This is a genomic window from Colwellia sp. MB3u-55, from assembly GCF_014076785.1.
Taxonomy (GTDB): Bacteria; Pseudomonadota; Gammaproteobacteria; order Enterobacterales; family Alteromonadaceae; genus Colwellia_A.
Window position 1 is genome coordinate 576,714 of the sequence record NZ_JACGUS010000122.1, and the last position, 57,671, is coordinate 634,384.

55 protein-coding genes and 1 pseudogene (2 of these 56 cut by a window edge) are annotated in these 57,671 nt (G+C 38.3%); 17 read left to right on the forward strand and 39 right to left on the reverse strand.

The features are described 5' to 3' along the window. Nucleotides 1-229, forward strand: partial view of a GNAT family N-acetyltransferase gene (locus tag H4J66_RS18800; RefSeq protein WP_182176429.1) — the end only. It extends 311 nt beyond the left edge of the window; only the last 229 of its 540 coding nucleotides appear in the window; the start codon falls outside the window, past its left edge; it ends in the stop codon at nucleotides 227-229. Between the two features lie 433 nt (nucleotides 230-662). Here the strand turns inward: H4J66_RS18800 and fadA are convergent, their stop codons facing one another. Both fadA and fadB read right to left on the reverse strand, forming a co-directional pair. Then, nucleotides 663-1,826, reverse strand: a complete 1,164-nt coding sequence (fadA, locus tag H4J66_RS18805) for an acetyl-CoA C-acyltransferase FadA (RefSeq protein WP_182176430.1) — start codon at nucleotides 1,824-1,826, stop codon at nucleotides 663-665. Nucleotides 1,827-1,841: 15 nt separating this feature from the next. Then, nucleotides 1,842-4,010, reverse strand: a complete 2,169-nt coding sequence (gene fadB, locus H4J66_RS18810) for a fatty acid oxidation complex subunit alpha FadB (RefSeq protein ID WP_182176431.1) — start codon at nucleotides 4,008-4,010, stop codon at nucleotides 1,842-1,844. Between the two features lie 394 nt (nucleotides 4,011-4,404). Here fadB and H4J66_RS18815 point away from each other — a divergent pair, with 394 nt between their 5' ends. Next, the gene (locus H4J66_RS18815; RefSeq protein ID WP_182176432.1) at nucleotides 4,405-5,583 is read left to right on the forward strand and encodes an MFS transporter; all 1,179 of its coding nucleotides are present in this window, start codon (nucleotides 4,405-4,407) and stop codon (nucleotides 5,581-5,583) included. Between the two features lie 76 nt (nucleotides 5,584-5,659). On the opposite strand, the gene H4J66_RS18820 is transcribed toward H4J66_RS18815, so the two are convergent. Next, nucleotides 5,660-7,882: an EAL domain-containing protein gene (locus tag H4J66_RS18820; protein WP_182176433.1), complete on the reverse strand. Its 2,223-nt coding sequence runs from the start codon at nucleotides 7,880-7,882 to the stop codon at nucleotides 5,660-5,662. Nucleotides 7,883-8,148: 266 nt separating this feature from the next. Between H4J66_RS18820 and H4J66_RS18825 the strand changes: the two genes are divergently transcribed. Next, the gene (locus tag H4J66_RS18825; protein ID WP_182176434.1) at nucleotides 8,149-9,063 is read left to right on the forward strand and encodes a TIGR03899 family protein; all 915 of its coding nucleotides are present in this window, start codon (nucleotides 8,149-8,151) and stop codon (nucleotides 9,061-9,063) included. Nucleotides 9,064-9,747: 684 nt separating this feature from the next. On the opposite strand, the gene H4J66_RS18830 is transcribed toward H4J66_RS18825, so the two are convergent. From H4J66_RS18830 to fkpA, 4 genes are all read right to left on the reverse strand, one after another. Then, entirely contained in the window at nucleotides 9,748-10,524 is a 777-nt protein-coding gene (locus H4J66_RS18830; protein WP_182176435.1) for a phosphoadenylyl-sulfate reductase, read from the reverse strand. Then, the gene (gene cysI, locus H4J66_RS18835) at nucleotides 10,517-12,265 is read right to left on the reverse strand and encodes an assimilatory sulfite reductase (NADPH) hemoprotein subunit (protein WP_182176436.1); all 1,749 of its coding nucleotides are present in this window, start codon (nucleotides 12,263-12,265) and stop codon (nucleotides 10,517-10,519) included. The genes H4J66_RS18830 and cysI overlap by 8 nt, the downstream gene beginning before the upstream one ends. Continuing rightward, nucleotides 12,265-14,058 carry an assimilatory sulfite reductase (NADPH) flavoprotein subunit gene (locus H4J66_RS18840; protein WP_182176437.1) on the reverse strand — a complete coding sequence of 598 codons (1,794 nt, stop codon included), beginning with the start codon at nucleotides 14,056-14,058 and terminating at the stop codon, nucleotides 12,265-12,267. The genes cysI and H4J66_RS18840 overlap by 1 nt, the downstream gene beginning before the upstream one ends. 638 nt (nucleotides 14,059-14,696) lie before the next feature. Further along, the gene (gene fkpA / locus H4J66_RS18845) at nucleotides 14,697-15,452 is read right to left on the reverse strand and encodes an FKBP-type peptidyl-prolyl cis-trans isomerase (RefSeq protein ID WP_070374931.1); all 756 of its coding nucleotides are present in this window, start codon (nucleotides 15,450-15,452) and stop codon (nucleotides 14,697-14,699) included. 131 nt (nucleotides 15,453-15,583) lie between these two features. Between fkpA and H4J66_RS18850 the strand changes: the two genes are divergently transcribed. Further along, the gene (locus H4J66_RS18850) at nucleotides 15,584-16,582 is read left to right on the forward strand and encodes a hypothetical protein (protein ID WP_310650677.1); all 999 of its coding nucleotides are present in this window, start codon (nucleotides 15,584-15,586) and stop codon (nucleotides 16,580-16,582) included. A 12-nt stretch (nucleotides 16,583-16,594) separates the two neighbouring features. After that, complete coding sequence (locus H4J66_RS18855) at nucleotides 16,595-16,831, forward strand: SlyX family protein (protein WP_182176438.1); 237 nt, start codon at nucleotides 16,595-16,597, stop codon at nucleotides 16,829-16,831. Between the two features lie 67 nt (nucleotides 16,832-16,898). Here H4J66_RS18855 and H4J66_RS18860 read toward each other — a convergent pair whose 3' ends face one another. Next, the gene (locus tag H4J66_RS18860; RefSeq protein ID WP_070374933.1) at nucleotides 16,899-17,093 is read right to left on the reverse strand and encodes a YheV family putative zinc ribbon protein; all 195 of its coding nucleotides are present in this window, start codon (nucleotides 17,091-17,093) and stop codon (nucleotides 16,899-16,901) included. Between the two features lie 102 nt (nucleotides 17,094-17,195). On the opposite strand from H4J66_RS18860, the gene H4J66_RS18865 reads away from it, so the two are divergent. The 8 genes from H4J66_RS18865 to H4J66_RS18895 all read left to right on the forward strand — a co-directional run bounded on the left by H4J66_RS18865 (nucleotide 17,196) and on the right by H4J66_RS18895 (nucleotide 24,966). Then, the gene (locus H4J66_RS18865; protein WP_182176439.1) at nucleotides 17,196-19,103 is read left to right on the forward strand and encodes an ATP-binding cassette domain-containing protein; all 1,908 of its coding nucleotides are present in this window, start codon (nucleotides 17,196-17,198) and stop codon (nucleotides 19,101-19,103) included. Between the two features lie 67 nt (nucleotides 19,104-19,170). Next, on the forward strand, nucleotides 19,171-19,893 hold the full coding sequence (locus tag H4J66_RS18870; RefSeq protein WP_182176440.1) for a tetratricopeptide repeat protein: 723 nt from the start codon (nucleotides 19,171-19,173) through the stop codon (nucleotides 19,891-19,893). Between the two features lie 170 nt (nucleotides 19,894-20,063). Next, nucleotides 20,064-20,177 (forward strand): DUF3149 domain-containing protein, encoded by a 114-nt coding sequence (locus tag H4J66_RS18875; RefSeq protein ID WP_310650682.1) that lies wholly within the window; start codon nucleotides 20,064-20,066, stop codon nucleotides 20,175-20,177. A 441-nt stretch (nucleotides 20,178-20,618) separates the two neighbouring features. Next, nucleotides 20,619-22,994: a heavy metal translocating P-type ATPase gene (locus H4J66_RS18880; RefSeq protein ID WP_182176442.1), complete on the forward strand. Its 2,376-nt coding sequence runs from the start codon at nucleotides 20,619-20,621 to the stop codon at nucleotides 22,992-22,994. A 1-nt stretch (nucleotide 22,995) separates the two neighbouring features. After that, on the forward strand, nucleotides 22,996-23,130 hold the full coding sequence (locus H4J66_RS20525) for a MerR family DNA-binding transcriptional regulator (RefSeq protein WP_259368519.1): 135 nt from the start codon (nucleotides 22,996-22,998) through the stop codon (nucleotides 23,128-23,130). Nucleotides 23,131-23,184: 54 nt separating this feature from the next. Next, complete coding sequence (locus H4J66_RS20530) at nucleotides 23,185-23,406, forward strand: MerR family DNA-binding protein (protein WP_259369177.1); 222 nt, start codon at nucleotides 23,185-23,187, stop codon at nucleotides 23,404-23,406. Nucleotides 23,407-23,734: 328 nt separating this feature from the next. After that, nucleotides 23,735-24,718 carry a hydrolase gene (locus tag H4J66_RS18890; protein WP_182176443.1) on the forward strand — a complete coding sequence of 328 codons (984 nt, stop codon included), beginning with the start codon at nucleotides 23,735-23,737 and terminating at the stop codon, nucleotides 24,716-24,718. Beyond that, a complete protein-coding gene (locus tag H4J66_RS18895; protein ID WP_182176444.1) occupies nucleotides 24,715-24,966 on the forward strand; it encodes a YheU family protein in 252 nt (83 codons plus the stop codon). The genes H4J66_RS18890 and H4J66_RS18895 overlap by 4 nt, the downstream gene beginning before the upstream one ends. A gap of 46 nt (nucleotides 24,967-25,012) precedes the next feature. Here the strand turns inward: H4J66_RS18895 and H4J66_RS18900 are convergent, their stop codons facing one another. The 3 genes from H4J66_RS18900 to nudE are packed head-to-tail and all read right to left on the reverse strand — an operon-like array spanning nucleotide 25,013 to nucleotide 27,034. Then, complete coding sequence (locus H4J66_RS18900; protein ID WP_182176445.1) at nucleotides 25,013-25,591, reverse strand: YceI family protein; 579 nt, start codon at nucleotides 25,589-25,591, stop codon at nucleotides 25,013-25,015. A gap of 28 nt (nucleotides 25,592-25,619) precedes the next feature. After that, nucleotides 25,620-26,444, reverse strand: a complete 825-nt coding sequence (gene cysQ, locus H4J66_RS18905; RefSeq protein WP_182176446.1) for a 3'(2'),5'-bisphosphate nucleotidase CysQ — start codon at nucleotides 26,442-26,444, stop codon at nucleotides 25,620-25,622. Between the two features lie 29 nt (nucleotides 26,445-26,473). Further along, entirely contained in the window at nucleotides 26,474-27,034 is a 561-nt protein-coding gene (gene nudE / locus H4J66_RS18910; RefSeq protein ID WP_182176447.1) for an ADP compounds hydrolase NudE, read from the reverse strand. A gap of 99 nt (nucleotides 27,035-27,133) precedes the next feature. Between nudE and yrfG the strand changes: the two genes are divergently transcribed. Beyond that, a complete protein-coding gene (gene yrfG, locus H4J66_RS18915) occupies nucleotides 27,134-27,808 on the forward strand; it encodes a GMP/IMP nucleotidase (protein ID WP_182176448.1) in 675 nt (224 codons plus the stop codon). A 78-nt stretch (nucleotides 27,809-27,886) separates the two neighbouring features. On the opposite strand, the gene H4J66_RS18920 is transcribed toward yrfG, so the two are convergent. The 12 genes from H4J66_RS18920 to gspC all read right to left on the reverse strand — a co-directional run bounded on the left by H4J66_RS18920 (nucleotide 27,887) and on the right by gspC (nucleotide 39,558). Next, nucleotides 27,887-28,630 carry a type II secretion system protein N gene (locus H4J66_RS18920; RefSeq protein ID WP_182176449.1) on the reverse strand — a complete coding sequence of 248 codons (744 nt, stop codon included), beginning with the start codon at nucleotides 28,628-28,630 and terminating at the stop codon, nucleotides 27,887-27,889. Continuing rightward, complete coding sequence (gene gspM / locus H4J66_RS18925; RefSeq protein WP_070374943.1) at nucleotides 28,630-29,100, reverse strand: type II secretion system protein GspM; 471 nt, start codon at nucleotides 29,098-29,100, stop codon at nucleotides 28,630-28,632. The genes H4J66_RS18920 and gspM overlap by 1 nt, the downstream gene beginning before the upstream one ends. Beyond that, nucleotides 29,100-30,431: a type II secretion system protein GspL gene (gspL, locus tag H4J66_RS18930; protein ID WP_182176450.1), complete on the reverse strand. Its 1,332-nt coding sequence runs from the start codon at nucleotides 30,429-30,431 to the stop codon at nucleotides 29,100-29,102. The genes gspM and gspL overlap by 1 nt, the downstream gene beginning before the upstream one ends. Then, nucleotides 30,431-31,459 (reverse strand): type II secretion system minor pseudopilin GspK, encoded by a 1,029-nt coding sequence (gspK, locus tag H4J66_RS18935; protein ID WP_259368517.1) that lies wholly within the window; start codon nucleotides 31,457-31,459, stop codon nucleotides 30,431-30,433. The genes gspL and gspK overlap by 1 nt, the downstream gene beginning before the upstream one ends. A gap of 36 nt (nucleotides 31,460-31,495) precedes the next feature. Then, a complete protein-coding gene (gene gspJ, locus H4J66_RS18940) occupies nucleotides 31,496-32,122 on the reverse strand; it encodes a type II secretion system minor pseudopilin GspJ (protein WP_182176451.1) in 627 nt (208 codons plus the stop codon). Then, entirely contained in the window at nucleotides 32,122-32,520 is a 399-nt protein-coding gene (gspI, locus tag H4J66_RS18945) for a type II secretion system minor pseudopilin GspI (protein ID WP_182176452.1), read from the reverse strand. Before gspI ends, gspJ begins: the two co-directional genes overlap by 1 nt. Continuing rightward, nucleotides 32,510-33,151, reverse strand: a complete 642-nt coding sequence (gspH, locus tag H4J66_RS18950; protein WP_182176453.1) for a type II secretion system minor pseudopilin GspH — start codon at nucleotides 33,149-33,151, stop codon at nucleotides 32,510-32,512. Before gspH ends, gspI begins: the two co-directional genes overlap by 11 nt. 18 nt (nucleotides 33,152-33,169) lie before the next feature. Beyond that, complete coding sequence (gene gspG, locus H4J66_RS18955) at nucleotides 33,170-33,604, reverse strand: type II secretion system major pseudopilin GspG (protein WP_070377070.1); 435 nt, start codon at nucleotides 33,602-33,604, stop codon at nucleotides 33,170-33,172. A 22-nt stretch (nucleotides 33,605-33,626) separates the two neighbouring features. Continuing rightward, complete coding sequence (gene gspF, locus H4J66_RS18960) at nucleotides 33,627-34,850, reverse strand: type II secretion system inner membrane protein GspF (RefSeq protein ID WP_070374947.1); 1,224 nt, start codon at nucleotides 34,848-34,850, stop codon at nucleotides 33,627-33,629. A 13-nt stretch (nucleotides 34,851-34,863) separates the two neighbouring features. Then, a complete protein-coding gene (gene gspE / locus H4J66_RS18965) occupies nucleotides 34,864-36,420 on the reverse strand; it encodes a type II secretion system ATPase GspE (RefSeq protein WP_182176454.1) in 1,557 nt (518 codons plus the stop codon). A gap of 1 nt (nucleotide 36,421) precedes the next feature. After that, nucleotides 36,422-38,494: a type II secretion system secretin GspD gene (gspD, locus tag H4J66_RS18970; RefSeq protein ID WP_259368521.1), complete on the reverse strand. Its 2,073-nt coding sequence runs from the start codon at nucleotides 38,492-38,494 to the stop codon at nucleotides 36,422-36,424. Nucleotides 38,495-38,604: 110 nt separating this feature from the next. Continuing rightward, entirely contained in the window at nucleotides 38,605-39,558 is a 954-nt protein-coding gene (gspC, locus tag H4J66_RS18975; protein ID WP_182176456.1) for a type II secretion system protein GspC, read from the reverse strand. Nucleotides 39,559-39,790: 232 nt separating this feature from the next. Between gspC and hslR the strand changes: the two genes are divergently transcribed. Together hslR and hslO are read left to right on the forward strand one after the other, a co-directional pair. Beyond that, complete coding sequence (hslR, locus tag H4J66_RS18980) at nucleotides 39,791-40,198, forward strand: ribosome-associated heat shock protein Hsp15 (RefSeq protein WP_070374949.1); 408 nt, start codon at nucleotides 39,791-39,793, stop codon at nucleotides 40,196-40,198. Nucleotides 40,199-40,200: 2 nt separating this feature from the next. Beyond that, nucleotides 40,201-41,064: an Hsp33 family molecular chaperone HslO gene (gene hslO, locus H4J66_RS18985; RefSeq protein ID WP_182176457.1), complete on the forward strand. Its 864-nt coding sequence runs from the start codon at nucleotides 40,201-40,203 to the stop codon at nucleotides 41,062-41,064. Nucleotides 41,065-41,106: 42 nt separating this feature from the next. Here hslO and H4J66_RS18990 read toward each other — a convergent pair whose 3' ends face one another. The 5 genes from H4J66_RS18990 to H4J66_RS19010 all read right to left on the reverse strand — a co-directional run bounded on the left by H4J66_RS18990 (nucleotide 41,107) and on the right by H4J66_RS19010 (nucleotide 48,415). After that, on the reverse strand, nucleotides 41,107-41,679 hold the full coding sequence (locus tag H4J66_RS18990) for a hypothetical protein (protein WP_182176458.1): 573 nt from the start codon (nucleotides 41,677-41,679) through the stop codon (nucleotides 41,107-41,109). A 118-nt stretch (nucleotides 41,680-41,797) separates the two neighbouring features. Continuing rightward, on the reverse strand, nucleotides 41,798-45,712 hold the full coding sequence (locus H4J66_RS18995) for a rhombosortase-dependent M36 family metallopeptidase (protein ID WP_182176459.1): 3,915 nt from the start codon (nucleotides 45,710-45,712) through the stop codon (nucleotides 41,798-41,800). Between the two features lie 449 nt (nucleotides 45,713-46,161). Next, nucleotides 46,162-46,920, reverse strand: a complete 759-nt coding sequence (locus tag H4J66_RS19000) for a TIGR04219 family outer membrane beta-barrel protein (protein ID WP_182176460.1) — start codon at nucleotides 46,918-46,920, stop codon at nucleotides 46,162-46,164. A gap of 13 nt (nucleotides 46,921-46,933) precedes the next feature. Then, the gene (locus tag H4J66_RS19005; RefSeq protein WP_182176461.1) at nucleotides 46,934-47,926 is read right to left on the reverse strand and encodes a DUF2333 family protein; all 993 of its coding nucleotides are present in this window, start codon (nucleotides 47,924-47,926) and stop codon (nucleotides 46,934-46,936) included. 9 nt (nucleotides 47,927-47,935) lie between these two features. Continuing rightward, a complete protein-coding gene (locus H4J66_RS19010; protein WP_182176462.1) occupies nucleotides 47,936-48,415 on the reverse strand; it encodes a copper chaperone PCu(A)C in 480 nt (159 codons plus the stop codon). A gap of 70 nt (nucleotides 48,416-48,485) precedes the next feature. On the opposite strand from H4J66_RS19010, the pseudogene H4J66_RS19015 reads away from it, so the two are divergent. Further along, nucleotides 48,486-49,220, forward strand: a pseudogene (locus H4J66_RS19015) (enoyl-CoA hydratase/isomerase family protein). Between the two features lie 54 nt (nucleotides 49,221-49,274). Here the strand turns inward: H4J66_RS19015 and H4J66_RS19020 are convergent. The 11 genes from H4J66_RS19020 to H4J66_RS19065 all read right to left on the reverse strand — a co-directional run. After that, complete coding sequence (locus tag H4J66_RS19020; RefSeq protein WP_182176463.1) at nucleotides 49,275-49,610, reverse strand: hypothetical protein; 336 nt, start codon at nucleotides 49,608-49,610, stop codon at nucleotides 49,275-49,277. Nucleotides 49,611-49,692: 82 nt separating this feature from the next. Further along, on the reverse strand, nucleotides 49,693-49,905 hold the full coding sequence (locus H4J66_RS19025) for a PspC domain-containing protein (protein ID WP_182176464.1): 213 nt from the start codon (nucleotides 49,903-49,905) through the stop codon (nucleotides 49,693-49,695). A 120-nt stretch (nucleotides 49,906-50,025) separates the two neighbouring features. Then, nucleotides 50,026-50,688, reverse strand: coding sequence for a phage shock protein PspA (pspA, locus tag H4J66_RS19030; RefSeq protein ID WP_182176465.1), 663 nt, complete (start codon nucleotides 50,686-50,688; stop codon nucleotides 50,026-50,028). A gap of 292 nt (nucleotides 50,689-50,980) precedes the next feature. After that, nucleotides 50,981-51,868 (reverse strand): sulfurtransferase, encoded by an 888-nt coding sequence (locus H4J66_RS19035; protein ID WP_182176466.1) that lies wholly within the window; start codon nucleotides 51,866-51,868, stop codon nucleotides 50,981-50,983. Between the two features lie 109 nt (nucleotides 51,869-51,977). After that, nucleotides 51,978-52,109: a hypothetical protein gene (locus tag H4J66_RS20535; protein ID WP_259364605.1), complete on the reverse strand. Its 132-nt coding sequence runs from the start codon at nucleotides 52,107-52,109 to the stop codon at nucleotides 51,978-51,980. Between the two features lie 10 nt (nucleotides 52,110-52,119). Further along, nucleotides 52,120-52,398, reverse strand: a complete 279-nt coding sequence (locus H4J66_RS19040; RefSeq protein ID WP_182176467.1) for a hypothetical protein — start codon at nucleotides 52,396-52,398, stop codon at nucleotides 52,120-52,122. A 276-nt stretch (nucleotides 52,399-52,674) separates the two neighbouring features. Then, the gene (dusA, locus tag H4J66_RS19045) at nucleotides 52,675-53,649 is read right to left on the reverse strand and encodes a tRNA dihydrouridine(20/20a) synthase DusA (RefSeq protein ID WP_220463343.1); all 975 of its coding nucleotides are present in this window, start codon (nucleotides 53,647-53,649) and stop codon (nucleotides 52,675-52,677) included. A gap of 292 nt (nucleotides 53,650-53,941) precedes the next feature. Beyond that, nucleotides 53,942-54,301: a DUF413 domain-containing protein gene (maoP, locus tag H4J66_RS19050; protein ID WP_182176468.1), complete on the reverse strand. Its 360-nt coding sequence runs from the start codon at nucleotides 54,299-54,301 to the stop codon at nucleotides 53,942-53,944. Nucleotides 54,302-54,479: 178 nt separating this feature from the next. Continuing rightward, complete coding sequence (locus H4J66_RS19055) at nucleotides 54,480-55,328, reverse strand: alpha/beta hydrolase (RefSeq protein WP_259369178.1); 849 nt, start codon at nucleotides 55,326-55,328, stop codon at nucleotides 54,480-54,482. Between the two features lie 57 nt (nucleotides 55,329-55,385). Beyond that, nucleotides 55,386-56,612, reverse strand: coding sequence for an ectonucleotide pyrophosphatase/phosphodiesterase (locus tag H4J66_RS19060; protein WP_182176469.1), 1,227 nt, complete (start codon nucleotides 56,610-56,612; stop codon nucleotides 55,386-55,388). A 204-nt stretch (nucleotides 56,613-56,816) separates the two neighbouring features. Then, nucleotides 56,817-57,671: the 3' end of a hypothetical protein gene (locus H4J66_RS19065; RefSeq protein WP_182176470.1), read on the reverse strand. Its footprint extends 1,455 nt past the window's final position; 855 of the gene's 2,310 nt are visible here — the last part of the coding sequence; the start codon falls outside the window, past its right edge; it ends in the stop codon at nucleotides 56,817-56,819.

Consider the following 57,671-nt stretch of genomic DNA (forward strand, 5'->3'; position numbering starts at 1 on the left):
TTTTCAAACATCATGGGGTCAAGGTTTTGCCAGTGAAGCGGCTCAACATATTAAAGATGCTTTAGCCATCAATCCTGAATACGAGAAATTTAGCGCCATTGCCGACGAAAATAATCTAGCTTCAATAGGCGTAATGAAAAAAATAGGTATGTCATATCTTAAAACATATCTTCATATTGACCCATTATTTGAATGTACAGTCGCTTACTATCAGCTTCAAAATACCTAACCGTTAATGTTCTACATTAGCAGTCGCCGAATTTCTGTCAGTTCCTGAAAAAGTATTTTAAATAGCTTGTTCTTGCTCGAATAAACCTGAGTAAATTCTGTTCATTTATCTGATAATTTATATGCTAATACCTGAGGTAAAGGCATAATTTTAATGGGTTGATCATCATAAAACCGATAACAACGACTATGCGTTGAGATATCTAACTCAACTTTAATTGTTTCTGACCAAGTATGGTCGCGTTAATTCGTTAATATTGTAAGCAATCGTCCCACATCATTTTCTGTATATTCCCTTTATAATCAATTAATTTATGCACTGAGTAATCAGTAGATATAAAGTGCGATTTTGTCGAGATGCTTTTCAAAACAGGCATAAAAAACTCACCGAAGTGAGTTTTTTTATCTTGATGATATGCCGTTAAATTTTACAATTAAACGCGTTCAATTACCGTTGCAATACCTTGTCCTAAACCAATACACATAGTCGCTAAACCTATGCTGACATCTTGACCTTCCATTAGGTTCAATAAAGTACCCGTGATACGCGAGCCAGAACACCCTAATGGATGACCTAAGGCGATAGCACCACCGTTTAAGTTAATCATATCTTCAGCTCGGTCTTCTAAGCCTAGAGATTTAACACACGATAAAGCTTGCGCCGCAAAGGCTTCGTTAAATTCAGCTAATTCGATATCAGCTAAAGATAAACCTGCACGTTTCAATGCTTTTTTCGTTGCTGGAACAGGACCAAAGCCCATAGTAGACGGATCACAACCTGCAACCGCCATACCACGAATACGTGCACGAGGGGTTAAACCAAGCTCTTTTGCACGATCAGCTGACATCACTAACATTGCTGATGCACCATCAGACAACGCTGAAGAAGTACCTGCCGTTACTGTACCGTTAACTGGATCAAACACTGGGCGTAAACCGGCAAGCGTTTCAATCGTTGTTTCTGGACGAATAACTTCATCATGTTCAACTAATATTAACGCGCCCATTGCATCGTGTCCTTGAGTGGCAACAATTTCATTGTCCCAACGACCAGCAAGTTGTGCTTCATAAGCTTTTCTGTGTGAGCGTGCCGCAAAAGCGTCTTGTTGTTCACGGGTAATACCAAACTGCTTACCGAGTAACTCAGCGGTTAAACCCATATTGCCAGCTGCACGAGAAATATACTTACTCAAGGCTGGATCAAAATCGACGTCGTACATCATAGGAACGTGTCCCATGTGCTCAACACCACCAACGATAAAGACATCACCTTGGCCACACATGATGTTAGTTGTTGCATCATGCAAAGCTTGCATTGATGAACCACATAAACGGTTAACCGTTACCGCGCCAACTGTTTTTGGAATGTCAGTTAATAACTGTGCATTACGCGCAATGTTAAAACCTTGTTCTTTAGTTTGCTTAACGTTGCCCCAAATAATATCTTCAATTAATGAAGGGTCTAAATTAGGGTTACGCACTAATAATTGCTGCATTAAATGTGCTGATAAACCTTCAGCACGAACGTTACGAAAAACGCCAGCTTTAGAGCGTCCCATTGGTGTACGAATACAATCTACAATGACTACTTCTTTCATGTTCTTCTCCTTAGCTTATGCTGTTTTTACGTCGGTGTTGAAATAAGATTTACCTGATTTAGCCATTGCGCGTAATCCGTCAGTTACCTGATAAATTTCACCTAAATGCGCATATTTATCAGCCATAGCAATAAAGTTAGTTAAACCTAACGTTTCTAAATAACGAATGGCACCACCTCTAAACGGTGGGAAGCCAATACCGTAAATTAAGCCCATATCAGCTTCAGCGGCAGTATCAACAACACCTTCTTCTAAACAACGCACCACTTCATTGACCATAGGGATCATTAAGCGAGCAATAATTTCTTCACTACTGAATTCTTTTTTGTCTGCACAGGTACTTTCAAACAATGCGTAAGCATCAGCAGAAGCTACTTTTGTTGGACGGCCGCGCTTGTCTTGACCGTAATCATAAAAGCCTTTGCCATTTTTCTGACCAAGGCGCTTATTACTATATAAAGTGCTTACTGGGTCATTATCGATTTTTGCCATACGCGTAGGAAAGCCAGATGACATGACACCCGTACAGTGATCAGCGGTATCAACACCAACAACATCAAGTAAGTATGCTGGGCCCATTGGCCAACCAAATTGTTTTTCCATAATTTTATCAACAGCTGCAAAATCAACGCCTTCAAGCATTAATTGGCTAAAGCCAGCAAAATATGGGAATAAAACACGGTTGATATAAAAGCCAGGGCAATCGTTAACAACAATCGGTGACTTACCCATTTTAGCGGCGTAAGCAACAACAGCTGCAACAGTTTCTTCAGAAGTTGCTTTACCACGAATAACTTCAACCAATGGCATTTTGTTTACCGGATTAAAGAAATGCATACCACAGAAGTTTTCTGGACGCTTTACACTTTGCGCTAACAAATCGATAGAAATTGTAGAGGTGTTAGAGGTTAAAATCGCATCCTCAGAAAGAAAACTTTCTACTTCAGCAAGTACCATACCTTTTACTTTAGGGTTTTCTACTACGGCTTCAACCACAATATCAACATCTTTAACACTATCGTAGCTAAGTGTTGGTGTGATGTTATTTAACACACCAGCCATAGTCTTAACATTCATGCGACCACGTTCAACTTGTTTCGTTAAAATGCCAGCAGCGGTATTTAAACCTAAATCCAGTGCCGCATCATTAATGTCTTTCATGATGATTGGCGTACCTTTATAGGCAGACTGGTAAGCAATACCACCGCCCATAATGCCAGCACCTAATACAGCGGCTTTATTCACTTGTTTAGTTGCCATTTTAGCGGCTTTCTTTGCCTTGCCTTTAACCACTTGGTCTGCCATAAACAAGCCAATTTGCGCGGTAGCAGCATCAGTTTTAGCAAGTTTAGCAAAGTTAGCATTTTCAATAAGCATCGCTTCTGTTCTACCGAGCAGAGCTGCAGCTTCGATAGTTTTTACCATCATCATTGGTGCAGGGTAATGTTTACCGGCTTTAGCGGCGATCATACCTTTACACGTATTGAAGGTCATAATTGATTCAACAGGGCTAAGTTTTAGCGCGTCGAGTTTCTGTTGACGTTTAGCTTGCCAATTTAACTTGCCTGCCATTGCTTCTTTAAGCATGCTAATAGCCGCTTCACGCAAATGCTCAGGGGCAACAACAGCATCCAATAAACCGACAGCCATAGCTTGTTCTGGTTTAAAGGCTTTACCGGTAGACATCCATTCAACCGCGTTATCAGCGCCAATAATTCTGGGTAAGCGCACTGTGCCACCAAAACCAGGAATAAGACCTAATTTAACCTCAGGTAAACCTATTGAACATGTTGTATCAGCAATACGGTAGTCACAAGCTAAGCTCATTTCACAACCGCCACCTAAAGCAAAACCATTAAGCGCAACAACTGTTGGCAAATTAATGTCTTCAAATGAGTCAAAAACGTCTGAACCACCTTTGATCCAAGGAACAAGTTCCGCTTCTGGCAGTTTAAACATTGCTAAAAATTCAGTGATATCCGCACCAACAATAAAGTTAGACTTTCCAGACGTCACTAAAACGCCTTTCGCATCGCTACAATTATTAATCGCGGCAACCACTTCAATATATTCTTTAAAAGTTTCCTGATCGAACTTATTCACTGAGCCTTGTGCGTCAAATTTAAATTCAACGATGCCGTCATTCAGTAATTCGGCAGAAAGGTTTTGACCTTGAAATAACATGCCTAGTTTCCTCGTTTAGTGGGATAAAATTAGGGTCTGAACTCAATTAAATAATAACTTAACTGATCAGTTTTTATAATAATAGACGATTGAGTGTGCCTTGAAAGAAAAATAAATGCAAATTTTTTAAACAGGCGTTTTAATTAGGTGTATTAATCTATGGTTTTTTAACTAAAACAGAAAGAATGGCTCGCGGTATTGATGTTATCGATCTTGATCACTTATTACACTCCATAAAAATTAATCCCTGTTAATGCCATTACTTTTATCTAATAAATAAAGGTAAAATAGCTAGCGTAACAATATATAGTTTTAAATTTTGATCATATACTGCTGAACTGTAATAATTTGTTTCAATTCAGACTGCATTTACAGCCTCAAATATTGGAAAATAATGTCAATTAAAGAACGCCTGAACAAACCAGAGAATTTATTGCTCGCCATGGCATTTATTATGCCGCTAATATTTAGCGTTTGGATGGTTTTACTCAATAATTTTGTTATCGAAAAGGCCAGTTTTACCGGTAAAGAAATTGGCATTTTACAAAGTCTCCGTGAAATACCTGGATTTCTAGCCTTTACCGTTATTTATGTACTACTGTTTATTAAAGAACAAAAACTAGCCGTTATTTCATTAGCCGTTACCGCTATTGGGGTAATAATGACCGGATTTTTTCCTTCTGTTTTAGGCTTGTATCTCACCACTGTTATTATGTCTATTGGTTTTCATTACTTTGAAACCGTGAACCAATCGTTAACCATGCAATGGATTGATAAAGATAAAACAGCCCACTTTTTAGGGCGTTTATTATCGGTAAAATCAGCTGCATCACTACTCGCTTTTAGCAGTATTTGGTTGATGATAGAAAAGTTCACCTGGTCTTATCAAAGTACTTATGCTTTATTTGGTGGACTCGGCCTAGTGCTCACTATTTGTTTGGCACTTTCTTTTAAAGAGTTTCCCGTTAAGGTCGAACAAGAAAAACGCCTGATACTACGTAAACGTTATTGGTTGTTTTACGCCTTGACCTTCTTTAGTGGTGCGCGTCGGCAAATATTTACTGTATTCGCAGGTTTTTTAATGGTGGAAAAATTTGGCTATAGCGTTGCGGATATCAGTGCATTATTCTTAATAAACTATGTTTTTAATTGGTTATTCGCAGCAAAAATAGGCAAGTTAATCGGCATGATTGGTGAACGTCGGGTGCTTAAATTTGAATATATCGGTTTAATTACTATCTTTATTGCCTATGGTTTTGTCGAAAACTCGACGATTGCAGCAAGCTTATATGTGATAGATCATTTGTTTTTTGCTTTAGCTATTGCAATTAAAACCTACTTCCAAAAAATAGCCAAGCCTGAAGATTTAGCATCAAGTGCTGGTGTTAGTTTTTCCATTAATCATATTGCCGCTGTGGTTATTCCGGCATTGCTTGGTTTAGTGTGGATTTATAACCCGTCATGGGTCTTTTATATTGGTGCAGGCTTTGCTGGTTGTTCTTTGATTTTATCGCACTTTATTCCATGCCATCCAAGGAAAGGCATCGAGTTTAGATACCAAGAAACATCTTAATTATATTAGCTCATAAAAAAGCCGAGACATTATATCTCGGCTTTAATTTATTCAAGCTAGCAACGATCAGTATTTATTACTTATTGTTACGTAAGAAGGTTAAAAACTCATCAGCAGGCATAGGTTTAGCATAAAAGAAACCTTGTACTTCGTCACACCCTTGAGCGATTAAATGCGCTTGTTGTTCTTCCTTTTCGATACCTTCAGCAATAACTTTTAAGTTCATTTGCTTACCGAGATTAATAATCGTATCTGCAATCAATGACTGCCCCGGCTCTGCAATACCCGTAATAAATGAACGGTCGACCTTTAAACGGTCAAGCGGTAGTTTTTGCAAATAACTCATTGATGAATAGCCCGTACCAAAATCATCAAGCGCAATGCTGATACCTTCAGCTTTCAACTTAACTAATGCATCAATAACAACTTGTGGCTCATCCATTAAAATATTTTCAGTGATCTCTAATTCAAGCTTACTTGGTTTAACATCATGATTAATCGTCGCTTGAATGATACTGTCAACGAAGTTATCTCGTTTAAATTGCGGGATAGAAACGTTAACAGAAATACCAACATGTTCGAATTTCTGCTGCTCTAATACCTTTATTTGTTTACAGGCTTGATTAATAACCCAATCACCAATTTCTACAATTAACCCTGAATATTCTGCTAGAGGAATAAACACAGCCGGTGAAATAAATTTTCCTTCGGCGGTTCGCCAGCGCAATAATGCTTCAGCGCCAATAACCTTGCCGGTAATTAAGCTAAGCTGAGGCTGATACCAAAGTTCTAAACGATTATCTGCAAAATCAGTGCGTAATTGCCTAATCATACCTAAACGCCAAAGTGTTTCATCTTCCATTTCTTTTTTGTAATAAACAAAATTTCCGTGATTACTTTTCTTAGCTAGATTCAAGGCGATGTTTATTTGATTAAGAACTTTTACCCCTTGCGAACCGGCACTACTTTTTGAGCACAACCCAAAACATGCCGTTACAGGTAATAGTTGTTCTCCCGCAGTAAACGAACGATGAAATAAAGACATTAACTTGTCAGGGTTTACACTTTCTGCCGGACCAATTACACCAAAAACATCGGCACCCATTCGAGCAAGCTGACAATTTTTTCCTAGTTCTTTCATGCGCTCGGTAACAGCGAGTAACAGCTTATTACCTAAATCTTGTCCTAAGCCATCATTAATATCGCTAAAGTGATTTATATCTATTAAAGCGGCAACAAGATTGGGTTCGTCGGATTGACTAAATTTGTCGAGTAACTTAACAAACTCTAAACGATTTGGCAGCTCAGTCAGCCAGTCACGATAGGCAGCATTACGTAGCTTTTGAAAAAGATGAACATTTTCATAACCGATGGCGACATTGGCTAAAAACACTTCGATTAACTGTATTTGAAGCTCAGTTAACTCTTGCTCAACTTCAAGATAAATAACCGCTCGATGACCACCGCTTGCTAAATAGAGTACCGCAAAGTTACTACCATAATGATTTTGTTTTTGAGTGAAACAGCTACTCATGCGATCATGTGCTGAGTCTCTATCGAAGCATGAAATTTTTTGATTAATCAGTTTGGCGTTATGACCGATTTGACCTAACACATGCAAGCTTAAATCGTCAGAGCCCTCAATAATACCTTGTCCGCGAGCACAAAAAACACTGCAATGGCTTTTACTTAACTTAATTAATTGCGACAACACACCTTCTGCATATTCATGAATACTGTGCAGTTCAAGTAAATGAGCAGTGGCACTAATTATTTTTTCGAGGCCCAAGCGGTTTTGATTGACCGAATGAATTTGTTGATATGAACGAACAGCCGCATAAACGGTAGTCACTAATTTGCGACGAGTTAACTCTGTTTTGGTTTTATAGTCATTGATATCATAATCTTTGATAACACTTTCTTCAGGAGCATAGCCTGGTTGACCGGTTCTCAGAACAATGCGTATATCTTGGCGAGATAAAGTTTCTCGAATATGTTTTACAACATTTAAGCCAGCATCATCCGTTTCCATAACAACATCGAGTAATACCAAAACGATGTCCTCGTGTTCTTCAATAAGCTGACATGCGTCACGCCCAGAGTAAGCATGTATATACTCTAGATTTTTACCTAAGACGACGAGATCTGAGAGTGCTAACTGAGTAACAGAGTGAATTTCGGGATCGTCATCAACAATCAGAACCTTCCACGTTTCAGCACTGCCATCATTTAGAATTTCATCTTCATCACTATCGTCAATAAATAAAAAGTCGTCATTATTATTTTCAGAAGCCTGCATATCGTCCTCAATTAACCAGAAAAACACTACTGATTAAGGTTTTTTTCATATCATATTTTATTATGAATCATATTCCCAATAAACTACATAATAAGAGTCAGTTAAATAATATTCAACCTAGAATTACAATTATATTCATAACTTCAATTGCTTCCTTAATTTATGTTAAGTTTAGATGAATAAAGAGAATATTGCTGATTTTAATTTTCCAGCGTATGCTTAGAAAAAATAGTAATGAAAATAATATATTAGTTACGGTAATTTTTATGAAAGACATCAACGACCCCTCAACTGCACCGCTGGTTATTGCTGAGGAACCGGTTAACACTGAAGTAATAAAAACAACAGAATCTACGGCTAAAAATAGCAGCAATAAAAAAAATGCCGGTGTTTCTTCCCAAATGCAACTGCTTGCCTTAGCTAAAAACTTTGTACTTGATGGTGGCTTAATTTCTTCAGAAAAACAAATGCCATTAGAAGAAAGAACCCAAAAAAGAGCACGAATTACCACATTACGAAAGCAAGAGAATCTTGAAGCTATTATAAAAAAGTCAGTAAATTACTGTTCTGCTACCGAGTTTACCCATAAAGCAGACGCTGATTGGTTTAGTACCTTTACCGAACTCGCCGAAGATGTCAGTAATACCACCATGCAAAATTTGTGGGCAAAAATACTAGCAGGGGAAATATCACAACCCGGTTCATTTTCCACTAAAACCCTCAAAGTTTTTCGTGCCATGAGTATCACGGAAGCGAAATTGTTAGCAAAGGCGTGTAGTTTAGCGGTAACAGAACAAACCAAAAGAAATATACGTATTATTTCAGGAGCCTATCAGACACCTGGCTTACTAAACTTTTTTAATAAAAATAGAGAACAGAATATACCTTTTAACCAATTTTCATTGAGCTATGCTGATTTATTAATTCTAGCCGATAATCATCTGGTTTTTATTCAAGAGACAGAATCTAGCCCAATGAACAAGTCAGAGTCGTTCCATTTTAACTTTAACGGAAAGCCATTAACACTCACCGCAAAAAAATCATCTTGTGTACTGAAGTTTTATAAATTTACACCGATAGGCAGCGAACTAGCACGTCTGATCAGCGATAATATTGATGATGCTTATTTACAGCATTTAAAAAGTGCATTAAGCGAAAACTTTTCAATTATAGAGGGATAAGGATTGGTGGTTTGAGAGCCATCAATCTAGATACTGATAAAACTTCCTATACTGCTACAAGCAAAGTCATTCTGGTATAAGCCCTATCATCCTGCTACCCCCCTTCATCCTAAACTTGTTTCAGGATGACGACAAGAGTGCACATCAGATCCTGCCACTATCGACAGATTTCGTCACTAAGCTTCAAACTCCGAATAAAGTTACCAGCCCCGTCATCTTGCTATAAGCCCTATCATCCTGCTATCACCCCGTCATCCTGAACTTGTTTCAGGATCTGTACTTAAAAATACGAATACAGATACTGAAACAAGTTCAGCATGACGACAAGAGTGCACATCAGACCTTTCTACTATCGAACAGATCTTGTCACTAAACTTCAAGCTTCGAATTCAGATACTGAAACAAGTTCAGCATGACGACAAGAGTACACATCAGATCCTGCCACTATCGAACAAATCGCGTCACTAAACTTCAAGTTTCGAATTCAGAGACTTAAGCAAGTTCAGCATGACGAAAAGAGTGCACATCAGACCCTGCCACTATCTAGTAAATCGAGTCACTAAGCTTCAAGTTCCAAATACAGATACTGAAATGCATTTTTCCCCGACAAAAAGTAGCCAACATAAAAAAGGACAAGCATCTAAGATGTTTGTCCTTAATCGTAAACGTTAAGTTGTGTGTTATTTAAATACCGTCACCGTCAGTATGTAAACCACATTCTCTGGCCATGCCAGAAAACCGGGTTTCACTTTCATTCATACCTAACGTTAATGGCTGTGTACTGTGTGTGTCGCCAACCGATACATAGCCTTGGTCCCATAACGGATGATAGGGCAAGTTATGCTTAGTTAGGTATTCATGTACATCCTTATTACTCCAATCAATAATAGGATGTACTTTAAAACGACCGCGTAAAATACTGACCACAGACAGGCCTTCACGATGCTCTGATTGCTGACGACGCACGCCAGAAAACCATGTCGCGGCATTGAGTTCATGTAAACCACGTTCTAGTGGCTCAACTTTATTACGGCGATTATAAGCTTTAAGTGATGTTTCATCTTTTGCCCATTCTTCGCCATATTTTGCTTGTTGCCATGCGGCACTTTCTGTCGCGCTATAAACGTGTAAATTCAATTTTAAACGCTCGTTGAGCTGTTCAATAAACTGATAAGTTTCAGGAAATAAGTGCCCAGTATCGGTAACAATCACTGGGATATTCGCATCGACTTGCGTCAACATATGCAACATAACTGCAGATTGAATGCCAAAGCTAGAAGACAAAACAAACTGAGATGGTAAATTTTCCATCGACCACTCAACTCGTTCAGTTGCGGTTTGCTGTTCTAATAACTCGTTCCACTGGTTAAGCCAAGGCTTAGGTAAAGAGGCCGGAAAACGGTTATTAATGGGTGCTTTTGCCGCAGCAACCTCAGCACTATTAATAATAGGCTTAGTCATGAAAATCTCGCTTACTATTTTTCACTTCTGCGATAATACCGGTACGGATAGTAAAGTCGCCAAACGCTTCTCTATCGGTGCGCTCTGAAGACCAACGTCCCACTAGCGCATCCATTTCATCAAGAATATCTTGTTCGCTTAAGTTTTCTTTATACATTTTAGGTACTCGCGTTCCCGCCAAGTTGCCACCTAAATGCATATTGTATTTACCTGGACCTTTACCAACTAAACCAATTTCTGCCAACATCGCACGACCACAGCCATTTGGACAACCAGTCACACGTAAAATAATACTTTCATCACTCATATCGTGTTTGGCTAAAATGCTCTCTACGTCGGTAACAAAACCTGGTAAATAGCGTTCTGCCTCAGCCATCGCTAATGGACAGGTTGGAAATGATACACAAGCCATAGAGTCTTTACGTTGCTTTGAAACCGTGTCGTTCATTAAGCCATATTCACGGGCAATTTTTTCAATTTGTGCTTTATCTTCAGTTGCTACACCCGCGACAATTAAGTTTTGGTTGGCGGTCATACGAAAATCACCTTTATGAATTTTCGCGATTTCAGCAACACCTGATTTAAGTGGTTTACCTGGTTTATCAAGTAGGCGACCGTTCTCAATAAATAATGCTAAGTGGTGTCTACCATCAAAACCTTCGACCCAACCGATACGATCGCCACGTTCTGTGAACTCATAAGGACGTGATATTTCAAACGTAATACCAGCACGTTTTTCAACTTCCGATTTAAAAGTCTCTACACCGACTCGGTCAAGCGTGTATTTAGTTTTAGCATTTTTACGATTAACTCGGTTTCCCCAGTCGCGTTGTGTTGTTACAACAGCGGTCGCAACATCTAAAGTATGTGCTAAAGCCACATAGCCAAAATCATCAGCCTTGCGAGGATAAGTTGACTTATCGCCATGGGTCATCGCTAAACCACCACCAACAAGTACATTAAAACCAACTAATTTTCCATCTTTAGCAATAGCGATAAAATTGAGATCATTAGCATGAACGTCGATATCATTTTGTGGAGGAATAACAACCGTCGTTTTAAATTTTCGTGGTAAGTAGTTGCTGCCTAAAATAGGCTCTTGTGTCTCTTTACCTTCAGGGCCTTCAAGCTTTTCGCCATCTAGCCAGATCTCTGCATAAGCACGCGTCTTAGGCAGTAAATGCTCACTAATCTTTATTGCCCATTCATACGCTTCTTGATGAAGTTCTGACTCAATAGGATTAGAAGTACATAAAACATTACGGTTAACATCGCCAGCAGTCGCAATTGAATCGATACCAATACTGTTTAATGTTTGATGCATTAATTTAATATTTGGCTTTAATACACCATGAAATTGAAACGTTTGGCGTGTTGTTAAACGTATACTGCCATATGAGGTACTTTCTTGAGCAAATTTATCAATAGCTAACCACTGCTCTGGCTTAATAATACCGCCAGGCATACGAGCACGCAACATAACGTTATGTAATGGTTCTAACTTTTGCTTGGTGCGTTCACCACGAATATCACGGTCATCTTGCTGATACATACCATGAGTCCTGATAATATGATAATTATCTGCAGTAAAACCACCGGTGACTTGATCTTTTAAGTCATCAACAATTGTTCCTCGTAAAAAATTACTGTCTGCTTTTAAGCGTTCGTTATCAGCCTGTTTACCTTCTACAATTAACGGTCCGGGACCTGTTAATACGATTTCTTTGTTTGTTGTAGTCATTAGTAAACATCCTTTTGGAAACGCTTGGCATTACGTAATTCTTTTAAATAGTTTTGTGCTTGTTCAGTACTCAACTTACCATGCTCAGCAATAATATCCACCAAGGCAAGCTCAACATCTTTTGCCATACGGCTCATATCACCACAAATATATAAATGTGCGCCACGTTCTAACCAAGCAAAAATCTCACTGGCTTTTTCACGTAAACGGTCTTGCACATATATTTTTGCCGCTTGATCACGAGAAAAGGCTAAATCAAGGTGCGTTAACAAGCCTGATTTTAAATAGCCTTGCCATTCCACTTGGTATAAAAAGTCTTGAGTGAAGGTTTGATCACCAAAAAACAGCCAGTTATCACCACTTGCTTCGCTTGCTTCACGTTCTTGCATAAATGCTCTAAAAGGAGCAATACCAGTACCTGGGCCAATCATGATCACAGGAGTATCGCCATTTTCAGGTAAGCGGAAGTTATCGTTGTGTTCAATGAAAACCTTAACTGTGCCGCCTTCGGCTAAGCGTTTACCTAAAAAGCTTGAGGCACCGCCACTTCTTAACTGGTCATTCTCGCTATATTCAACTAGGCCCACTGTTAAGTGTACTTCTTCTTCAACTTCAGCTTGGCTTGAAGCTATGGAATATAAACGTGGAGTAATCTTTCTAAGCGCGTCAACGAAATCTTGTGCGGTTACTTTCGCCGGAGCCGATTTAACTACATCAATAATTTGATGGTTACCCGCATATTCACGCGCAGCATTTTTATCTTCACTCAAGATAAGTAAAGCTTTATCTTGTGATTTATCCGCCCAAAAACTAATAAAATTAGGGGCTGTTTGAGTAATTTCTAATGTTGAAATTAATGCTTGCTCCAATGATAAACGTTCGCCGCCAACATCAATGTTTTCATGACCTGACAAGCCAAGTGTTGCAATAAGTTCAGCGACTAACTCTGTATCATTTTCAAACCACACACCTAAAGCGTCACCGGCTTGGTAGGTGATACCTGAATCGGTTAAATCGATTTCAATATGACGAACATCTTTCGCTGAATCACGACCAGTGATCTTTTGACTTAAACTTAACTCAGCAGCATAAGGCGCCTGTTTAGTATATTCACTAGATGCGCCAAGTGTTGGCATTACCACAACATTGTGGCTATCAATATCATTAACCAACAAGGCTTTTACATCTTTAACAATAGTCTCTGACCATGCTTTTACATCAGCTTCATAATCAACGTCACAGTCAACGCGTGCGGTAATTTTTTTTGCGCCAAGCTTACTTAAGTAATCATCAAAGTCTTTGCCCGTTTGACAAAACAACTCATAGCTAGTATCGCCCAAGGCTAAAACGCTATAGCGTAAATCATCGAGCTTTGGCGCTTTTTTCGAGGCTAAATATTCATGTAAAGCAATCGCATCATCGGGTGCTTCACCTTCGCCATTAGTACTGGTGACAATTAATAAGTGGGTCAGATTTTTAATGCTTTTTGGCTTAAAGTCACTCATACTTTTTAAGTCGACGGTAAGACCTTCTGCTTGTGCTTGTAAGGCTAACGCTTTAGCAACACCTTTAGCATTTCCGGTTTGAGAGCCAAATAAAATAGTTAACACAGGCGCAGGAGAAGCGACAGCTGAAGGGCTAACGCTTAACGATGGTCCTTCAGATTTAGCCGCTAAGTAACCGCTTGCCCATGCAAGTTGCAACTGAGAGTAACTGCCAATAGTGGTTTGTAATGATGAAAGTTGGTCAGCATCTAGCATAGTTTTCTGTAAGTTCTGTTGGTTTGGCAACATAATGTCAATTCGCCCATTAAAATTTAGTAAAATAATAATAGACTGGCTTTGCAGAGAATAAAAAGAATAGAAAAGGCTTTTTTATTCCAAAATAGAATAAGAATACTCTGATATTGACTTTTTATATCAGTTTAATTTTCAAGTTATTATTTTCATTAGCTTTTATCTAAAATATGACCGCACTAATAATAATTAAAAGAGTAAATGATTTCATCGAAAAAGTGGAAGCATAATTATTGATGCTGGGGGTGGTTGGCTTGGCCATTGCCGCAAAACTGAGTGAGACGCTTAATAATATACTTATCCTTGATAAACAGTCGTTTTAGCGAAGAAACCAGTAGTCGAAATAGTGAAGTTATTCATGTGGGCATTTATTAGCCGCAGGGAAGTTTAAAAGGCTTAGTATGTTTAGCATCGACTCACTGAGGTTAACCTCGAATTTAGCTACCGCAGAATATGTTTATGAAAAACGCGCTATATAATACTTATCTGTTTAAAAATGAACGAGCAATACATCAAAAGAATTTAATGATTAAGTGTATAAATAATAAAGATAGGCTTTATATTTTCTGTTGGGAAATTTAATTAAAAAGCCAATTGCTTACACAATTGGCTCCCTTAACACTAGAGTAATAATATTACTGAGTGATTTCTTCTGGTTCAGCTGATTTTTGAATGTCTAATAATTCAATTTCAAACTGTAATACTGAGTTGCCAGGAATACGTGGCGGATTGCCATTTTTTCCGTAAGCTAAATCAGATGGAATAGTAAAAGTGTACTTTGAACCCACTGACATTAACTGTACGCCTTCTGTCCAACCGCTGATAACACGATTTAAAGGGAATACTGCTGGTTCATTGCGTTCATATGAACTATCAAAAGTCTCACCGTTTAAGAAAGTACCTTTATAGTGAACCGTTACTGTATCAGTAGCGCTAGGTTTATCACCTTCACCTTCAGTTACAACAAGGTATTGAATACCTGATTCAGTAACTTGTACACCTTCTTTCTTAGCATTTTCTTCTAAGAATTTCATGCCTTCAGCAATTGCCGCTTCAGATTCAGCGTCTGCTGCTGCTAATTGCTTTGCTTTCATTTGCTCATCAAGGCTCATTAATAGAGCTTGGATTTCTTCTTTCTCAATGATTGATTTGCCAGCAAGACTGTCCATGAAACCGCGAGTAATTAATGCTTGATCAAGTGGTACGCCCAACTTCTCATGTTGATCAAGATTCTTTTGCATGTACATACCAATTGAAGCACCTAAACTGTAAGCTTGTTTTTGCATTTCAGTTTCTAAAACAGGTGCTGTTTCGGTTGGTTTTACACTTTCTTGACAGCCAAACACTGACACAAGTGCAATAGCTAACATAGTTGGCTTAAATAATTTCATTTTTTCTCCGTTAACGTAACCTAGTACTCAGTTGGAGGAAGTCCCCCTAAGCCATTGATTAAATATTATGTATTGTTAGACAATGCGGCTTATACTAACGATAAATTAACTAAGAAAAAAGTATTAATATTGTGATTAAGTGTAATAACAAGCTAACACTGCTTTTCATCTGTCTATTTTCCTTATTGAACAGTGCTTGCCAGCCTGCAGAGGACAAGCCTGTACAGCGCTGGCAGCATGCTACAGATGGTGCTTATGCAGCTAATATTTCTAATGATGGCAAATACAGTGTTGTCTCTTCTATTTATCATGGCTTAAGTTTATGGGACATAGAAGAAAATGCATTAAAATACAGCTGGTCACAACAGCAAGATAGTAGCGATAATTTAGTGCTGTTAGCCGATATATCCAATAATAATAGTCATGCATTGACCGCAAATCGAGAAGCATTTTCGTTGTGGAATATAGCAACAGGCCAATCAGAAGGTTATTGGAAAGTACGTGAGTCAACGATTCGTGATATTGCCTTGTCCAATAATGGTGACTTTATTTTACTCGGTAAAAGTAATGGCACCGTTGTTCACATTACCATGAGCAATGGCCGTCGCTTAGAGTTCTTAGGTCATACAGAAAAAATTAATGCGGTTGATATGCTCCCCAATGGCCGTATCGCCATTTCAGGAGGCAATGATTACGTAGCTTATGTATGGGATACAGAAAGTGGGCAGGTTATTTACCGATTTAATCATCCAAGTCGCGTTACTATGGTGGCTCTAGACCCTAAAGGTCGGTTTGCTTTTACTGCTGACAGTAAAAAATCTTCAAACATATGGGATTTAAAAACAGGTAAACGCGTTAGCCAACTTCAATACTATAACCGCCACGAAATATTTAGCTCAGTAAGGTTTTCTGATGATGGTACTCAACTATTAACCGGAGCCCCAACTCGAAAAGTTAGCCTGTGGAGCATACAAACCGGAGAGCGACTTGACAGCTGGCGAGTTACGCCAAAAGAAAGTATACGTGCTGCAGGCGCGGTAGTGTATAGTGTCTCCTTTCGAGGAAAGAACCAAATAATCACCGAAAGTTCATCAGGATACGCTGAGCTTTGGCAAAGAAAGTCGCGTTAGGTACCCCAAATTATGACAACAGAAATACAAAAAAAAATCATCGAATTACAAGAAAATGTTGAAGCGCTGCAATCTCGTAATGCCTTTCAAGACGATGTTATTGAACAGTTGAATAATGAACTTACTGTTCATCAATTAGAAATTTCAGACATTAGGGCACAGCTAAAGTTAATCGCAAGTCGCGTTCAAGATAATAATCCGGGTCAAAATCAGTCGCAAGATATCGAACCGCCACCGCCACATTATTAAATTTTAACCTGAACTTTCATTCAAATATTTACCAAGCTGAAATATTTCAGCTTGGTAAAATAACGATTTATTCTTGCTTAAAAATACCAATCACTTGCTCTTGTGGGCGAATTTCTTTAACGACATGCTCTTCTGGCTGTGACATTTGATGCCCACAGCTAACACAAGTGACTTTTTCAACATTATTTTCTTTTGTTAATCCCATGGTGTCCATAGCATTACATTTTGGGCAAATAGCGCCAGCAATAAATCTTTTTTTCATGTGTTTCAATCCAAATAAAATCGAGTTGTATCATTTTACCTTGAATCTTGTCGATAGGAAAAGGACAATAGCAACCTAAATTAAAATGAGTAATAACACACAATGATCATAGCCACCGACTTAAGCTTAGATAGAGGCGCTAAAAACCTCATAAAATCATCAAGCTTTACTATTCATCCTAATCACAAAGTTGGCTTAGTTGGCGCTAATGGCTGTGGAAAATCTTCTTTATTTGCTGCCTTATTAGGTGAGTTACAGCCCGACAGAGGTGATGTAAATATGCCTTCAGGCTGGGATGTCGCAACAGTAAAACAAGAAACCCCCGCCCTCGAGCAATCCGCCTTAGATTATGTGATGGACGGAGATAAAGAATTTCGTCAACTTGAGCAACAACTTGAGAAAGCTCGATTAAATGATGATGGCAACCAAGAAGCATTAATTCTCAACCATATTGATGCCATAAATGGCTACAGTTTACCCGCTCGTGCCAGCGAGTTACTTCATGGTTTAGGTTTTTTACAAGAACAACTGGGTGATGCCGTAAAGGATTTTTCTGGTGGTTGGCGCATGCGTCTTAACTTGGCTCAAGCGTTAATTAGCCGCGCAGATCTACTCTTACTCGATGAACCCACTAACCATCTAGATTTGGATGCGGTAATTTGGTTACAGCGTTGGTTAAAACGCTTTACCGGTACTTTAGTGCTTATTTCACATGATCGTGATTTTCTAGATGACGTTATTGAACAAATTCTTCATATTGAACATCAACAAGCAAAATTATATTCGGGTAATTATAGCGCCTTTGAGCGTCAACGCGCGGAACATTTAGCACAACAAGATGCTCAATTTCAAAAACAACAAAAAGAAGTGGCTCACTTAACCTCATTCGTTGATCGCTTTAGAGCAAAAGCCAGTAAAGCAAAACAAGCTCAGAGTCGTTTAAAGCGTTTACAAAAATTACCTGACTTAGCACCTGCACATGTCGATAGCCAGTTTACCTTCAGTTTCAAAACACCGGAAACATTGCCTTATCCGTTATTAGCATTAAAAGAGACAACCTGTGGCTATAATCCAGAAACCATTATTTTACATGATGTCGGTCTCACGCTTGTACCCGGTAGTAGAATCGGTCTTTTGGGACGAAATGGCGCGGGTAAGTCAACATTAATAAAGTCATTAGCTGGCGATATTGCCTTAATTAAAGGCGAGCGTTATTGCGCCCAAGACTTAACTGTTGGTTACTTCTCTCAACATCAGCTTGAACAATTACATATGCAAAGTAGTGCGATTGATCATATTGTTCGTGCTAAACCTGAGACTACAGAGCTACAAGCGCGCAATTTTTTAGGTAGCTTTGGTTTTACTGGCGACCAAGCACTCTCTCCGGTAAGTACCATGTCAGGTGGAGAAAAAGCACGTCTGGTATTGGCGTTAATTGTTAATGAAAAGCCGCAATTACTCCTCCTCGATGAACCAACTAACCATCTTGATTTAGAAATGCGTCAAGCACTCGTCTTTGCTTTACAAGATTTTGAAGGGGCTATTATTTTGATTGCCCACGATCGCTTTTTATTAGAGTCGTGTGTTGATGAGTTTTTCTTAGTTGCCAATGGCCAAGTTAGCGAGTTCTCGGGTGATATTGATGACTATCAACAATGGCTTAATGAAGACAAAAAACAAACACTGAAAAATACTAAACCCGCAAAGTCTCTTGAGGTTGTTGATAAAAAACAATTACGCAAAGACCAAGCTGAATTACGTAAAAAAGCATCTCCGCTGCGAAAACAAGCTGATAAATACGAGAAGAAAGTGCAGCTGCTGCAAACTGAATTAGCTGAAGTTGAAGGAGTATTAGCCGAAAGTGAGATATATCAAAGTGAACATAAAGCACGCTTAGGCGTACTCATTAAGCAACAAGCTAAACTCAAAGCAGATGTTGAAGAAAATGAAATGTATTGGCTCGAATTAGAAGAGCAAATTGAAGAAATTATGTTACAGGCTTCACTGTAAAAATTAATCATTAAATTATATTACTTGCTACACTTAAAAATCATACGATTAAAATAATGAGAACGTTATGAAAAAAACAATATTCGCCCTTTTTTGTCTATCTATAATAAGCAGTGTTTCGAGCTTTGCTTATCAAGGTGATCTTGACCAAGGCATTTATGAATTAAACCGTGGCGATTTTAAAGCGGCTATAAATGAATTTGAACCCTTAGTTGCTCAGGAATATTCTCCTGCGCAGTATCAAATGGCGCTTATTTATTTAAATGGTTACGGCGTTGCAAAAGATCCCAAAAAAGCATTGGAATTAATGTCCTTAGCCGCTTCACAAAATCACCCCGACGCACTATTTAGTTTGTCGCTGATGTATTCTGAGGGAGTCATCGTTAAAAAAGATTTAAAAACCGCTTTTGCACTGATGGAAAGAGCAGCGATTAGAGACTCTGTAGCCGCACAATTTAATCTTGGTGTTATGTACTTCAATGGTACAGGTACATATAAAGACTATCCAAAAGCCGCACGTTGGTATGAGACTGCGGCAAAGCAAAATTACGCTCTAGCCCAGTTTAATTTAGCACTGATGTATTTTGAGGGCTTGGGTGTTGAGAAAAGTGTAGAGATGTCTTTTATATGGAATATTATTTCCGCCAGTAATGGTTATAAAAATGCAGGAAAAAGTCGTGATATGGACTCTTTAAAACTCAGTAATTTAGAAATAGCTCAGGCAAGGGAAAAGGCTGACCGACTTTATCAACAAATTATCGAACAAGAAGCATTAAAAGCTAAACAATAAAACCTTAACTCAAAAAAATAAGACAATAATCTAAGGGGCAAATTCAAGGTTCATTGATCTATATCACAACCATAAAGTAACCCATGATTTACAATGGCTATAACATTACGTTATAGCCATTTTTTTATAACTCAATTATTTTTATGGAGTCTGTTATGAAATTTTTCGATATGATTATTAATGATCCTGTTGTACTTTATTCTTTTGGTGGATTAGTCATTCTCTTAGGTATTTGTGCTTTTTATATTTATTATTTCCTTAAAAAAATCAATGAGAACAATTAGTTAATGTCTTTACAAGTTAAATAAAGTTGCAACCGTCTAAATTAAGGTGTTAACCGTTAAATAAAGCCAGCAACTGAAATTGTTACGTTTAAGCACCAAAACTATCTTTAAAAAGGTTAATTAAACGTTGAAATCGCTAATTTATAAAATATAACCCTAAGGGCAGTAGCTGCCAAAGGGGAGTCTGTAGCAACCTAAAGTTTTGTAGGCGTATATATTTAATGTTTAATAAGAAAACGAATGTTAAAGTTTTAACCTCAGGTATCGCTGATCTAAAGAAGCAGCCATTAAGATTGTTCTACTCCTCCTTAAAATGCAGTGATTGTAGTTAAATTATAAATTGTCACTTATAACATTTTTTATACTAAAACATTTGACCCTACCACCGTGGTAAGCTTTGACCTCAACTTAGTTCTAAAATTCAATTAAGGTGAGAAGCTTATGAATACAACTACACAATTCAAAATTGACGGTATGACCTGTGCTTCATGTGTCGGTCGTGTTGAAAAGGCGTTACACAAAGTCGTTGGCGTGACAGATGTTACAGTCAACCTAGCTACAGATATGGCGACGATTCAAGGTACCGCCAGTTATAGTGAATTAATTACTGCTGTTATTGAGGCTGGTTATCAAGTGCCTGTAAAGGTAAAGCAATTTGGTATTGGAAAGATGAGTTACTCGTCTTGTGTGAAGCGGGTCGAACAAGCATTGTTAAAAGTAACCGGTATGGTCAGTGCGTCGGTCAATTTAGCCACCGAGCACGTACAAGTAAAAACTTTATCCTTTGTAACTGATGAACAACTAGCCCAAGCCGTAACACAAGTCGGTTACCTTTTTATCCCGTTGAACAATAACAGCGTGATAGAAAAGCCCAGTCAACATCAACCTTTTTATACCAAAGCATGGTGGCCCGTATTGGGAGCAGGCCTACTTACCTTGCCACTGGTGTTACCCATGTTAAGTATGCTGTTTTCGCAACAGTGGATGTTACCACCTGTTTGGCAATGGTTGTTAGCTACGCCAGTACAATTCTATTTTGGCGCTCGCTTTTATCGTGCAGGCTGGGGGGCATTAAAAGCTGGCATGGGCAACATGGATCTTCTTGTCTCCATAGGTACCAGTGCAGCCTACGGACTATCTTTGTATTTGTGGTGGAGTTTTGATAGCGCTCATGGCATGCCACACTTGTATTTTGAAAGTAGTAGCGCAGTAATCACCTTGGTTGTGCTGGGCAAATATTTAGAACACAAAGCAAAACGCCGAACAACTGATGCACTTAGAGCATTGGAAAATTTGAAACCTGTTGAGGCAACAGTGCAGCGCTTTGGTAAATGGCAGAAAGTGGCCGCTTCATCAGTACAAACAGGTGAAAAAGTAAAAGTAATCCCCGGCGAAAGTGTGCCTGTTGATGGTGAAATATTACAGGGGAAGAGTCATCTCGATGAAGCGTTAATTAGTGGTGAATCAATTCCATTAAGTAAAAAAGAAGGTGATGTTGTCACGGGTGGCTCACTTAACTTGGACGGTATTTTGGAGATCCGTGCCACTAATGTTGGTAGCGAATCTACTTTATCTAAGATCATTGAATTAGTAGAACAAGCCCAAGGAGCAAAAGCCCCCGTACAGGCAATAGTAGATAAAGTTAGTAGTATCTTCATTCCTGTTGTGTTGCTGGTCGCACTTACCACCTTATTGGTGTCAGGTTTAGTATTTGATGACTGGACAGATGGCATTCTCAATGCGGTAGCCGTTTTAGTGATTGCCTGTCCATGTGCACTTGGTTTAGCAACTCCCGCAGCCATAATGGCAGGTACAGGAACCGCTGCCAGATTAGGCGTATTGGTTAAAGATGCTGTTGCGTTAGAGCAAGCAAAAGAAATAAATTTAGTAGTATTTGATAAAACAGGCACCTTGACCCAAGGCAAACCTGTTGTAAATGAGATGAAGGTCATCAGTGGTAGTGAAGAAACCCTATTGCAGTTGGCTTATTCCTTACAAATAAATAGTGAGCACCCATTAGGCAAGGCCGTGGTTGAAAAAGCATTAACCAACGAAACACAACCAATACCTGTTGAGGAATTTCAAGTTGTCGCGGGTTATGGTGTCAAAGGCAACATCGATGACAATTTAGTCTTGATGGGCAGTAGTCATTGGATGCAAGAGTTAGGGGTGAAACTTCCAACCGAACATATAAAAACACCAGGTACTTCTGTTTCTTGGTTGGCTAGTCAGCAGCAAGATAAGATAACATTACTTGGGCTGTTTTGTTTTAGTGATAAATTGAAGTCTGATGCGCTAAAGGCTGTGAAGCTATTACAACAACAAGGTATAAAGGTTGCTATGCTTACCGGTGACAATAAAGCGAGTGCAACATCGGTAGCGACAAAATTACAGTTAGACGATTTTAAAGCTGAGGTGCTGCCTGCAGATAAAGCAAAATATATCCTGCAATATCAAGAGCAAGGTTATCAGGTTGCCATGGTTGGTGATGGCATTAATGATGCGCCAGCGATAGCCCAAGCAGATTTAGGTATGGCAATGGCGTCTGGTACTGATGTTGCCGTTAGCGCAGCTTCTTTCATGTTAATGCGTAGTAAACCAAGCCTAGTACCCACGGCATTGATCATTGCAAGGCTGACTTATCGTAAAATACAGCAAAACCTTTTTTGGGCATTTATCTTTAATGCTGTGGGAATTCCACTAGCAGCCTTTGGTTATCTTGACCCCATTATTGCCGGAGCAGCGATGGCATTTAGTAGCTTATTTGTCCTCAGTAACGCATTGTTATTGCAACGTTGGACTCTTAAGAAGAAATAACATGGAGAAACTTGTCACCATAGGCAAAGCCTCTAGTTTAACGGGGGTGTCGGCCAAAATGATCCAATACTATGAAGAAATTGGTGTATTGAAAAAAGCGAGTCGTACCGATGCAGGTTATCGACTTTATAACTAAGCGCACATACAACAATTGGGATTCATCCGTCGTTCGAGAAACTTAGGCTTCTCCATGATTGAGATTCAGTCGCTGCTCAAGTTCTGGCTTGATACTGATAGAGAAAGTCGACACGTGAAGCAACTAGCGCTGAGCCATTTACAGGAGATAAATGAAAAAATATTGGAGCTAGAGCAAATGAGCGCAATATTACAAAAACTAGCTGATAAATGTGATGGTGACGATAACCCTGACTGCGCTATTTTAGAAGGTTTAGCTCAACTTTCATCTGAATAACTAAGAATAATTGTTTTTTGTTATACTAACAGCACTTGTCTATGTTGATTGTTATGCATTATCCGCACAATTAATCTTAAATACTGAGGTGCGCTTATTAACTTATCTATTAATCAATCTTCCTCTACGCTCAATGTAATTGAGCGTCAAAAAAAATCACGTGAAGAAATTGATGAAAAGTATCGCAATGGTATTGCTCATTAATCAACGAGTATAATACAACAAGTTTAGCCTTGTAAGCTTTTTTTTAGCCTAAAAATATCTATTTATTTTCAATTCACATACAATAATAAAACTAATAAACCACAACAGACCACTATAACTTTAAATGTTTACTCAAAGTCAATTCACTCCAGCTTGGTGGCTACACAATCCTCATTGCCAAACTATTATTGCAAAATTTTTAAGATCTAGAAAACAGCTAGAAACTTGCAATGAAACAGTGGAGTTACCTGATGGCGACTTTATTGATTTGGCATGGACCGATAAACCTAAACTTAATGAAACTCGTCCTTTGGTGGTTGTTCTTCATGGTTTAGAAGGTTCAGTTAACAGTCATTATGCTAAAGGAATGTTATCGGCTATTAAAGAGAAGCAGTGGGTCGGAGTGCTGATGCATTTTAGAGGCTGTAGTGGACGAGTCAATAGAAAAGCCCGTTCGTATCATAGTGGCGACACTGATGATATTAGTTATTTAACGCAATTTTTAAAGAAAAAATATCCACAACTTCCAATGACCATTATTGGCTTTTCTTTAGGAGGCAATGTACTAGCGCGTTATTTAGCAAAAGAACCTAATAACCCTTATCAAGCTGCGGCAATCATTTGTGCCCCTTTACACTTGGCCAGCTGCAGCAAGCGGATTAACCAAGGCTTTTCGCGTATATATCAAAAATATCTAGTGGGCATGCTCAAAGACAGTATTAAGGATAAAATGGACAGTAATCTAATTTCTGCTCCGCTATCGCAAAGACTGGCCCATAAGCTCGATGAAATTAAGACCATTTGGCAATTCGATCAACTGGTAACAGCCCCTATTAACGGTTTTGAGAGCGCTGAAGATTATTATCATCAGGCGAGTGGACGTTTTATTTTGGATAAAATTAAACAACCCTGCTTAATTATTCATTCAAATGACGACCCCTTCTTATGTGATGAAAATACCCGTGATATTAGCAGTATTCCCAATAACATATGTTTTGAGGTCAGTAAAAAAGGGGGTCATGTTGGTTTTATCAATGGTAATAATCCCTTAAGACCACAGTTTTGGCTAGAACATCGTGTTCCAAATTTTTTAGAGAGCTACCTATGATAATCCCCTACAAAGATCTACAACCCGATACGCTAACAGGTATTATTCGAGAGTTTGTTTTACGTGAAGGTACCGAATATGGTGCGGACGATGTGCCTTTGTCGGAAAAAGTAGCGCAAGTAAAGATACAACTTGCTAATGGTAGTGCGTTTTTAGTTTATTCAGAGCTTCATGATACGGTAAATATTTTACCCATTGATCAGTTTGAACAACAACAAAACGAGCAAGAACAGGAACAAACGCAATAGTTATTTTATAGTAACGAACACCCTATAGATGTTCGTTACTCATTTGCTATTGAGTGAAAGTTAAGACAAAACTTACCGGCACGGCGTAAGCAATGCTTGGTAGATTTGCTAATGATTTTAATTTATTAATACCTGCCACTAACGCAAAGTCTTCGGCTTTAATGATAGCTGGCTTTAAGGTGCTCACTAGCATATTATTTGCTGATAGCTTAGCCACCATAACATTCAATGTAAGTTCTTGCTGTTGACCATGTAAATTCAGGCTACCCGTAAGTGACATTTGCTGACTTGAACCGATAGTTATCGCATTAATGTCTGCAAGGTTAAGTTGCGCACTAAAGCTCGCTTGTGAAAAAGTTGCGGTTTCAAAGAAAAACTCCGCCATTCTTTGATCACGTATCGCAATATTAGTGTCAACACTGCTTAAATCAATGGTCACATTTGCTAAACCACTATTGTTGATAACACCCGTAAACTCTTTAAAGCTATGACTTTCAGCCACAGTTCCTTTTTTAATCGACACAAAAGTTAACGATGAATTTTTAGAGTCCAACTGCCAAGCACTATAGGCTGGTGCAGCAAGCAGGAGTGAAAGGCTTAAAATAAAAGTAGATATAATACGCATAATAGGTCCTTTGAAAATAAAATAAAAATTAAGAGCGTCGCGCTCTATGTGGAGTCACAATACTTTGCCACGGAATATTACTGGCACCTAAAGTCATAAAGTCAGGGTTCATTAATCCTTCCCGTTGATTGTAGGTTAACGGTAAAAACTCACTATCAATTATTGAGCCACCCGCTTGTTCGATAATACAATGACTCGCTCCTGTATCCCACTCACCTGTGGGACCAATACGTAAGTAACAATCTGCACTACCTTCAGCAATTAGACAGTTTTTAAGTGAGCAACTGCCTAATGCTACGTATTCAAACGCAAAGTTTTCATTGTTAAGGTATTGCCCCATTAGGCTGAGCTCTTGTCGGCGGCTTACCGCCACCTTAATTTTGCGTTTACCATCATATTTAGCGACATGAATTTGCTGGCTACCGGTATGGTTTTCTTTAAAAGCGCCAAGCTTATTTTGTCCATAGTAGGTCAGTTGGTGATCAGGTGCGTGAATAACACCAATACTTGGCCAGCCATTTTCCACCAAAGCAACATTAACGGCGAAATCGCCACTGCCTTTAATAAACTCACCCGTCCCATCAATAGGGTCGAGTAGCCAATATCGAGACCAATTTTTTCTTTGACTAAGCGCTAATGCACCAACTTCTTCAGAAATAATAGGAATGCCGGGTGCCAAGCGTGACAGCTCTTGCATCAATACATCGTTAGCCGCATAGTCAGCACTAGTAACGGGGCTATTATCTTCTTTAATTTCTGACGTGTAATTGCCCGACTTGTAATGCTTAGTAACTTCTAGGCCTGCTTTTTTTGCACTTTCTATCGCGATGGCGAGTAACGTTTCATTGTTCATTAATCTTCACTTACTTTTTCTTTTGAGTATTATTTTAAAATATTCTTAACTAAATCTTTTACCAGCATTAGAGCGGCTATGCTTCTTGCTTCATTAAAGTCAGGTTGGGCAAGTAATGATTGATAATCGGCAAGTTTCCATGAGATAACTTCTAGTTCTTCAGGTTCATCACCGGGGAGTTTTTCTGCATATAAACTTTCAGCAAGAAAAATTTCCATTGAGGCAGAGAAAAAAGCCGGAGCTGTTGCGACTCGATGCACATGGGTGAATTTATTTGCCCCATAGCCAACTTCTTCTTTTAACTCTCGATTAGCAGCGTGCTCTGCGCTTTCGCCTTCATCAATAAGTCCTTTCGGGAAACCAAGCTCATATGTATGGGTGCCAGCACAATATTCACGTACTAATAAAAACGTTTCATCGTCTAACATAGGTACAATTAATACAGCGCCTCGACCGTAGCCTTGCATGCGTTCATATTCTCGCTGTACGCCGTTGCTGAAGGTGAGATCTACTTGTTCTATAGCAAACAAGCGACTCTTAGCAACTTGCTTACGTTGTGTGACTTTGGGAAGTGTTAAACTGTTGCTCATGGTAGCGAAACCTAAGAGTAAAATATTAGTAATATAGTTTTAGAATAGCACGTTAACTTTAGATATAATTAATAATTAATCGCTCTTAGGAAAAATAATATGCTTAATTGGTCAAAAATTTCTACCGTACTTTTAGATATGGATGGAACGATTTTAGATTTACATTTTGACAACCATTTCTGGCTCCATCATTTACCACTACGTTACAGTGAGCACGCAAAGATTTCACTTGAGCAAGCAAAAGAAAACTTAGCAAGCCATTATGAAAGAGTTGCTGGGACAATTGACTGGTACTGTTTAGACTACTGGGCTGAACAAACCCAATTACCGATTCAAGCCTTAAAACGTGAAGTACAACACTTAATTAGCTTACGCCATGATGCTCATGATTTTATGGTGGCATTAAGAGAGAGTGGAAGAGAAATAATACTGGTTACTAATGCTCACCCAGATAGCTTATTGCTTAAAATTGAACGCACGCAACTCGATAAGTATTTTGATGTTTTATATTCTACGCATGAATTTGGTGTGACCAAAGAGTCGCAATTGTTATGGCAGCGTCTTCAAGAGAAGCAAGGGTTTAGCCTAGAGAATACTTTGTTTGTTGATGATAGTATCAATATTTTAGCATCGGCTCAACGCTATGGTTTTGAACATTTATTAGCGGTTGAAAACCCCGATAGTCAGAAAACGCCGCATATTGTTAACGATTACCCATCTACATCAGACTTTAGAACATTAATTGATGAAATAAAGAAATATCCCATTAAGTAATGGCTATTATTCATCCTGACGTAAGCCAGGATGAAATAGGTTTAGCTTAAGTAACGATTTATCACCGTATAAAATGGCTTAAAAGTTCAATCGATAGCGCCCTTGGTTATCCGCTTTGCCAATAAAGGACAGTAGTGGCTTTAATTTTTCAGGGAAGTTAGCACCCGGCTTTAAATAACCATTGCCAGAAGCTCTATTGATATTATGCAGATAAGCGGTAAACGTGAGTCCGAGGTCATTTTCAGGGGCAATGATAAACGCAAGCGCGCCTTTTTCACAAGCCAACTCAGCAGATAACGTACCTAGATTTGCCTTTTCTGATAATGCGGTGATGGCTGCCTTATTCCATTTTATTAAGCCCTTCATTTGCTGACAAACAGGTTTGCCAAGTATAAATTCATCAACACTGAGTTCAATAAGGTTGTGGGCTTGCATCGGGATAGCTAGATTAAGCTTTTCCGTAATTTGTTGCGCGGCTACCGTGATATCAAGATTAGTAATTTTTATCTGCTTAAGCAATTGGCTTGCGGTCAACCTACCTTCTGGTCCACTGACTAAGGCGCCGCCAAAAGTTAACTTAATTGTCGGGTCAAGCATCAATAATGAGAGGAAACTCAACTCACTGCTGACATTGTTAATGTCGACATTGTCTATGCGGACTTGTTTTGCATAACTTTGCCACACTGTGCCAGAGAGCTGAGATACTTGACTGTTTTTTGGTAAATTAATAAAACTAACCACCCAAGCAGCAGGCATAGTTACAATTAAAAAAATCAAATATAAACTAAAGAACATTGCTCCGTAAACAAACCACTTTTTCATTAGCCTTTTCCTAATTGTAAGCGACGAACTCTAACAACGCCGTTGCGATCAGCTTTACTTAAATCAATACTTTTCACTAATAAACCTTCATTATTGGCTAGAAATTCAAGCCAACTAAGTAACTGTGTAAACGGGACTTCATCAATCCATACTTGTAAGTCTTCACCTTGAGGTTGCAAGCGAGCTATCGAAATATTATTACGACCGGCACTGCTGTTAACAATACTAGAAAGGCTGGCATTGCTGGCTGAAGATGCGACTCTTTTTTGTGACTGTTGATAGCGCAGAGTATTTTCTTGCACCCAGGTATAAAGCGCTTGTTGGCGCATAATTTTTTGTTGAGTTTTATCAGTATTAGTAACCAATGGTTGCCACACTGCGCTGTAAAATAAAAACAGCACTACAACAAAGCTCATCATAGCAACGAGTCGTTGCTCAGAGCTTTTTAATTGTTGCCACCACGTTTTCATTATCGCCCCTTACTTGTGTTTGTTGATTGTTGATTATCATTACTGGTTATGCTAAATGAGCCAGAAATTTGATCACCTTGATTATTTTGCGCGCCCATAGATACCGTCAGGTTACTCTCTTCAAGAGCGATTTTTAACTTATCAAAATACTGATAATCACTGGCAATTGCCTGCATACGAATCTCATTGCGCTTACCATCAAACTTCAACGTTTGGGGTTTTATTTCAGGTACTAAAGCTAACGCTGGTTGCACTTGAGTTAAGATAGCTAAAAAGCCACTTTCTCCACTAGCACCGCCTACTTCTTTGAGTTTCTGCTTAAGTTGGGAGCGAATAGTTGAGACTCGGACTCGCTTAGTTTTTGGAAAAGCCTTTTTATAGGTACTAATGATTTGCTCTTCAATTTCAGCCTGTTGACTATGAAGCTGTATTAATTCGGCACCTTTAATGCCGACATTAAGCAATAAAGCGAAGATGGCAATACCTGCGGCCAAAAACCAACTTTTTAGCACGGGTGAGCGCTGTTCTTTAACTTTAAAATCACCCTGTAGTAAGTTGAACTTACCTGCTTTTTCATGATTATATGTGGCGGCTAATAACGCCAAAGGCAGCTCTTCAGGCATCGCGTTGATGGTCAGTTTAGCGATGGTTTCAGGTAATATTGAATAAGCATTTAACGAGAAACTGTTGGGTACCTCATTGTTGCTTCCATTGTCCGTTACTGATTTTTGCTCACTGTTAATTTTCTCTGCTGTTTGAGTACCACTGAGTGACTGACTAATTAACGGCCAAGTGTTGCTGTCTATGGTGATCCCTTGCCATTGTCCTTGGCGTATAAGTATTTGCTCACCTAAGACAATAGCACTAACAACATTGACTTCATTAGTCAGTGGCATTGCAAGTACATCTGGGATCATTTTTTTACAGGTAATATCTGCACTTTTTAACCACCCTTGCCATAATGCCAACTGAGCAGATTCGATAATTGCAACAAAGCAATTGTGTGCACTACCAACAATTTTGATATCACTATAAGCGAAAAATAGCTCATCAACATCTTGTGCTAATTCATCTTCAAGCATATACGGCACAGCTAGGCGCATCGCTTTTGATGATTTACTGGGTACTGTTAAACTTTTCAAACTGATATCACTGGTTGGCACAAACGTAATCACTTCACGTTGTTTGGCTTTCTCAGCTAATTGCTCTAACGCATGGGCATTGGGGAGTTCACCACTGGCAATAATGCCTTCTTGATCGTCACTGAATATTAACCAGTGCACTACGTCTTTTGCGTTAGTACCTAATCGGATATATAACTTTTCGGTCATTACTCTCGTCCTATGGTACGACTCACTACGGAGATATTATTATTGCTTTCAACTTTCATTAAAGTGCTCAACGCGAAGTAACTGTCATTAAAACTAGCGATACTTTTTAGTTTAAAATAATGACTAACAACATCAAACTGCTCTTTTTGATCATTGGTTATTTTTGTATTTTTTGATATATCGGGTAAATTGAAAAACTCATCTCGTGTTTTAAAACCAGCACCCTCTCGGCTAGCCAAGGCATTTTCTGCATCCGCTAAAGGAATACCTAAAAAAGCCTCCAACAATTCAGGTTGGTCACTTCTGATGGTGTTTATATTTATTTTATGAAGATTATTATTAGGTATTACGCAAGCATACTCTTTTAATTTATTAATAACCGGCACAGTAAAGTGTTCAATTAAGCGTAGTTCAGTAATACTGGCCAAATAATAATTAGCGGGTAAGTAAGGAAACTCTTTTGCGGAGTAATCATTATCTTCAGCACCACCAGCACTGGCTATAGCGCTGTTTTGATCAAGCCAGTCCACTAATGCATCGGTCATATATTCAGCATCAAACTGACTAACACCTTCAACATTAAGCGACATAATTAATTTTTGGAAAGCCTCTTCTATTGGACGCCTTCGAGTGCCTGCAGGAATAGCATTATCATCAGGCCTTAAAGCATTTAAATTAAAACAGGCTTGCATATCAAAAATTTCGCCGGTGATTTGTCCAAAGTCAACAGGATAACTTGTTTCGCCTTGAGCCCAAATTTGCTCTAAATGCGTAACGTCTTTTTCATCTTCAAAAACATTGATTAATATTCTTTTTGCAAACGCTTCTGCGCCCATCGCATACCAATAAGCCTGCTGATTTAGCGTAACATTATTAGTACGTTGCATCTGCAACTGCAAGCGCGCAGTCATCTGTGTGGCTAATACGGCGGCTAACGAAACGATAAGTAAAACAGTAATTAACGCCACTCCGGTCACTTTTTTAGCGGTCAACTTACTCATATCCGCACTGCAATGAGAGTTTTTCATTAGGCCTCCCATAACGAAGAGCACAATACATAAGCTTTAAATTGAGACATCATCACCCGCCACTAAAAATTCTCGTCTTATAAGCCCATAATCTTTAGTTATTAGCTCAACAGCAATCGCTTGAGGTAAACTTTTATTTTTAATTTGTTTTTGCCATTTTTTGTCATAAAAAAACTCAAAATTTAGTCCTTCAATCTCGGTGATTAACTTTCTTCTTTTAGGCTCTTGCCCTTGGATAGCATCAACAAAATTGAAATGAAGTCGCTCGAAGGTTCCCTCATTTAATTGATAAGCGACAGATTGCATATTGCTACGCGGTAATAGTAGACCTGGATTTGTCCATCCGTTGCGAACAAAAGCTAAGGTACTTTCGCCATTTGAAAAACTATTACTGTCAGTATATAAAAAATCTTGCTGGGGAGCTTCGCCATTTAATCGAATACTGCGTTTAGCAATTTGCAGTAAATCACGCTCGATAAGTAAGAAGCCTCGCTGTAATTCATTAACGCGTGTGGTACGAATTTCAGATGACTCATTACCTTTTAATACTGTATTAAAAATAGTAAAACTACTCATGCTAATCATTGAAAAAATAGCGATAGCGATTAAAACTTCTAACAAGGTAAAGCCATTATTCGTTGGCTTATTCAAACAAATTTTCACTACGGCTGACTCTTTGAAATATAGGTAACAATACTGGTGATCGCTAACTTTTCATCTTCTTTATTGCGAATTTCAATCGTGATAGCACGCATATTCTTATTTTCTGTTTTAAGCACTTTTTGTAGCCAAAACCATTCTTGGCCAGCCATTTCTACGGTACCTTTTTTGTTATTTTTTGGTGGCCATGTTGGGTCTAATGTCATCGCAACTAATTGATTTGAGGCCACCCAATTGGCTAATACTTTATTTTCTAAATGACTTAAATTCTTAAAGTTATTGTCTGCTGCACTTAACAACGCAATACCCGCAATTGAAAAAATAGCCATTGCTAACATGACTTCAATTAAAGTAAAGCCCAATGAAGCCGTTTTAATGACCCATTTCACCTTATTCATCATCAAAGAGTGGCCCTTCAACAGTTATCGGTGTGGTGTATAAACCGGTCGCCTTAAAATAAAGCTTGGCTTCAGTGTAATTGTTTTTAACAAATTGAAAACGCAGACTAAACGGTGTTATTTCGCCGCCTGAGAGTATGTAAATCTGGGGAATGAGAATTTTTTTTTCTATATTATTACCGTCATCATCTTTACCTACGTCTTCATCTAAATCATTCTCTTTATTAGCCGCTTGCAACTCATTAAATACTTCAGTATCAAATAATTGTGGTTCTTCGATTGGCAAATCATCAAGTTGTAAAATCAACTCAACACCTTCAGGTAATTTATAACGACTGAATAATTCATTATCAGAGATATCCGACCACGTTATGCCGTCGTAACCTAAAAACTGATAACCTTTTTTGCCAATAACTAAGCCTAATTCAATATTATTTAGCATGCCATATTCAGCAGCAATATTGAAAACGCCGGCAAAACGTTTGCTCGTGAGTTCGAGTGTTTCTTCGGCTTTATCACCTGAAGCACTAAACTGAACAACCGAAACCATTAAACCCACCAGCACAATAACCAACATCACTTCAATTAAAGTGAAACCGTTAACTACTGTGCTGTTTTTGGAATAATGCTTCATATTAAGAGTTCACCAAAACTACTGGTAGTCGCCAAGGTTCCAGTTGCCAATATCGTCTTCTGTACCAGGTTCACCGTCGGGTCCCATAGTAAAAATATCAATATCACCATTTTCGCCTGGATTTAATAGTTGGTAGGCATTGCCCCAAGGATCGTCAGGTAAACGTTTAACATAACCCCCGTTTGGGAAACGACGCGGTAAAGGTTCAACGTCAGTTTCTTCAACTAAAGCTTCTAAGCCTTGCTCAGTCGTTGGATAGTTATAGTTATCCATTTTGTACATACTTAACGACGTTTCTAATGCATTAATATCTTGTACTGATTTTTGAAGTTTTGCGGTATCCATATTGCCCATCAAGTTTTGGACAACAACACTGCCTAACAAACCTAAAATAACAATAACAACCATCACTTCCAATAAAGTAAAGCCACCTTGTTTATTTTTCACTTTCATTGGTTGAATTTTTTTGTTCACATTAACCTCCTACTAAGGTATTTAACTGAAGAATTGGCTGTAAAATAGCCATAACTATAAAAAGAACGATACCTGCCATAGCGATCATCAAGGCGGGCTCAAAAGCTTTTAGCGATATATTCATCAACGCTTCAAACTCCCTGTCTTGGTTGTCTGCTGACCGGCCAAGCATATGTTCTAACTTGCCACTTTTTTCACCACTGGCAATCATATGAAGCATCATCGGTGGAAATAATTTCGTTTGCTCTAAAGAAACGCGTAAACTTGCCCCTTCGCGCACTTTATCGGCCGACTCTTTAACGCATTGCTTAATGTATAAGTTTTCTAAAACTTCACCTGATATTTTCATGCTTTCCAGTAAAGGAACAGCACTGGCGGTTAAGATACTTAAGGTACGAGCAAACCGAGCGGTATTAATACCACGAATGATTTTGCCTAGCCCTGGAAAGCTAATCACCTTACGGTGAAAGGCAAACTTGAAGCTGGCCTTTTTCATTAAATGATTAAAGCCACCTATGAGTAAGGCAATCAAAATAAGGATATACAAACCATTATCTCTTAAAAAATCACTGGTACTAATTAAAAACTGAGTCGTTGCAGGTAAATTTGCGCCCATATGGTCAAACTGGCCAACAATTTTAGGGACTACCGCTGTTAACAGTATCGCGATAACGCCTATGGCTACGACCGTCATAATAACGGGGTAAATAAGCGCTTGAATGATTTGTGAACGTAAGTGTTCGCGTTGCTCGGTGTAATCGGCTAAGCGGTTTAAAACCGTATCTAAGAAACCAGATTTTTCACCTGCAGCAACCATTGCTCGATATAAGTGACTAAAAACATGCGGAAACTCAGCCATACTCTCGGCTAAACCATAACCTTCGGTTACTTTTGTTCGCACCGCCATAATCATACTTTTCATACTATTTTTTTCACATTGTTCGCCAACGGCAAGCAAAGATTCTTCAATCGGTAAACCCGACTCAACTAATGTTGCCAACTGGCGTGTGATTAAAGCAAGTTCAGCAACAGATACTTTTGTTCGTCCGCCAAACCGTGGTTTATTGGCGGCTTGCTTAGTTTTTTGTAAGCTTGGCGTTACTTCAGTGGGCATTAAGCCTTTGTCACGTAATAAGCCACGCGCTTGTCTGGGCGTATCACCTTCGATAACACCCTTTACCGTTTTACCACGGCTATTTACTGCTTGATAATCAAAAGCTGCCATAATAAAACTCTAGTTAATCTTCTTTGGTAACACGCAAAACTTCTTCGAGTGTTGTTTGTCCGGTCAGCACTTTATCAAAGCCGTCACGGCGTATACTTGGTGTATTTTGGCGAATAAACTTTTCAATAGCCTGCTCACCTTTACCATTATGAATAAGCTCGCGTACTTTATCGTCGACAACAATAAGTTCATGAATACCCATACGTCCTTTATAGCCCTTTTGGCTACATTCACTACAACCAACTGCGCGATAAATATGCTGGGTGTTGTCTTGAGGTAACTCAAGTAATTTTAGCTCTGGGCCATCAGGTAAATGGCTTTCTTTACAATGCGGGCACAATGTTCTCACGAGTCGTTGTGCTAAGACTCCCAAGAGACTCGATGAGAGTAAAAATGACTCTACGCCCATATCTTCCATACGAGTAATGGCACCAGCGGCACTGTTAGTATGCAGTGTCGACATCACTAAGTGACCGGTTAAACTCGCTTGCACGCCAATTTGAGCGGTTTCTAAATCGCGTATTTCACCGACCATAACAACATCGGGATCTTGGCGAAGTATCGCCCGTAACCCGCGAGCAAAGGTCATATCAACTTTGGTATTAACTTGTGTTTGTCCAATACCTTCAATGGCGTACTCGATGGGATCTTCAACCGTTAAAACGTTACGCTCTTTAGAATCAATTTGGCTCAGTCCCGCATAAAGCGTGGTACTTTTACCCGATCCCGTAGGACCCGTAACTAAAATAATGCCATGGGGTTTTTCGATGAGTTTTGAAAACTTTATTCGGTTGGCAAGTGTCATGCCTAAATCTTCTAAATCGAGACGAACCGAGTTCTTATCAAGTAAACGAAGTACCACACGCTCACCATGGCCCGTTGGCATTGTTGAAACACGTACATCAACAGCACGACCGGCAATGCGCAAAGAAATACGACCATCTTGTGGTATGCGTTTTTCAGCAATGTCGAGTTTTGCCATAACCTTGATACGAGAAACTAATAATGAAGCAAGTTTACGATTAGGCTTTAATACTTCACGTAAAACGCCATCAACACGAAAACGAATTTGTAGCGCTAATTCAAAAGTTTCAATATGAATATCAGAAGCATTTTCTTTTATTGCTTCACTCAACATCGCATTGATCAATTTGATGATTGGCGCATCATCTTCATTTTCGAGCAGATCTTCTGTCTCTGTCATCTCGTCAGCGAGAGAATACAAGTCAACTTCGTTGCCAATATCTTCCATCATCTGTTGAGCTTCTGAAGAGTCTCGTTGATATGAAATAGTTAATAATTGTTCAAATTCATCTAACGAATGAAATTCAATAGCAAAGGGACTTTTTAAGACCCGACGCACTTCTAATACTGCCGCACTGTTAACATTGGCTAAGCAATGTAAGGTGTATTGGTCGTTACTTTTACTAATGAGTACATGATGACGTTTGGCAAAATTAAAAGGCAAACGGCTGATCTGCACTTTTACTTCTTCTGCCTCTTGACCATTACCTGCAACATTTAAAGTCACTACGTTGTCTGTGTCTTCTCTCTTTTCAATATCAGCCATATTATTGGTCTTTTTTGTCTGAAGTTGATGAGTCATCACCCTCGTTTTTAACGACAGGCGGTAATAAGCTAGAGTCTTTAGACTGACTTTCTTTCATGTATTCATCGAATGAAGGAGGTAAAGTCAGTTGGTCATTCCATTCAGGTAACAATGGCATTTTTTCATCGCTCATTAATGACAAACCTTCTTCTTGCTTACGTATTTCAGTCGCACGAATATAGTTATACTTTTCTTTACTAATTTCATTCATCAACTTGCCATCACGAATAATCGTTGGGCGAATAAAGACCATTAAATTACGTTTACGCGTTGAGGTTGTTGTTGATTTAAATAAGTGCCCAATAAAAGGTATGTCACCTAATAAAGGTACTTTTTGTTCACTTTCTTGAACGTCTTCATCAATCAAGCCACCCAGTACCACGGTTGCGCCAGAATCGGCCATCACTACCGTTTTAATTTCGCGTTTGTTGATAGAAATATCTACCCCCGTAGCGCCACTCACCGAAGAGACTTCTTGCTCTATGGTTAACTGCACACCACTGCCTTCATTCACTTGTGGGGTAACGGTTAGTTTTATACCCACTTCTTGGCGTTCAACGGTTTGAAATGGATTACCGTTATTGCTACCCGCAGTAGAGCCAGTAAGAATAGGAATTTCTTGTCCAACTAAAAAGTGCGCTTCTTCATTATCGAGTGTAGTGATACTTGGCGTAGCAAGAATATTGGAATTAGTGTCATTACTCACCGCTTGTATGATTGCGCCCCAGCCATTTTTCATAATACCAAACATACCACCGCTTACAGAGCCAAGTAAGGTTGCGGCTAATGAATAGTCACCTTTAATATCGTCTTGATTAGGATTAATCGTTGTGGCACCACTTTCAGAAGTCACGGTAGAACCTTTAGTGCCTGGTGTTGGTTGAGCTGCCTCAGCAGCCGCTGCAACAGCACTTATGGGCGCAGGACCATTATTGAACTGGGTAAAACCACCATCTTCGCTGAACCATTGCACACCTAAACTAATACCATCACTTTCAAAAACTTCGACGATTATCGCTTCAACAAGCACTTGTGCACGACGAACGTCTAATTTGCGGATGACTTCCTCAAGTGAACGTAACATGTCTTGCTGAGCGGTAATAACCAAGGTATTGGTGTCTTCATGAGCGTCAATACTGACATTACGTTTTTTACTGCTTTGTTTACTCGTTTGCGCGCCAGCGTTTTCGGCTTCAATTGATTTACTGACCCCTTCAAGTACTTTGACTAAGTCTTCAGCTTTTGAGTATTTCAAATAGTAAACACGGGTATTACCATTGGTTTCTAATTCACTGTCTAAGCGGGAAATTAACTTAGCGACACGCGAACGGGCTTGAGATTCACCGCTAACAATTACACTATTGGTGCGCTCGTCAGCCACTATTTTAGGGATAAGGAAGGTTGGCGTACCAGATTTTCCTTGATCAGATTTATGCATGGCTTCAACAATACGCACCATTTCTGCCGCCGATGCATATTGCAGTTTAATAATTTGTACGTCTTGATCGCCAGCTTTGTCGACACGCTCAATAATATTGACTAAACGATTAACAACCGCAGCAGTGCCCGTTAGCATGATGACATTAGCGGGATCATAATTGACCACGTTACCGCCACCGGCTTGATCTGAAAGTTGACGAAGTAAAGGGGTTAATTCACGTACTGTGACATTTTTAACTTCGACAACTCGAGTCACCATTTCATCACCCACACCAGGGTTTTCATTACCAACAACCGGTATTGATGAAGTTTTAGCGTCTTTATTACGAATAACTTTTACAACATTATTGTCCATTTCAACAGCAGAAAAACCATACACTTCAAGCACATTTAAGAACACTTGATAATATTGTTTTTCGGTAAGTTGATCTTGGGTACGTAATGTCACTTTACCTCGAACGTTAGGGTCAACGATCATGGTTTTTTTCAGGTTTTTACCAACTATATTGATAAATTCGTCAATTTCAGTACCTTTAAAGTTTGGCGAGTACTTAGCCGCATGTATATCAGCACTAAATAATAAAGTATTCATCATCACAACAGTTAAACCTGTTGCTAACAATCCTTTATACCAAGGGGCGCGAAGAGTCTTGCGCAAGGAAAAATTTTTCATAACTTAATTCTCAATTTTGGTCAGTAAAGGTATTAACCACCGATACTAAATAATATTTCGTTCAATTCACCATTACGATCGATTAATAGTGATACTTCTTTATCTTGTTTTAATGCAGCAAGTGCTTGTGCGGCTTCGCTTGGCACCGTTAAATCATAACCATTCATTTGAATTGCGATATCACCAGATTTCAGCCCTGAATTTTGAAAAAAATCAGCGTTTTTACCCGGCAACAATCTGTAACCGACTATTTTGCCACTTTTACGTTTTGGCGATATTTTTAAATAATCGGTAATTTTACTTGGGTCGGTATTAATTTCGTCTTTAAATGACTCTGCACTTTTACTCAGCATCTTATTTGTTCTTCGATCAATGACATTAGGTGATGTTAGTCGACTATTTAATTCTCGAGTTTTAGCTGGAGATATTGCCGATTTATTTACTACCTTTTGTTGTGTTTTTTCATTGTAATCAAATCCATCAAGCATCAATGTTTCAAGCTTTCCGGCATGCTTTAAAAGCACTCGGTCACGAAAAACACTATCGAGCACCGCACGTGTTCCGGTAATGGTTTCACCCGGACTATAGGTGTCTTGCTTACCAGCATTTTCAATGACCGCCGCGGAGGTAGTTTTGTCATCACTTGCTACTGCCCCTGATAGCGTTAAACGCAACTGTGTTTGAGGTGCATTTTCCACTTCAACCGTTTCAATTGTATCTATACTGTCTGTGTATAAGCCAAATAAGTTTAATGTTTTTAAATTTGTTAAACTGATATCAGCTTTTTCAGTGTTCTGTATTGCTACTTTTACGCTAACATTTGAAGACGCATGGTATTGGCCACTTGGCGCAACAAGCCAAGTAAGCTGTGCAAAAACATACGCAATGTAAGCTAACAAAAATGCACTGATCACCTTAGCTATTTTTTGCTGAGGTAATTGTGAAGAGAAGTCGACTACACTAGAAAAATTTGAAGGTAATTGCATGGTTATCTTTATAGAAATTTAAATTAATTTTCATTATTATACCGTGATAGTACTTGAGCTAGACATTATCAACAAGGGTAAGATGATGATTAAAATATTTATTAACAATTTTGTGCTGTTATGTGCAAACTAATATTGCCAGTTCAGCGATAGACTCAGTTAAAAGACTAGACATTATAAGCAATTATGATATTTTCGCCGCGACATATATTTATAGGAAGATGGTAAGTAGATGAAACATAATTCACCTCTCACTGAAAACACTTCAACCCGTCTCGATAAGTGGTTATGGGCTGCTCGTTTTTACAAAACACGTGCCATTGCCAAACAAATGATTGATGGTGGTAAAGTGTTCTATAATGGTCAACGAACAAAGTCGGGTAAAGTCGTTGCTTTAGGAGACAAAGTTGTCTTACGCCAGAGTTATGAAGAACGAGAAATTATTGTTGTGGCGCTGGCAGATAAACGTCGAGATGCGAGTTTTGCGCAAACTCTTTACCAAGAAACGCCCAACAGTATTACCACTCGTGAAAAAAATGCCTTAGCACGTAAACAAGGTACTTTACTTAGCCCCGCTAGTGATACCAAACCCGATAAAAAACAACGTCGACAATTAATACAATTTAAAGAAAGGATCTAACTGTGACTGTTAAAACTGATGTTTTAAATCGCTATTTATTTGATGGTAAGCATGCTCGTGGAGAGCTTGTACAACTGACTAAAGCTTATCAAGAAATTATTGCTTTGCATGAATACCCTCCGGGCGTGCAAGCCTTGTTAGGTGAATTAGTTGCCGCCACTTGCTTGCTTACTGCTACTTTAAAGTTTGAGGGTGAAATTACCGTTCAATTACAGGGCGATGGCCCCATTAGTTATATGTCCGTTAATGGTGACGATAAACAAAATATGCGTGGCATAGCCCGTTTAGCTGAGCCAACTGCTGGTATAGGCTTAAAAGAACTAATAGGTAAAGGTACGATGGTTATTACTATACGTCCTGAAAAAGGCGAACCTTACCAAGGAGTTGTTGCACTAGATAAAGATAATTTAGCTGATTGTTTAGCACATTACTTTGAAGTTTCTGAACAAATACCCACAAAAATCTGGTTATTTAATAATGCTGACAATACTCAAGTTGCTGGTAGCTTGATACAACTGCTTCCTGATAGTGATAGCAAGGAAACTCAGCTTAGTGATTTTGAACACTTGTGCCAACTAACCAATACAATAAAAGCAGATGAGATCTTTTCGTTAGACGCTGAAGACTTATTGTATCGTTTGTATCATCAAGAGGAGGTTCGTTTATTTGAACCTCAATCGGTTAATTATCAATGCAGTTGTTCTGAGGAAAAATGTTTAACGGCTATTTCTCAAGTTTCACCAAGCGAATTGATAAGCATTATAGAAGAGCAAGGTTGCGTATCGATGACTTGTGAATATTGTTTAACAACGTATAAGTTTGATGAACCAAAACTTGCACACTTTATTCATGAGCCCAAGCACTAGTTTACCCTTAGACTTAACGTCTTAATTCTACCTGTTCGCCTTTTAGCGCTCTTCTGCTAATGGGCGACCCACTTTACCACTGTAATCTATTTCTATTTCTACCCGCTCAAACTGCTTTGCTGCTAAAAGTGATTTATAATAACCTAAGAGTTCGACGCCCTCTTCTGGCGTTAATCGATAAGTACTTTTAGCTATTTCATTAATATTTGCGGTATTGTCATAGCTTGTTAAGCTGGCTAAGTTTTTAACAATGACCACAAAAGTGCCCTTTATCGTACCCGTTTCTGACATTAATAAATTAACAACTTTAGCGCCATTAGTCAGCTTATCTGTTTGTAGTTCAAATTTCTGTTCGTTGAGCATTAAGTATTTATTTTCTGAATTTGTCAGTTTTTTAAAAACGTTGTTATTTTTTAAACTTTCATTACTTTCACTTAAACCGCTACTAGTGGCCCGTGCAAGTGTTTCATTAGTTGTAGCAACTGATGTGTTTGACTTTAAAGAAGCAGCTTCTTTATCGCTGGTTTTTTTCTCTAGTGGTTGTACGACTTCTCTTTTATCTGAACAAGCCATTAAAAAAGTGACACTAAGGGCGATGACACTAAGGTTATGCATATTTCCTTCCTTTTTATTTACAGTCATAATTAAGTGATAAACATTTAGTTATAAAAAAAGCTGATTGAATGACCAATCAGCTTTATTTTTACTTGTTGTTACTACTTGTTGTTACTACTTACTTTTTACGGCGACGTAATAACGCTAAAGGTAATAGCAAGAAGGCTAATAAGCCAGTTGAACCACCGCTAGAATTTTTTCTAGCCGGAACCATACTAGGCATATCATTAACCACTACAGAGAAACTCTGGGTAGCATCGACAGTACCATCATTAACACTTGCTACAAATGTTAGTGTTTCACTACCAGATTCAATACTAGGAGAAGTGAAAGATATGGCGGCTGTGTTTGAGCCCGCTAATGTCACTGTTGGACCAGAGGTTTGTTCCCAGCTGTATGTTAATGCATCACCATTAGGATCTGTAGCTTCAACACTCATGCTAACAGAGATACCTTCTCTAACAATGCGCTCTACATCAGTAACAGCTGTTACAATCGGTGCACGGTTATCACAAGCAACACTATCACCCGCAACTACATCACTGAAAATCGAGCTATTTACATTGTCAAATTGAACACCATCAATCAACCAACCTAAGTTATTTGCTGTAAAATCACTTACTGCGCGGAAACGGAATTTAACTTCATTACCATTTAGTGCTTCACCAAAAGATACGCCTTCATAACCAGCTGCGAAGTCCGTAAAGCTCAGACGTTCAGATAATGCTGTACCAGCTTCAGTGAAAATCGGATTCCCGTTGTAACCATCACCTAAGAAAGTACCACCCATCTCAGTAACATCAGCCCAGTCACCACCGTTAACACTTACTTCAACAACACCGCCATCCCAATTAGCTTCGAAGTCATAGTAATGGAACCAGTTAATAACAAAATCACCATCGAAACCAACGCTAAATGCTCTTGTTTCATAAGCGACATCTGATTCAAAGCCATTATTATTGATAAATAAATACTGTTGTCCTAGAACGCCACCAAGAGCACCGGCAAATCTTGTATCTAAATATCCAGTACCGACAGCAGCTTCACCACCACCCATAACATTTTCCATAAAGTCGTGCTGTGATGATAATGTTTCCATATCATCAACAGTAGAAGAACCTACTGGTGCGCGATCTTTAAAGTCATAATTAACCTTTGTAGTAAACGAATAATCGTTAACAACATCGGCTTTAAGTCCAGGGAAAGTAACTTTGAATTCAACGTCTTCTGCCATACTTGCATCATTCAACGTAAATTCGATAGGTGAACTTGTAGCTGATCCAGTTACACCTAGACTATCAAAAGTTACCACACCTTCATTTGCAAATGTTACATCTTGATCGCCTACGACTTCAATTTGTGCGGTAATATTTTCATAAGTCTCACTACCACGGTTTTCAATAGTAAAGCTAACTGTTGCAGTTTCACCTTTATCAAGCACGCTATCTTTAGAACAGTAACCTGAAGTAAGTCCTTCATAGTTAGTATTTAACATATGAGTATTTGCAGAGAATGAACTTAATGTTGTTGCATAAGACTCTACCGCGCCTGCATGGTCAGTAGCGAATCGGCTTGGCGACTTAGCTCCTAATCCCATACCACGTTTTGCAAATGCTGCAAGCATAAGGTTGTAATCTTCTACATCGTTTGCATATGCTGCTGACAATATAGCATCTCGACCTTCAGTGAATGTAGGCGCCATTGGCATCATTTTATAACCAGCTACTACATAATCTTTAATTAAGTTCTTAGCTTCATCAAAAGTATGACGCTCGTCATTAACCATGCTAATAAAAGATTCCCAAATCATATTAGAAAATATAGAACCCGGAGAATGCACTAAATCAGGGTAAAGGGCTATATCGCCAAATGTAGATGGGTTAATTGTTGTGTCTGTTGAGTAAGGGTAAGGGCGGATGCCATCCACAAAACTAGCAACATACGTTATAGCAGCGTAACCACCATCATATTCTTCATTGCCTAAAACTAGGTTATCACTAGCGTCTGTTGTAAGCATCAATGCATGAAAATCACCAAAACCTTCACCCATAGAGCGTGCTTGTTGGCTACTTAATCCTGAACTATTACCCACTAAACGGTTACTGATATAGTGACCCCATTCGTGAGCAACAATTGCGTTATCCCATGTACTATCTTTGAATACGCGCGACAGGTCATTTCTGAACATATCAACAGATACTTTTTCATCTGCATCTAATAATGCGTAGATTGCTGCGCCATCGCTAAAGTTAATACCAAAGCTAGGAATAGTTACAGCATCGTTGCCTCCCCCCATAGGAGCAGGTGTACCATCATTACTGTTATTAGCAATAAATACTGCAATAGCGCCAGCAGCTTGAGCATTAAGAACTTTATCTGTAAATGCACAAGCGCCACGATCGATAACAGCGATTTTACCAGCAAGGTCAGCGCCATTAATGGCCGCTTCACAACCATCATTTATTGGAGCAGTTGCATCTTCTAGACGAACCAAATCACCTGATAAATCAAAAGTTTCTGCACCAAAACTAGCGATTTGAAGAACAGATATCATTCCTATATCTGCATGTGAAGTAACGGTGGCACCATAGTCATTGCCATTTACCGCTTGTGTTGTTTCCCAAAGATACATCTGCATGCGTGGTGAGCCACCATCCGCAGGTGTTGACATGTTTGCATTGTTAAAACCAGAGTTATCTTGAACCTCTACGTTTAATGCATCTCCTTCTTCACCACCTCGACCGTAGTTTAATGTCTGAGCATTACCAGCAAGCTCATCAAATCCATGATCATAATAGTCATCATGTAAATAGTTATTTACGTAGAATAAGTTAACAATCGCCGCTTTACGGTTTCCAACTGAATATTCGGCTTCAGAAACATCATATTTATAATCAAAGGTATTACTACTGGTCACTTCTGCCATGTAATCACCGTTGCTAAAACCTTGAGGTGCAATAGCATCCACATAAGCGGTAACATTGTTACCCATGGTCATAGTTGCATCATCAGCTAACCAAGCATCACCAGTACTGATAGGTCCGTGACTTGTGCTTATCATAGTTGCATTTAAGTATTCTTGTGTAATAAACGCACTTCGGTCGCTTCCTTCAGGGGCTGGCATAACTTCACCATGAGGGCTATCCCATGGCTTACCTTCAGCGTCGGCAAAAACGCGATAATTAAAATCAGCTGCATGGCTAGTTAAGTTATTCTTAAATAAAACCTCACCGGTTTTAGCAGCAACAACATAGCCATAATACTCTGATTCGCGACTGTCTATTTCGCCTGTTTCTACTTCAACGTAGTGAGCAGCAACAATTTTATTTTTATGTTCAAAAAATACTTTTTTAGCGCGTGGTTCGCCAAGTATTATTTTTTGAGAAGACGTATTAGCGACAGCAAATTTTTCGTACTTATCAGTTGATTTTTTGTTTGTTAATTTAATCGTAGCACTATCGCCACCCATCGCCAAAAACACGGCTTTAACAGAACTAGCGGCGTCATCAAAAGCAGAGTCGACACTTTTCAACAATAGATTTGATGATTTAACAGCCTTGTCACTTGCTAAGTAACCCGATGAAGCGACTAAATTGAATTCGCGATCCATCATGATATTGTATTCACGATTAAAAACTTCAATACCTGCAATTTCTTGCTTATATTTAGCAATTTTTGCGCCACGACCAATATCATGGATATTCGCTAATATAGGCACAGCTAGGCTTGGCTTTGACTCAGATAAACCGGTAAGTTGCTTCAAATAAAAATCTGCAGCAAAAGCATTCTGATGCTCTGCAGAAACTGCCATCATATTTGGGAGAGAATTTTTTGCACTTGCCCACTGAAAAGTATTTTTACCTAATTGAGCATCAAATTGATTACTCATACCACTGATAGTAGCTACTTGGTTTGACACAACTGGAGCAGGTGCATTTAAAAAAGCGCCTGTATCTGAAGCTACAGCTCCCATAGAAGCAGAAACTATTGCAGCACCTACGAATGTGGCTATGATTGATTTATTAAATTTCATACGATTCCCTAACTATATTTTTATTATTAACCCATAAATTGGGTACTGAAACATATTATTTTTAACCCACTACGTAGGCTCTATGTTAATTTATCACATTTATGTAACAATAAAGCAATCATTTAGCTTAAAAAATACAAAAAAAAAGTAAAATATACGTTACGTTAATGTAACAAACGCTCATAAGTCAATCACTTGTGAAAAAAGCGTAACAACTACTATTTGTTAATAAATAGTAGCTAATAAGTACACATATATAATATCTCAAACAAGTAACTGATTGGATAGTAGTGATTTATTTATACTAGATTTACCATAACATCACTGAGGGTCTTTAACAGAAGAGTGGTATAAACGCTTATTTTTGCAACAAAAAAAACGCTAATTTTATAATTAGCGCCTTTATCTGTTAAAAAGTTCAGCTTTGTGGAACAAGTCCAATTAAAACCTTAAAAGTGCACAACAACACCTGCAAAAGCACCTTTAAATTCGATATTTGTATACAAGTCATCTAAATCTTCAAGTTCAAATTTAACCGCTTTATAGCCCAGTGTTAAATTTACATCAACCGCTAAGTTATCAATAAGCTCGTAGCTCAAACCGACTTGGTAGTCGTATATAGTATGATCGTCAATCGATAATAAATTACCATTGGCAAAAAGATTAAAACTCGTGCCGGGTAAGCCGATAATTGTTGAAACATAAAGCATAGGTACGATTTCTGTAACAGCTAATGTTCCTTCAACTGATGTACCACCAATAGCTGATGCAACCGTTATATCGCCATCAAAATCACGACCGGTTAAACCGATATCAAAAGAGAAAAGACCGTTATCAAAAATTTCATAATATAAGGTATAGTCAATATAACTAATATCGAAGGTGCTACCGACAGCGGTGCCAGCGTCGAATGTGTTACCAGAAAAGTCAAAATCCTGCGACAAAACTGTTGCGCCATCAGTATCTAACGTTGTTGAGGCTATCATTAGATTGGGGATTAAAGGGATCGGATGTTCTAGGGCAATATAAAATGAACCTTGCTCTTTATCTTCTAAATTAAAATCAACTAAGCCAGTTTGTTCACCAAAAGTACCTGTTGCTTCATTACTCCATATTGAGCCACCAATATAAAGTCCGGCAATAGTATCAGCCATTGCTGATGTTGAAAGTAACCCGGTAACAAGTACTGCTAATGCTGTTTTTTTCATGTTGAACCCTTTATTATCCTTGACTTAATAAGTCATTTAAATCGATTAGTGCTGCGTTAGCACGAGAAATATAATTTGCCATTACTAAAGAATGATTAGCTAATAAACCAAAGCCATCACCATTAAGGATCATTGGACTCCATATAGATTCTTGGCTTGCTTCTAATTCTCGAATAATTTGCTGTACACTTACCTTAGCATTTTTCTTCTCTAATACATCATTAAAATCAATTTCTACGGCGCGTAAAAAGTGAAGTAACGCCCAACACGCACCACGTGCTTCATAAAATTCATTATCAATTTTCCACCAGCTGGTTTTTAAGACAACGCTTGACTGCGCAGATGTTGATTGCTGAGCAACACTATCACCAGCTAAGTCGGTATTTAGCTGTTCACGGCCAACACTCGCACTTAATCGTTGAGAGTAGCTACCCAAACGTTTATTCACTTCTTGGATCCAGTCACGTAAATTATCTGAGCGAGCATAAAATTGCGCTGTTTGACTGTTAACATCACCTAACGCTTTGCGATAGGCATACAATTCGTTAATTGCTTTATTGTATTCACTTTCAGCACTTGGCATCGCCCAACTTTTGTGATCGATATTATATTGAGGCTGAGCAACTTTTAAGTGTTTATTTTCTATTGATTGTGACTGAGAGCGGCTAAACTCTTGACGCATAACAAGCGCCATATCACGCGACATTTCAAGCGCACCAAGCTCCCAAGCTGGGATGTTGTCTAAAAATACCGAGGGTGGCAAAGCATCATTTGACAGATAACCGCCAGGTTTATTTAATAATGTCTCGGTTACTCTAATAAGTGCAGTTGTTGTGGTGTAACCGACAACAGGTTTTATACCAGCTGCCGTTGCATCTTTCGTTGCTTCAGCTCTAATATCAAGCTGTTCAGGTTCAAAACTCCAATAAACGCCGAGAAAATAGCCTGAGAGGATGATAGCAAAAAAAAGGGTGACAAAAGTTTTGCCTGAAAAATTAGTCGTCATGTTGAGCTCCTAATGGTGTTGTTTTTTAGCTGGTTTTTCTTGTTTAATACTTCGCACTGGAATGGTTACGACAAGATCCTTTTGCTGCTTAAAGTGCAATGTTAATGAAAGTTCCTCTTCAGGTAACAAGGCTTTTTTAACGTTAAATATCATTAAGTGATAGCCCATAGGCTGCAATACCACTTTATTATTCCCTTCGATTGTCAATTGTTCAACTTGTCGCATCATCATCATACCATCACTCATGGTGTGTTGATGAATTTCAATTCTATCGGAAAACAAGCCACTGACTCCTGTTAAAATTAGTGCCTCATCATTTTTATTTTCAATCGACATATAAGCTGAAGTTATACTGGTTCCAGGTATGCTAGCTCTCACATAAGGCCCGTCAATAATAATATTACTATCGTGTTCAACAGCAAAAACGTCGCTATTGTTACTGAGTAATGTAAAAGATAATACAATGGCTATAAAACATATTTTATTCATTTCTCGCTATACTTCCTTTTTTAGACAGATTATTTTTATTGCCTTAACATTGTAACTAAGCTGGAGCAAAATGGATAACTTAATTATTAGCCAAGAAAACAATCATGTTTTCACCGTGACTCTTAACCGTAAACATAAAAAAAATGCACTTAATCAAAGTATGTATATCGACTTATGTGCTGCTCTAAAATATGCGAGCGAAAATTCAACTATCCACTGTGTGCTTATTCAAGGCGATGAAAACTGTTTTTGTGCAGGTAATGATTGGGATGACTTTTTATAATGCTCACAAGATAATGAATTATTAGCATTAGATTTTGTACAAGCACTAACAATATTTGATAAACCTCTTATTGCCGCACTTGCTGGCCCGGCAATAGGTATTGGCACTACCTTGTTGTTACATTGCGACATGGTCATAGCGGCAAACAATAGTAAATTTAAATTACCCTTTACTCAGTTAGGTCTATCTCCTGAAGCTGGCTCTAGCCTGTTGTTACCCCTGCGTATTGGTCATAACAAAGCGTTTGAACTTTTAGTACTTGGCAAGCAATTTACTGCCGAACAAGCACTAGATTACGGTCTTATTAATCAAATATGCATACCGGAAGATTTACTAAAAATAGGTAGCGATATTGCTAATACTATTGCTAAATTACCTCATGATTCTCTCATGACCAGTAGAAAATTGATGAAACAACATGCTCAATTGACTATGCAACAGGTCATTGATAACGAAGCTAAAGAATTTAAACGTTTAGTAAAAACGCAGCAATGTAAAAATATTTTAGCGCAATTTTTTTAAAAAAATAAAGCTTAAAGATGAAATAGTCAGCCAAAATTTGCGGGGGTTTCATCTTTAGGCGATTTGTTTTTTGTCCCCTGCCATTAACCAAATAACAACAGCAATAAAAATAACGGGCCAAAATATACCAATCATCACCAAGGCCGCCGCACCAAAAATCATCATACCGATAAAAATTAATGAACCAAACACACTCATAACAATTGCAAATGCCACCATGACAAGAATAACCATAATAATTGCTGAAACACTAATCGCTTTTAAAGGATCAATGAGTTCATCACCAACATGAAGGTCGACATTAAACATTTCTATAAAACTTATTCCTAATGCATAGGTTAAAAATAAGGTTGCAAAAATTGCTAATGTTAATGATTTAAAAAATGACATAATTCCTCCTGCTTACTTAGTTTTACGCACAGCTATCGGTAAATATTATTTACTCGCTATCGCTTTAAGTTAATACTGCCCATTAATGCTTTGTGGGTAATAGTATCGCCGCGACCACATAAGCAACACCGCTAGCTAACGGAAATATAAGCAAAGCACCAATAGCGGCAATACGAACAGCTATTCTTGGTAAGTCATAATATTTTGCGATGCCCGCACAAACGCCTGATAATTTTTTATGGGCAACATCTTTTGTTAAAGTTTTTTTCACTGAATACTCACGTTGATAGCTCATTATTTATTCCTTAATTCTAACCGCTGTTTTGTAAAAAAAGTTAATACGGGAGCAAGACACATGATCATTATGAAATAACTACTGTGATGTATCATGTAATGCCCCCTAATTTTTTGTCACTTAGCCATTTACAACTTGCTTTTTTAAATCGGCTAATTCTTGTTCAATAGATTCATCTGTTTCTAAATCACGAAACTGGCTGGCGAGATCTTTATTCTCGGTAAAGTCATAAGACTCTAATTCAGCTTCTACTCGGTCAATTTTTTGTTGGTAGCGTTCAAATTTATTGATGGCTTCATCTATGTTGTAGACAATCGCTCTTTCACGCACTTTTAAACGTACTTCAACTGACTCTTGGCGCAATGCAAAAGCGTCTTGCTTACGTTTAGCTTCTTGAAGTTTTTCTTGTAAACGTTGACCGTCTTCTTGTACTGCACTCAAAAAAATCTCTAGTTGCGCTAAGTCATCATGGAATTCATTGACTTGTACTGAACATTTTTGCTTTTCATGGAGCGCAGACTTCGCAAGATCATCACGCCCTTTATTAATGGCTAATGCGGCTTTTTCTTGCCAATTATTAATACTGGCTTCTAGTGATGCTATTTTACGCATTAAGGTTTTCTTTTCTGCTATATTTTTTGCTGCAGTAGAGCGTACTTCAACCAAGGTTTCTTCCATTTCCTGAATGATCAATTTAACCATTTTCTCAGGATCTTCAGCTTTATCTAACATATTGTTTAAGTTAGCGTTAATAATATCAGTAAAACGTGAAAACATGCCCATAATCCATTCTCCTACGCAAATGCGCTGCTATTAGTATTTTAATTTAATGACTCATTAAGTATTAATCAAAGTGTTAATGCTTAACTTGCTACTGTGTTTTCTATTACAAGTGACATGCCAACTCAGCAAAACAAATTAAATCACTGTTTATTAAGGGATTTTATAAAGACATCGATTACAGAAAGAAAGGGGACATAATATGTCAGACGAAAATATAGTCAAATTCACAAATTAATTAGTTAATTTGACTATACCCATAACATGGTGGGATTTTATTAAGATGAGCGTTGAATTATTGAGTAACCACTACCGGAAAATAATCACCTGCGCCCCACTCACTCCATGAGCCGTCATAAACTTTTACGTGCTTATAACCGCACATTTCGGCGGTTAACGCTAAAACACAGGCGGTTACCCCAGAGCCACAGCTCATCACCATTGGTTTATTTTCGTTATTAATAGCGTTAAATTTTTCTTTTAAAATATTTTTGGCGAGCAAGCAGCCATCATGCGATAAATCACTAAAGGGTAAATTCACAGAAGAGGGAATATGACCGCTACGAATACCTTCGCGTGGCTCAGCAACGTTGCCCTCAAAGCGTTCTTTAGCCCTAGCATCAACAATAAGGTATTCTTGAGAGTTAAAGTTATGCTCTATATTTTGGCTGCTATAAAAGTATTCTTTACAAAATGTGGCGATAAAGTTACCACGGCTAGTAACGGAAGATGTCGCTGATGAAACACGATACCCTGATACCAACCAAGCGGGTAAGCCGCCATCAAGTACAGCAACATTTTCATGTCCCATTGCTCTAAACATATACCAAGCACGCGCTGCAGAAAATAAGCCTTGGTCATCGTAAACAACAATTTGACTGTCTGTCATTGCCCCTAACGCACGCGCTTGCTGCTGAAAATGTTCAGCACTTGGCATCGTATGGGGAAGTGGATTTGATAAATCAGAAAAGTTTTTATTTAAATCAAATCGTTTGGCATAAGGCAGCGTAAAGTCTGGCCATTTTTTTTCTGGCGAGCGCATATTACCAACGGGTGGGATACTCGCATCAAGCAGTATTATATTTGATAATGATTTTGCAGAGTCTCCGGTCAAATGGAGTGGAGAAAAAAGCAAATCATGCAGCTGACGGCACGATATTATTTGCTGAAAAGTCGAAGGCATAGTTAGCGTCATTCATTTTTGAATAAGGCTTAAAAAATAACGAATAAATCGATTGTTGTACAGTCGAAAAAACAATATAAATTGGCAGGGTACAACAAATTCCCTGCATTTAGCTTGCTGCTTGTTTTTCGGCTGATGATTGTTCACGGTTATTTTCTACTAGGCTTACCACTAAAGACGCTGCCAATAAAAATACAGCAGGTAACATCAATAACGTAAAAATTAGCTCTAAGCTAGGCATAATCAATTCCTTACTCATCCGCTGCTTTAGCGGTATTCTTTTGTTGAGTACCCTTTTTGTTACTAAGCTTAGCCACTAAAATTTGGGAATATTTGTTGTTGGCTAAAGCTGACATCGTGATATCTGGCTGAACTTTATCTTTTACGCTACTCGTTAATTTTGTATTAAGTTGTTCAATGCCTGTTTTAACCATCAGATTAGCGATAGTTTTGATGTCTGTGGTGTTGTCTGCAAAACTGTTAAAAGATAATAAAGCGGTAGTTAATGTGGTGATCAATAATGTTTTCATGTTTTTCTCCGAGTTTTATAATAGTTAAGTCGTAATATCTATTACAAAGGTTGTGCCAGAGATCAAAAAAAAATTAAGCAATTGAATTTTATAGGATTAATTAATCTATGCTTTTATCATAAAAATAAAACTTAAGACTAAATAAAAGAAAAGTGGTCAAAAAAGCCAATTATTAATAATTATAGCGATAACATTATCTTTATCGCTAAACGGCAAGATAAATAGTATTCCGATTTAGGGATACAATTTCCCAAAATCGGTACACAAAACAGAAAATTACTCGCCTGCAGGAAGGGTCACTTGTGCGAACGCATCAAAAAGAACTTGGCTGGTAACTGTATTACCACTGCATTGCTCACTTAAATAACGACGAAACTGCCTAGCACCCGCTAAACCATTGCAGAGTCCAAGCATATGGCGAACAACATGCCAAGCACGCCCGCCGTTGGCAATATGAATATCAATATAGCGCGCCATCTCGGCAACGATTTGCTCACGAGAAAGAATCTCCGTGTTTGTTTGATAAATCGCGTTGTCTGCTTCAACTAACATATATGGGTTTTGATAAATTTCACGGCCTATCATCACACCATCAATATGAGTTAAATGCTCATTCGCCTCATCATAGCTTTTAATACCGCCATTAATTGAAATTTGTAACTGTGGAAAGTCTTTTTTGATTTGATAAACACGACCATAATCAAGGGGGGGAACTTCCCTATTTTGCTTAGGGCTTAAACCGCTTAACCAAGCTTTACGTGCGTGAATAATAAAATGTTTACAGTCAGCTTGAGAGACCACATCAACAAAATTATGTAAAAACTCATAACTGTCATGGTCATCAATACCGATACGCGATTTAACGGTAACCGGAATATTGGCTGCCGCTTGCATCTCATTGACACAGTCAGCGACCAAAGAAGGTTCAGCCATTAAACAAGCACCAAAGCGACCATTTTGCACACGATCAGATGGACAGCCAACATTAATGTTAATTTCATCATAACCATACTGTTCAGCCATTTTCGCACACTCTGTCATGGCTTTAACATCACTTCCCCCCAATTGCAGTACAACAGGATGCTCTTCTTTGTTAAAGGATAAATAATCACCTTTACCAAATATAATTGCGCCAGTAGTCACCATTTCGGTGTATAGCACGGTGTGCTTTGACATAACACGATAGAAGTAACGGCAATGGCGATCAGTCCAATCGAGCATGGGTGCAACGGAAAGTTTATGTGAAATCATAAAGTTATAAAAAACCTTTAAGTTTAAAGCGAATGCAGCTGTTGGAAACAACAACAGAAAATTTCGCTGATTATAAAGGCTTTAGCGATGTTAAACAAAAGAAATAATGCCAAGTGACAGCACCGAAAGCCTCGATAGCTTTCAGCTATTTTTATGGTATAAAGATGAGTGAATTTTAAATAACATCACTTAATAATTTGGCGAATTAACGCCTAGTCAATTTGAACCTAAATCGGGGCTAAGTTATAGCAAGTATCTTGCATAAATAGCCTAATAGATTAACAAGAAAAGGTTAATCTAGGTCGTCAGGATCTGACTCAAGTTCGTCTGTTTCAACTTTAGTTCGACCAAATAAGGTATGGAATTGCTTGGGTGTTAAAATTATGTTTTGATATTTTAACCAAGCCTTCTCAATGGTGTTGCTGACAACAGCCTTACCACGACAAACTTCAACAAAATGTTGCTCTTCTTCGGTAACTGGCAGGCGACTTCCTAAAGAAAGTGCCATTAATGCAACGCCATATTTTTCTAATGCTTCGGCCTCAGCCAAGTTAAAGTCACCAGAACGCTTTATGCCACGCGGATAATTTCTATCATCGTAAAAATTTCTATTTACCTTAAAACTTTCTGCTGATATTGCTAAATTAGCCATTTTATAAACTCTACTAAAATATAAATATACTGATAATCGCATTTTTAACTTAATATCGATTAATTGGCAATTATTTTTTTAACGTTAATTAGAATATTTTACTTAATATATATTATTTACTGTTATATAGACTATTCGTGACTTTTTTTTAGGCTAAAAATACAAAACTAGCATGAGGTTATATTTTGTAAATCCAATGTAGTCCTTGAATGACCGTCGTAGGAAAAGCGGTTTGATGATTGGCTTCTGGGATAATGACAATTTTTGCTTTTACATGAGTTTGCTGCCAATTAAGTATTTTTTCATAAAAATTTTCAGCATCTTTGACCATGTCATGACTGCTGTCTAATGCTTTTGATTCACGCTCGCCAATAGCAATAAAAATATTTGCATTAATGGTTAACTGCCGCTTTCGATGCGCTTCTTCTAATGTAAAAATAACCTTATTATCAAACCAATAAGAAGGACTACCGAGTATGTAATGATTAAATAATGTCGGTTTAGTTAATAAAATGTATGTACCAAATAATCCGCCAAGCGAGTTACCTACAAAGGTTCTATCTTGTCGATCCGTTCGATAATTTTTATCGATATAATTGATAACACTAGCTTCGATAAACGCCATATGTTGTTGAGCACCACCTGTTGTTTGTTGCCAGGATTTATTGATTGTTGGGGTATAGTCTCGCACTCTGCTAGCATCTCGCTTCGACCCTTTTGCATATGAAATGCCAACGATAATTGCTTCTTTCATTTTTTGTGCATTCATTGGATAACGGGTTGCCCCAGAAACAATCTGAAAAGTATACCAAGCATCGGTTAGGTAAATGACGGGGTAAGTTTTATCATCATTTTTAGCATAAGATTTAGGTAACTTTATAAATAATGGATAAACACGTTGACTGTCGGGATCTTTAATTTCAACGACTTTACTTCTTGGTATTTGAAAAGGCGTAGTGGCAAAAGCCATTGATAGCTCGCTGGTCAATATTAATAGCAGCGTTAAACTATATATTACTAGTTTCAAGTGAACTCTCTTTCTTTATTCAATGAAAAGTCGATATGTGTACTTAACCATAACGAGTTATTTAAGTAACGGTTTCATAATCGCTAATTTACCATCAATTGGGGTGGTGATTTCTAGGCCTAAAATGTCTGCAATTAATGGCATAATATTTATATTTTCAGCTGTATCTAACTGATATGCTTTTTTAAACGCGGGCCCTTGTGCATAGAATATTCCGTCCATGTCCGTAGTGTCAAACTGACTCCAGCCATGATTTCCTTTACTGGTTTTCCCGGTAAAACCTATCGACCAATCGTTATCGGTTAAACAAGCTATATCACCGATACGACTTGATTTTGAGGCGTTAAATTTTGCTGGAATATCTTGGTATTGATAACATTTATAATGTTTAGCTTGTTGATTTAATCGTGCAACAGTTTGAGCTAATGTGCGGGTAGACTTACCCTCATCGTATATAAGTGTAATAGGGTTGGTTGCTAAAACTTTATATTCCTCATTTAACCAATTAGGTAAATATTCATAATTTTTAGCAGGATAGTCGGCCATACCATGATCAGAGACAATAATAATATTTACTTCAAAATCTAACGCGCGTACTTTTTCAACCATTTCACGAATGGTGCTATCTACACGGTTAATAGCAGCAATAAGCTCAGGTGAATCTTGACCAAAACCATGCCCTGCACTGTCTATATCATGAAAATAAGTGGTTATTAATTGCGGCCGCTCGCTTGAAGGAAGCTGATACCAATTTAATACACCATCTATGCGTTCTTGATGTGAGGCGTTGTGATCATATTTTTTAAAATGAGACGGGTAAATACCGGCAATAGCGGCTTCAGAGCTTGGCCAAAAATAGTTAGCGGTACGCATATTTTGTTCTTCTGCAATAATCCACAAGGGTTTACGTAAATAAAAGTCAGGATTGGTCACCGCTTCCGAGTCTCTTATGCTGTAGGTTTTATTTAAATCGCGAGCATAGAAACGGTTGGACACTATGCCATGATTCTCAGGGTATGACCCCGTAACAATACTCAAATGGTTAGGAAAGGTTTTTGTCGGAAAAGTAGGACGTAATGATGTTAAATGAGCAGACTCTTTAGCAAATTGAGACAAGAAGGTTGGCTGATATTTATCAACATAATCCCACCTAAAACCATCCAGTGAAATTAACAACACATAAGGTTTAGGATTAGGGTTGGATGCCATACCTAGTGAATTTTTTGATTCTGATGTGCATGCATTTAAGGCAAATAACATGCCTATTATAAATAATTTATTCACAGTAATTTCTCATCAATAATTAGTGTTTAAGGGCTTTCTAGCATTGTTTTTTTATTAACATAAAATCGTTATTTTTTTTATCTTAAGACGAGTATTTATTGACTCAACGCGGGGCGTAAATAAGACAATCGCTTCAATTAAACATCAGCATAATAATTATTTATTTTGTGCTAATGCCTTTTCATAATTGAGCGCTCGGTAAAATTAGTAGAGCTTTACCCGGTAAATACTATCCATTGATTGAAGGACTACAGATAATCTATCATCATTATCAACAAACCAATAGCTTGCCGCAGGAATCGACGGGAGTGCTATAAGCTCAACAAAAGTTGAGGCGTCATAAACTGCTAGATTGGTAACTATAATATTATGCGCTTGATTATGATATCGGATATGTTCATTTTTCTTAGGAAAATAAGTTTCTTCGCCCGTAAAGGTATACAGTACTTCAGAAGTGTCATTTATCTTAATAACAGTGTTTCTAGCAAGCAGTGTTTCATTGACGCCATCAATGAAAATAGCCCGTTCTTGGTTACCGGAGTAATTGTAAGTATCGCGACTATCCGCCAGTGGAGTCGCAACAGCTTCAATCGCGAAAGGATCTAATGTTAATGAGAACAATTCATAACCACTGCTATCTGTATCCGACACATATAATAATTTATTGTCGTTTAATGGAGATTGAACAATGTTATTGACGTTAGCTAAAGCGTTGTTGGTAAGCGCAAAGTCTGTCGTTGACAAGTTAAATTGCTCAAGTGAATCATCATTTACAAATATAAGTTGATTAGCCGCGCACTTTTTAAGGCTATGAGCAGAGCCCGTTTGCTGATACGACTCAATAAACCTTAGCGTTTGGTGGTCATATGAAAATATTTGGTAGCTGTAATCGTCATAATTGAGACCCGTTAAAAATATACGTTCTTGATCAGCCGAGAAACAAATATGGTCAAAAATAATATTGGTTTCATTAGAAGCCTGAATTAAGTGACCTGTTTCAAGATCAAAGACTTTTATTACGGTATTGAAATCATTTATTGCAATAAGATGGTTGAACAC

Coding starts and splice junctions, on each gene's coding strand:
- H4J66_RS18880 (WP_182176442.1), top strand. CDS start 20,619: ATGAATACAACTACACAATTCAAAATTGACGGTATGACCTGTGCTTCA.
- H4J66_RS20535 (WP_259364605.1), bottom strand. CDS start 52,109: ATGCCTAGCTTAGAGCTAATTTTTACGTTATTGATGTTACCTGCTGTA.
- H4J66_RS18900 (WP_182176445.1), bottom strand. CDS start 25,591: ATGCGTATTATATCTACTTTTATTTTAAGCCTTTCACTCCTGCTTGCT.
- H4J66_RS18870 (WP_182176440.1), top strand. CDS start 19,171: ATGAAAAAAACAATATTCGCCCTTTTTTGTCTATCTATAATAAGCAGT.
- H4J66_RS18990 (WP_182176458.1), bottom strand. CDS start 41,679: ATGCATAACCTTAGTGTCATCGCCCTTAGTGTCACTTTTTTAATGGCT.
- cysQ (WP_182176446.1), bottom strand. CDS start 26,444: ATGAACAATGAAACGTTACTCGCCATCGCGATAGAAAGTGCAAAAAAA.
- gspC (WP_182176456.1), bottom strand. CDS start 39,558: ATGCAATTACCTTCAAATTTTTCTAGTGTAGTCGACTTCTCTTCACAA.
- H4J66_RS18840 (WP_182176437.1), bottom strand. CDS start 14,058: ATGTTGCCAAACCAACAGAACTTACAGAAAACTATGCTAGATGCTGAC.
- fadA (WP_182176430.1), bottom strand. CDS start 1,826: ATGAAAGAAGTAGTCATTGTAGATTGTATTCGTACACCAATGGGACGC.
- gspK (WP_259368517.1), bottom strand. CDS start 31,459: ATGAAAAACTCTCATTGCAGTGCGGATATGAGTAAGTTGACCGCTAAA.
- gspM (WP_070374943.1), bottom strand. CDS start 29,100: ATGAAAACGTGGTGGCAACAATTAAAAAGCTCTGAGCAACGACTCGTT.
- H4J66_RS18815 (WP_182176432.1), top strand. CDS start 4,405: ATGTCAATTAAAGAACGCCTGAACAAACCAGAGAATTTATTGCTCGCC.
- H4J66_RS18860 (WP_070374933.1), bottom strand. CDS start 17,093: ATGAAAAAAAGATTTATTGCTGGCGCTATTTGCCCAAAATGTAATGCT.
- H4J66_RS19005 (WP_182176461.1), bottom strand. CDS start 47,926: ATGACGACTAATTTTTCAGGCAAAACTTTTGTCACCCTTTTTTTTGCT.
- H4J66_RS19035 (WP_182176466.1), bottom strand. CDS start 51,868: ATGCCTTCGACTTTTCAGCAAATAATATCGTGCCGTCAGCTGCATGAT.
- H4J66_RS19040 (WP_182176467.1), bottom strand. CDS start 52,398: ATGAAAACATTATTGATCACCACATTAACTACCGCTTTATTATCTTTT.
- yrfG (WP_182176448.1), top strand. CDS start 27,134: ATGCTTAATTGGTCAAAAATTTCTACCGTACTTTTAGATATGGATGGA.
- cysI (WP_182176436.1), bottom strand. CDS start 12,265: ATGACTACAACAAACAAAGAAATCGTATTAACAGGTCCCGGACCGTTA.
- gspD (WP_259368521.1), bottom strand. CDS start 38,494: ATGATGAATACTTTATTATTTAGTGCTGATATACATGCGGCTAAGTAC.
- H4J66_RS18895 (WP_182176444.1), top strand. CDS start 24,715: ATGATAATCCCCTACAAAGATCTACAACCCGATACGCTAACAGGTATT.
- gspG (WP_070377070.1), bottom strand. CDS start 33,604: ATGAAAGTGAAAAATAAACAAGGTGGCTTTACTTTATTGGAAGTGATG.
- H4J66_RS18820 (WP_182176433.1), bottom strand. CDS start 7,882: ATGCAGGCTTCTGAAAATAATAATGACGACTTTTTATTTATTGACGAT.
- H4J66_RS19010 (WP_182176462.1), bottom strand. CDS start 48,415: ATGAATAAAATATGTTTTATAGCCATTGTATTATCTTTTACATTACTC.
- fadB (WP_182176431.1), bottom strand. CDS start 4,010: ATGTTATTTCAAGGTCAAAACCTTTCTGCCGAATTACTGAATGACGGC.
- dusA (WP_220463343.1), bottom strand. CDS start 53,649: ATGATTTCACATAAACTTTCCGTTGCACCCATGCTCGATTGGACTGAT.
- H4J66_RS19025 (WP_182176464.1), bottom strand. CDS start 49,905: ATGAGCTATCAACGTGAGTATTCAGTGAAAAAAACTTTAACAAAAGAT.
- H4J66_RS18890 (WP_182176443.1), top strand. CDS start 23,735: ATGTTTACTCAAAGTCAATTCACTCCAGCTTGGTGGCTACACAATCCT.
- H4J66_RS19020 (WP_182176463.1), bottom strand. CDS start 49,610: ATGTCATTTTTTAAATCATTAACATTAGCAATTTTTGCAACCTTATTT.
- H4J66_RS18855 (WP_182176438.1), top strand. CDS start 16,595: ATGACAACAGAAATACAAAAAAAAATCATCGAATTACAAGAAAATGTT.
- maoP (WP_182176468.1), bottom strand. CDS start 54,301: ATGGCTAATTTAGCAATATCAGCAGAAAGTTTTAAGGTAAATAGAAAT.
- gspI (WP_182176452.1), bottom strand. CDS start 32,520: ATGATGAATAAGGTGAAATGGGTCATTAAAACGGCTTCATTGGGCTTT.
- H4J66_RS18830 (WP_182176435.1), bottom strand. CDS start 10,524: ATGACTAAGCCTATTATTAATAGTGCTGAGGTTGCTGCGGCAAAAGCA.
- gspE (WP_182176454.1), bottom strand. CDS start 36,420: ATGGCTGATATTGAAAAGAGAGAAGACACAGACAACGTAGTGACTTTA.
- gspL (WP_182176450.1), bottom strand. CDS start 30,431: ATGACCGAAAAGTTATATATCCGATTAGGTACTAACGCAAAAGACGTA.
- gspF (WP_070374947.1), bottom strand. CDS start 34,850: ATGGCAGCTTTTGATTATCAAGCAGTAAATAGCCGTGGTAAAACGGTA.
- H4J66_RS18995 (WP_182176459.1), bottom strand. CDS start 45,712: ATGAAATTTAATAAATCAATCATAGCCACATTCGTAGGTGCTGCAATA.
- fkpA (WP_070374931.1), bottom strand. CDS start 15,452: ATGAAATTATTTAAGCCAACTATGTTAGCTATTGCACTTGTGTCAGTG.
- nudE (WP_182176447.1), bottom strand. CDS start 27,034: ATGAGCAACAGTTTAACACTTCCCAAAGTCACACAACGTAAGCAAGTT.
- H4J66_RS19000 (WP_182176460.1), bottom strand. CDS start 46,920: ATGAAAAAAACAGCATTAGCAGTACTTGTTACCGGGTTACTTTCAACA.
- pspA (WP_182176465.1), bottom strand. CDS start 50,688: ATGGGCATGTTTTCACGTTTTACTGATATTATTAACGCTAACTTAAAC.
- hslR (WP_070374949.1), top strand. CDS start 39,791: ATGAAACATAATTCACCTCTCACTGAAAACACTTCAACCCGTCTCGAT.
- H4J66_RS18920 (WP_182176449.1), bottom strand. CDS start 28,630: ATGAAAAAGTGGTTTGTTTACGGAGCAATGTTCTTTAGTTTATATTTG.
- H4J66_RS18825 (WP_182176434.1), top strand. CDS start 8,149: ATGAAAGACATCAACGACCCCTCAACTGCACCGCTGGTTATTGCTGAG.
- gspH (WP_182176453.1), bottom strand. CDS start 33,151: ATGAAGCATTATTCCAAAAACAGCACAGTAGTTAACGGTTTCACTTTA.
- H4J66_RS18865 (WP_182176439.1), top strand. CDS start 17,196: ATGATCATAGCCACCGACTTAAGCTTAGATAGAGGCGCTAAAAACCTC.
- H4J66_RS18875 (WP_310650682.1), top strand. CDS start 20,064: ATGATTATTAATGATCCTGTTGTACTTTATTCTTTTGGTGGATTAGTC.
- H4J66_RS20525 (WP_259368519.1), top strand. CDS start 22,996: ATGGAGAAACTTGTCACCATAGGCAAAGCCTCTAGTTTAACGGGGGTG.
- H4J66_RS20530 (WP_259369177.1), top strand. CDS start 23,185: ATGATTGAGATTCAGTCGCTGCTCAAGTTCTGGCTTGATACTGATAGA.